General features: G+C 43.1%; 58 protein-coding genes, 1 tRNA gene and 11 pseudogenes (1 of these 70 cut by a window edge). 43 read left to right on the top strand and 27 right to left on the bottom strand.

All coding sequences use genetic code 11. The features are described from left to right. From ATY38_RS00350 to ATY38_RS00335, 4 genes are all read left to right on the top strand, one after another. Nucleotides 1-197: the 3' portion of a dienelactone hydrolase family protein gene (locus ATY38_RS00350; protein ID WP_062557537.1), read on the top strand. 517 nt of this gene lie to the left of the window's left edge; the window shows 197 of its 714 coding nt (coding positions 518-714); its start codon lies beyond the left edge, outside the window; its stop codon occupies nt 195-197. Nucleotides 198-408: 211 nt separating this feature from the next. After that, the gene (locus tag ATY38_RS00345; protein WP_062557536.1) at nt 409-654 is read left to right on the top strand and encodes a hypothetical protein; all 246 of its coding nucleotides are present in this window, start codon (nt 409-411) and stop codon (nt 652-654) included. Between the two features lie 10 nt (nt 655-664). Next, nucleotides 665-1,924, top strand: coding sequence for a PDDEXK-like family protein (locus tag ATY38_RS00340; RefSeq protein ID WP_062557535.1), 1,260 nt, complete (start codon nt 665-667; stop codon nt 1,922-1,924). Between the two features lie 33 nt (nt 1,925-1,957). Then, complete coding sequence (locus ATY38_RS00335; protein WP_062557534.1) at nt 1,958-2,722, top strand: PP2C family protein-serine/threonine phosphatase; 765 nt, start codon at nt 1,958-1,960, stop codon at nt 2,720-2,722. A 37-nt stretch (nt 2,723-2,759) separates the two neighbouring features. Here the strand turns inward: ATY38_RS00335 and ATY38_RS00330 are convergent, their stop codons facing one another. Together ATY38_RS00330 and ATY38_RS00325 are read right to left on the bottom strand one after the other, a co-directional pair. Further along, nucleotides 2,760-3,944 (bottom strand): iron-containing alcohol dehydrogenase, encoded by a 1,185-nt coding sequence (locus ATY38_RS00330; RefSeq protein WP_062557533.1) that lies wholly within the window; start codon nt 3,942-3,944, stop codon nt 2,760-2,762. Then, the gene (locus ATY38_RS00325; protein ID WP_062557532.1) at nt 3,937-4,248 is read right to left on the bottom strand and encodes an antibiotic biosynthesis monooxygenase; all 312 of its coding nucleotides are present in this window, start codon (nt 4,246-4,248) and stop codon (nt 3,937-3,939) included. Before ATY38_RS00325 ends, ATY38_RS00330 begins: the two co-directional genes overlap by 8 nt. 538 nt (nt 4,249-4,786) lie before the next feature. Here ATY38_RS00325 and ATY38_RS00320 point away from each other — a divergent pair. Next, nucleotides 4,787-5,734 carry a GGDEF domain-containing protein gene (locus tag ATY38_RS00320; protein ID WP_158441750.1) on the top strand — a complete coding sequence of 316 codons (948 nt, stop codon included), beginning with the start codon at nt 4,787-4,789 and terminating at the stop codon, nt 5,732-5,734. Between the two features lie 59 nt (nt 5,735-5,793). Here ATY38_RS00320 and ATY38_RS00315 read toward each other — a convergent pair whose 3' ends face one another. Next, entirely contained in the window at nt 5,794-6,330 is a 537-nt protein-coding gene (locus ATY38_RS00315; RefSeq protein ID WP_062557530.1) for a Slp family lipoprotein, read from the bottom strand. A gap of 417 nt (nt 6,331-6,747) precedes the next feature. Next, nucleotides 6,748-6,969, bottom strand: a complete 222-nt coding sequence (locus tag ATY38_RS17160; protein ID WP_074701452.1) for a DUF7220 family protein — start codon at nt 6,967-6,969, stop codon at nt 6,748-6,750. A gap of 665 nt (nt 6,970-7,634) precedes the next feature. Here ATY38_RS17160 and ATY38_RS00305 point away from each other — a divergent pair. Further along, entirely contained in the window at nt 7,635-8,018 is a 384-nt protein-coding gene (locus tag ATY38_RS00305) for an exosortase system-associated protein, TIGR04073 family (RefSeq protein ID WP_062557529.1), read from the top strand. A 72-nt stretch (nt 8,019-8,090) separates the two neighbouring features. On the opposite strand, the gene ubiE is transcribed toward ATY38_RS00305, so the two are convergent. Together ubiE and ATY38_RS00295 are read right to left on the bottom strand one after the other, a co-directional pair. After that, nucleotides 8,091-8,825: a bifunctional demethylmenaquinone methyltransferase/2-methoxy-6-polyprenyl-1,4-benzoquinol methylase UbiE gene (gene ubiE, locus ATY38_RS00300; RefSeq protein WP_062557528.1), complete on the bottom strand. Its 735-nt coding sequence runs from the start codon at nt 8,823-8,825 to the stop codon at nt 8,091-8,093. A 54-nt stretch (nt 8,826-8,879) separates the two neighbouring features. Then, nucleotides 8,880-9,290: a gamma-butyrobetaine hydroxylase family protein gene (locus ATY38_RS00295; RefSeq protein WP_062557527.1), complete on the bottom strand. Its 411-nt coding sequence runs from the start codon at nt 9,288-9,290 to the stop codon at nt 8,880-8,882. An 88-nt stretch (nt 9,291-9,378) separates the two neighbouring features. Between ATY38_RS00295 and phoB the strand changes: the two genes are divergently transcribed. Next, nucleotides 9,379-10,101, top strand: a complete 723-nt coding sequence (phoB, locus tag ATY38_RS00290; protein ID WP_062557526.1) for a phosphate regulon transcriptional regulator PhoB — start codon at nt 9,379-9,381, stop codon at nt 10,099-10,101. 149 nt (nt 10,102-10,250) lie between these two features. Then, complete coding sequence (gene phoR, locus ATY38_RS00285) at nt 10,251-11,558, top strand: phosphate regulon sensor histidine kinase PhoR (RefSeq protein WP_062557525.1); 1,308 nt, start codon at nt 10,251-10,253, stop codon at nt 11,556-11,558. Between the two features lie 287 nt (nt 11,559-11,845). Here phoR and ATY38_RS00280 read toward each other — a convergent pair whose 3' ends face one another. Next, nucleotides 11,846-12,235 (bottom strand): hypothetical protein, encoded by a 390-nt coding sequence (locus tag ATY38_RS00280; protein WP_062557524.1) that lies wholly within the window; start codon nt 12,233-12,235, stop codon nt 11,846-11,848. A gap of 99 nt (nt 12,236-12,334) precedes the next feature. Then, nucleotides 12,335-13,177 carry a prolipoprotein diacylglyceryl transferase gene (gene lgt / locus ATY38_RS00275; RefSeq protein ID WP_062557523.1) on the bottom strand — a complete coding sequence of 281 codons (843 nt, stop codon included), beginning with the start codon at nt 13,175-13,177 and terminating at the stop codon, nt 12,335-12,337. A 99-nt stretch (nt 13,178-13,276) separates the two neighbouring features. Between lgt and ilvD the strand changes: the two genes are divergently transcribed. The 3 genes from ilvD to ATY38_RS00260 all read left to right on the top strand — a co-directional run bounded on the left by ilvD (nt 13,277) and on the right by ATY38_RS00260 (nt 15,998). Continuing rightward, on the top strand, nt 13,277-14,950 hold the full coding sequence (gene ilvD / locus ATY38_RS00270) for a dihydroxy-acid dehydratase (RefSeq protein WP_062557522.1): 1,674 nt from the start codon (nt 13,277-13,279) through the stop codon (nt 14,948-14,950). A 233-nt stretch (nt 14,951-15,183) separates the two neighbouring features. Then, the gene (locus ATY38_RS00265) at nt 15,184-15,495 is read left to right on the top strand and encodes a c-type cytochrome (RefSeq protein WP_062557521.1); all 312 of its coding nucleotides are present in this window, start codon (nt 15,184-15,186) and stop codon (nt 15,493-15,495) included. Between the two features lie 86 nt (nt 15,496-15,581). Further along, entirely contained in the window at nt 15,582-15,998 is a 417-nt protein-coding gene (locus ATY38_RS00260; protein WP_062557520.1) for an OsmC family protein, read from the top strand. Between the two features lie 35 nt (nt 15,999-16,033). Here ATY38_RS00260 and lipA read toward each other — a convergent pair whose 3' ends face one another. The 8 genes from lipA to rsmI all read right to left on the bottom strand — a co-directional run bounded on the left by lipA (nt 16,034) and on the right by rsmI (nt 22,986). Further along, a complete protein-coding gene (gene lipA, locus ATY38_RS00255; protein ID WP_062557519.1) occupies nt 16,034-16,978 on the bottom strand; it encodes a lipoyl synthase in 945 nt (314 codons plus the stop codon). Nucleotides 16,979-16,991: 13 nt separating this feature from the next. Next, on the bottom strand, nt 16,992-17,639 hold the full coding sequence (gene lipB / locus ATY38_RS00250) for a lipoyl(octanoyl) transferase LipB (RefSeq protein WP_062557518.1): 648 nt from the start codon (nt 17,637-17,639) through the stop codon (nt 16,992-16,994). 6 nt (nt 17,640-17,645) lie between these two features. Beyond that, nucleotides 17,646-17,912: an HP0495 family protein gene (locus tag ATY38_RS00245; protein ID WP_062557517.1), complete on the bottom strand. Its 267-nt coding sequence runs from the start codon at nt 17,910-17,912 to the stop codon at nt 17,646-17,648. A gap of 39 nt (nt 17,913-17,951) precedes the next feature. Next, complete coding sequence (locus ATY38_RS00240; RefSeq protein ID WP_062557516.1) at nt 17,952-18,806, bottom strand: D-amino acid aminotransferase; 855 nt, start codon at nt 18,804-18,806, stop codon at nt 17,952-17,954. A 31-nt stretch (nt 18,807-18,837) separates the two neighbouring features. Next, complete coding sequence (locus ATY38_RS00235; RefSeq protein ID WP_062557515.1) at nt 18,838-19,959, bottom strand: D-alanyl-D-alanine carboxypeptidase family protein; 1,122 nt, start codon at nt 19,957-19,959, stop codon at nt 18,838-18,840. Between the two features lie 259 nt (nt 19,960-20,218). Continuing rightward, nucleotides 20,219-20,464 carry a hypothetical protein gene (locus ATY38_RS00230; RefSeq protein ID WP_158441749.1) on the bottom strand — a complete coding sequence of 82 codons (246 nt, stop codon included), beginning with the start codon at nt 20,462-20,464 and terminating at the stop codon, nt 20,219-20,221. Between the two features lie 564 nt (nt 20,465-21,028). Then, entirely contained in the window at nt 21,029-22,066 is a 1,038-nt protein-coding gene (gene pyrC / locus ATY38_RS00225) for a dihydroorotase (RefSeq protein WP_062557513.1), read from the bottom strand. Between the two features lie 62 nt (nt 22,067-22,128). Next, nucleotides 22,129-22,986 carry a 16S rRNA (cytidine(1402)-2'-O)-methyltransferase gene (gene rsmI, locus ATY38_RS00220; protein WP_062557512.1) on the bottom strand — a complete coding sequence of 286 codons (858 nt, stop codon included), beginning with the start codon at nt 22,984-22,986 and terminating at the stop codon, nt 22,129-22,131. 10 nt (nt 22,987-22,996) lie between these two features. On the opposite strand from rsmI, the gene ATY38_RS00215 reads away from it, so the two are divergent. The 3 genes from ATY38_RS00215 (at nt 22,997) to ATY38_RS00205 (ending at nt 25,219) form a co-directional block, all read left to right on the top strand. Beyond that, nucleotides 22,997-24,112: a penicillin-binding protein activator gene (locus tag ATY38_RS00215; RefSeq protein WP_062557511.1), complete on the top strand. Its 1,116-nt coding sequence runs from the start codon at nt 22,997-22,999 to the stop codon at nt 24,110-24,112. Beyond that, the gene (locus ATY38_RS00210) at nt 24,102-24,440 is read left to right on the top strand and encodes a YraN family protein (RefSeq protein WP_062557510.1); all 339 of its coding nucleotides are present in this window, start codon (nt 24,102-24,104) and stop codon (nt 24,438-24,440) included. The genes ATY38_RS00215 and ATY38_RS00210 overlap by 11 nt, the downstream gene beginning before the upstream one ends. A gap of 425 nt (nt 24,441-24,865) precedes the next feature. Next, complete coding sequence (locus ATY38_RS00205; protein ID WP_062557509.1) at nt 24,866-25,219, top strand: hypothetical protein; 354 nt, start codon at nt 24,866-24,868, stop codon at nt 25,217-25,219. Nucleotides 25,220-25,321: 102 nt separating this feature from the next. On the opposite strand, the pseudogene ATY38_RS15315 reads toward ATY38_RS00205, so the two are convergent. Further along, a pseudogene (locus tag ATY38_RS15315) lies at nt 25,322-26,479 on the bottom strand (IS3 family transposase). A 71-nt stretch (nt 26,480-26,550) separates the two neighbouring features. Continuing rightward, complete coding sequence (locus tag ATY38_RS00185; RefSeq protein WP_062557505.1) at nt 26,551-26,925, bottom strand: DUF6746 family protein; 375 nt, start codon at nt 26,923-26,925, stop codon at nt 26,551-26,553. A gap of 289 nt (nt 26,926-27,214) precedes the next feature. Between ATY38_RS00185 and ATY38_RS16315 the strand changes: the two are divergent. The 5 genes and pseudogenes from ATY38_RS16315 to ATY38_RS00165 form a co-directional block, all read left to right on the top strand. Next, a pseudogene (locus tag ATY38_RS16315) lies at nt 27,215-27,350 on the top strand (transposase); the annotation flags it as partial. A gap of 80 nt (nt 27,351-27,430) precedes the next feature. Beyond that, nucleotides 27,431-28,123, top strand: a pseudogene (locus ATY38_RS16310) (transposase); the annotation flags it as partial. Continuing rightward, nucleotides 28,089-28,358 carry a hypothetical protein gene (locus tag ATY38_RS00170; protein WP_143023435.1) on the top strand — a complete coding sequence of 90 codons (270 nt, stop codon included), beginning with the start codon at nt 28,089-28,091 and terminating at the stop codon, nt 28,356-28,358. The pseudogene ATY38_RS16310 and the gene ATY38_RS00170, both read left to right, overlap by 35 nt. A gap of 445 nt (nt 28,359-28,803) precedes the next feature. Beyond that, nucleotides 28,804-29,027 (top strand): annotated as a pseudogene (locus ATY38_RS16305) (transposase); the annotation flags it as partial. A gap of 114 nt (nt 29,028-29,141) precedes the next feature. Continuing rightward, nucleotides 29,142-30,341, top strand: a complete 1,200-nt coding sequence (locus tag ATY38_RS00165) for an endonuclease/exonuclease/phosphatase family protein (protein WP_235590345.1) — start codon at nt 29,142-29,144, stop codon at nt 30,339-30,341. 43 nt (nt 30,342-30,384) lie between these two features. Here the strand turns inward: ATY38_RS00165 and ATY38_RS00160 are convergent, their stop codons facing one another. Then, on the bottom strand, nt 30,385-30,684 hold the full coding sequence (locus ATY38_RS00160; protein WP_062557503.1) for a hypothetical protein: 300 nt from the start codon (nt 30,682-30,684) through the stop codon (nt 30,385-30,387). Between the two features lie 747 nt (nt 30,685-31,431). Between ATY38_RS00160 and ATY38_RS16170 the strand changes: the two genes are divergently transcribed. Together ATY38_RS16170 and ATY38_RS16985 are read left to right on the top strand one after the other, a co-directional pair. After that, complete coding sequence (locus tag ATY38_RS16170) at nt 31,432-31,656, top strand: hypothetical protein (protein ID WP_062557502.1); 225 nt, start codon at nt 31,432-31,434, stop codon at nt 31,654-31,656. Continuing rightward, entirely contained in the window at nt 31,584-31,787 is a 204-nt protein-coding gene (locus ATY38_RS16985; RefSeq protein ID WP_082632961.1) for a DUF4231 domain-containing protein, read from the top strand. Before ATY38_RS16170 ends, ATY38_RS16985 begins: the two co-directional genes overlap by 73 nt. On the opposite strand, the gene ATY38_RS16165 is transcribed toward ATY38_RS16985, so the two are convergent. Further along, nucleotides 31,726-31,935, bottom strand: a complete 210-nt coding sequence (locus tag ATY38_RS16165; protein WP_062557501.1) for a hypothetical protein — start codon at nt 31,933-31,935, stop codon at nt 31,726-31,728. The two genes, ATY38_RS16985 and ATY38_RS16165, sit on opposite strands and share 62 nt — an antisense overlap. A gap of 156 nt (nt 31,936-32,091) precedes the next feature. On the opposite strand from ATY38_RS16165, the gene smbP reads away from it, so the two are divergent. Next, a complete protein-coding gene (gene smbP, locus ATY38_RS00145; protein WP_062557500.1) occupies nt 32,092-32,436 on the top strand; it encodes a small metal-binding protein SmbP in 345 nt (114 codons plus the stop codon). A 48-nt stretch (nt 32,437-32,484) separates the two neighbouring features. On the opposite strand, the gene hemH is transcribed toward smbP, so the two are convergent. Together hemH and hrcA are read right to left on the bottom strand one after the other, a co-directional pair. Continuing rightward, the gene (gene hemH, locus ATY38_RS00140) at nt 32,485-33,570 is read right to left on the bottom strand and encodes a ferrochelatase (protein ID WP_062557499.1); all 1,086 of its coding nucleotides are present in this window, start codon (nt 33,568-33,570) and stop codon (nt 32,485-32,487) included. Between the two features lie 138 nt (nt 33,571-33,708). Beyond that, nucleotides 33,709-34,728, bottom strand: coding sequence for a heat-inducible transcriptional repressor HrcA (gene hrcA / locus ATY38_RS00135; RefSeq protein ID WP_062557498.1), 1,020 nt, complete (start codon nt 34,726-34,728; stop codon nt 33,709-33,711). 294 nt (nt 34,729-35,022) lie between these two features. Between hrcA and ATY38_RS00130 the strand changes: the two genes are divergently transcribed. Both ATY38_RS00130 and recN read left to right on the top strand, forming a co-directional pair. Next, nucleotides 35,023-35,895, top strand: a complete 873-nt coding sequence (locus ATY38_RS00130; protein WP_062557497.1) for an NAD kinase — start codon at nt 35,023-35,025, stop codon at nt 35,893-35,895. 25 nt (nt 35,896-35,920) lie between these two features. Further along, complete coding sequence (recN, locus tag ATY38_RS00125) at nt 35,921-37,600, top strand: DNA repair protein RecN (protein WP_062557496.1); 1,680 nt, start codon at nt 35,921-35,923, stop codon at nt 37,598-37,600. An 88-nt stretch (nt 37,601-37,688) separates the two neighbouring features. On the opposite strand, the gene ATY38_RS00120 is transcribed toward recN, so the two are convergent. The 4 genes from ATY38_RS00120 to ATY38_RS16295 all read right to left on the bottom strand — a co-directional run bounded on the left by ATY38_RS00120 (nt 37,689) and on the right by ATY38_RS16295 (nt 41,003). Beyond that, nucleotides 37,689-37,934, bottom strand: a complete 246-nt coding sequence (locus ATY38_RS00120) for a hypothetical protein (protein ID WP_062557495.1) — start codon at nt 37,932-37,934, stop codon at nt 37,689-37,691. A 209-nt stretch (nt 37,935-38,143) separates the two neighbouring features. Then, nucleotides 38,144-39,616: a fused MFS/spermidine synthase gene (locus tag ATY38_RS00115; RefSeq protein WP_235590343.1), complete on the bottom strand. Its 1,473-nt coding sequence runs from the start codon at nt 39,614-39,616 to the stop codon at nt 38,144-38,146. Between the two features lie 87 nt (nt 39,617-39,703). Continuing rightward, nucleotides 39,704-40,273, bottom strand: coding sequence for an amidohydrolase family protein (locus ATY38_RS16300; protein WP_235590341.1), 570 nt, complete (start codon nt 40,271-40,273; stop codon nt 39,704-39,706). Further along, nucleotides 40,227-41,003, bottom strand: a complete 777-nt coding sequence (locus ATY38_RS16295) for a hypothetical protein (protein WP_235590339.1) — start codon at nt 41,001-41,003, stop codon at nt 40,227-40,229. The genes ATY38_RS16300 and ATY38_RS16295 overlap by 47 nt, the downstream gene beginning before the upstream one ends. Nucleotides 41,004-41,761: 758 nt before the next feature. On the opposite strand from ATY38_RS16295, the gene ATY38_RS00105 reads away from it, so the two are divergent. The 3 genes from ATY38_RS00105 (at nt 41,762) to ATY38_RS00095 (ending at nt 43,757) form a co-directional block, all read left to right on the top strand. Beyond that, entirely contained in the window at nt 41,762-42,517 is a 756-nt protein-coding gene (locus ATY38_RS00105) for a hypothetical protein (protein ID WP_074701428.1), read from the top strand. 90 nt (nt 42,518-42,607) lie between these two features. After that, a complete protein-coding gene (locus tag ATY38_RS00100; protein ID WP_158441747.1) occupies nt 42,608-43,198 on the top strand; it encodes a HEAT repeat domain-containing protein in 591 nt (196 codons plus the stop codon). A gap of 97 nt (nt 43,199-43,295) precedes the next feature. After that, nucleotides 43,296-43,757 (top strand): hypothetical protein, encoded by a 462-nt coding sequence (locus tag ATY38_RS00095; RefSeq protein WP_062557491.1) that lies wholly within the window; start codon nt 43,296-43,298, stop codon nt 43,755-43,757. Nucleotides 43,758-44,189: 432 nt separating this feature from the next. Here the strand turns inward: ATY38_RS00095 and ATY38_RS15985 are convergent, their stop codons facing one another. Beyond that, nucleotides 44,190-44,354, bottom strand: coding sequence for a hypothetical protein (locus ATY38_RS15985; RefSeq protein WP_158441746.1), 165 nt, complete (start codon nt 44,352-44,354; stop codon nt 44,190-44,192). A 260-nt stretch (nt 44,355-44,614) separates the two neighbouring features. Between ATY38_RS15985 and ATY38_RS15300 the strand changes: the two genes are divergently transcribed. From ATY38_RS15300 to ATY38_RS00010, 16 genes and pseudogenes are all read left to right on the top strand, one after another. Continuing rightward, nucleotides 44,615-45,366 (top strand): IS5 family transposase gene (locus ATY38_RS15300; protein WP_082632977.1). Its coding sequence is split into 2 segments (ribosomal slippage): nt 44,615-44,911 and nt 44,914-45,366, totalling 750 coding nucleotides; the frame shifts between segments, so codons are not numbered across the junction. A 583-nt stretch (nt 45,367-45,949) separates the two neighbouring features. Further along, nucleotides 45,950-46,213 carry a 30S ribosomal protein S20 gene (gene rpsT, locus ATY38_RS00075; protein WP_062557489.1) on the top strand — a complete coding sequence of 88 codons (264 nt, stop codon included), beginning with the start codon at nt 45,950-45,952 and terminating at the stop codon, nt 46,211-46,213. 274 nt (nt 46,214-46,487) lie between these two features. Next, a complete protein-coding gene (locus ATY38_RS00070; protein ID WP_062557488.1) occupies nt 46,488-48,200 on the top strand; it encodes a multiheme c-type cytochrome in 1,713 nt (570 codons plus the stop codon). Continuing rightward, nucleotides 48,197-49,228 carry a hydroxylamine oxidation protein HaoB gene (gene haoB / locus ATY38_RS00065; protein WP_235590251.1) on the top strand — a complete coding sequence of 344 codons (1,032 nt, stop codon included), beginning with the start codon at nt 48,197-48,199 and terminating at the stop codon, nt 49,226-49,228. The genes ATY38_RS00070 and haoB overlap by 4 nt, the downstream gene beginning before the upstream one ends. 130 nt (nt 49,229-49,358) lie before the next feature. Continuing rightward, entirely contained in the window at nt 49,359-50,081 is a 723-nt protein-coding gene (cycA, locus tag ATY38_RS00060; protein ID WP_062557487.1) for a cytochrome c-550 CycA, read from the top strand. Continuing rightward, entirely contained in the window at nt 50,032-50,763 is a 732-nt protein-coding gene (locus ATY38_RS00055; protein ID WP_082632960.1) for a NapC/NirT family cytochrome c, read from the top strand. Before cycA ends, ATY38_RS00055 begins: the two co-directional genes overlap by 50 nt. A 287-nt stretch (nt 50,764-51,050) precedes the next feature. Then, a pseudogene (pstC, locus tag ATY38_RS00050) lies at nt 51,051-51,984 on the top strand (phosphate ABC transporter permease subunit PstC). Nucleotides 51,985-52,063: 79 nt separating this feature from the next. Further along, a pseudogene (gene pstA / locus ATY38_RS00045) lies at nt 52,064-52,992 on the top strand (phosphate ABC transporter permease PstA). 1 nt (nt 52,993) lies between these two features. Next, nucleotides 52,994-53,790 (top strand): annotated as a pseudogene (gene pstB, locus ATY38_RS16875) (phosphate ABC transporter ATP-binding protein PstB). 242 nt (nt 53,791-54,032) lie between these two features. Then, nucleotides 54,033-54,475 (top strand): annotated as a pseudogene (locus ATY38_RS16980) (triose-phosphate isomerase). Then, nucleotides 54,406-54,788: pseudogene (locus tag ATY38_RS16890) on the top strand (triose-phosphate isomerase family protein). Before ATY38_RS16980 ends, ATY38_RS16890 begins: the two co-directional pseudogenes overlap by 70 nt. Before the next feature lie 18 nt (nt 54,789-54,806). Then, the gene (gene secG / locus ATY38_RS00030; RefSeq protein ID WP_062557486.1) at nt 54,807-55,193 is read left to right on the top strand and encodes a preprotein translocase subunit SecG; all 387 of its coding nucleotides are present in this window, start codon (nt 54,807-54,809) and stop codon (nt 55,191-55,193) included. 58 nt (nt 55,194-55,251) lie between these two features. Beyond that, a tRNA-Leu gene (locus tag ATY38_RS00025) sits at nt 55,252-55,336 on the top strand. Nucleotides 55,337-55,382: 46 nt separating this feature from the next. Beyond that, nucleotides 55,383-55,738, top strand: a pseudogene (locus tag ATY38_RS00020) (NADH-quinone oxidoreductase subunit A). 4 nt (nt 55,739-55,742) lie between these two features. Then, a pseudogene (locus ATY38_RS00015) lies at nt 55,743-56,218 on the top strand (NuoB/complex I 20 kDa subunit family protein). Nucleotides 56,219-56,230: 12 nt separating this feature from the next. Beyond that, nucleotides 56,231-56,431: a hypothetical protein gene (locus tag ATY38_RS00010; RefSeq protein ID WP_062557485.1), complete on the top strand. Its 201-nt coding sequence runs from the start codon at nt 56,231-56,233 to the stop codon at nt 56,429-56,431. Nucleotides 56,432-56,488: the final 57 nt, after the last annotated feature.

Genomic DNA, 56,488 nt, shown 5'->3' with positions numbered 1-56,488 from the left:
CCGAGCAAGTGCTCGCATTTGAAACCGAGATGACCCAAGCGAATGTGGATTGGCAAGTGCACGTTTACGGCGGCACAATGCACGCCTTTACCAACCCCAAAGCCAATAATCCCGGCTTTGGCACGGTATACAAGGAAATCGCGGCAAATCGGGCGTATCGGTCGATTGAGAATTTTTTGGGTGAAGTGTTTTCGTAGAGAAATATTGACTGATATAGGCAATGCATCCTTAAAAATTCATGTTGATTGGCACCATGCGATGCAAAATGACGCATCGCAAGTAATAATATCCGCCGGTTTTGTTTTCTCTTACTTTCGACCTGCTGCCGATAGCGCGTGAACGTCATTATCATCCGAGCCCGCAGAGTAGCTGGAGCATCAAGAAAGTATTGCCTGCCGTGGTGTCTGAATGACGTCAAAATACATTGCATTGGATGGCGGCATGGCCATGGAAGCTTTCACTGAAGGTATTCACCCGGATACCACATCAGAACGCAAGACCCGGACTCAACAGCAACTTCTGGCATATTGCAAACTGGATACTTATGCCAGGGTATGTCTGTGGCAAGTGTTTTCCGGTCGTACCGGTCTGAATCTCTGCCTGATGCTCAAACACCCCGGATATTTAATGAACAAGCTTTTAAATAAAATGTAAAGGAGCAATAGTGCAAGAAAAGATAAATTCGCTACTTAAGGAAGTGACATTTAAAGTTGCGACCTTAAATGAAGCAAGAGAGCGGTTCGCCGATAGGCTTGCACCGGGCTTCAGTATATTTGATTACTTGCGTACGGATGAAATAGGTTTGTCGCGTTGTATTGCTGATCTATTAAATCCGAAGGGAAAGCATGGACAGAAAGAAGTATTTTTAGAAGAATTCTTAAAACTCCTAAAGCTAGAAAAAATAAAATGGTCAGGAAACACTAAGATTAAGTCAGTTCGTTTAGAAGAGCAGGCCAATGATCAAAGGCGGATTGATATTCTTTTAAAGTTTGAGAGCGGGGAAATTATTGGCATTGAGAATAAGCCGTGGGCTGGAGATCAAGAAAATCAATTGAGTGATTATGCGTCATTCATTGAGAAAGAAGCAGCTGGCAATGACTGGCGACTGATTTATCTCAGTAATAACGAGCCATCGGATCATAGTGGTGCAAAAAAGGAAGTGATCAAAAAAGCTGTGAGTGAAGAAAAATTCGTCCGGTTGAATTATTCAACGATTGTTGAATGGCTTGAAGATTGTGCTTGTAAATCGAAGGCTCTAATTGTGCGTCTATTTATTGAAGAACTTGCAAAATTTATACGAATGAGTGTGAATGGAGAATTGGAGATGTCAGAAGAAAATGAAATCAGGAATCTGATTCTTAGCTTACCCCAAAATATTGAATCTGCTTTCCATGTTTCAATCGTTTTGAGGAAGGTTAAAGAAAAGTTACTAAAGGAGTTTCATGATGATCTGGAAAAAAAATTAAAAGACGAAGGCTTTGTACTTGTCTGGGATGATGCTATTTGGAAAAGCGGCTATGGTTTTAATGTGAAATTTAATGAGGAGCAAAAATTTTTGCTGCGCTTTGAATTTCAAGCTTCAGAATTAGGGAGTCTTGACTGGGGTATTATGCAAGAAGATGGTTCCATGAAAAGAGATGATGTCATTTGGAACAAAATCAACGAAGTTATGAGTGACCAATTTGGTTCTTCAGGTAAAAAGAGCGAAAGGTTTCCATGGTGGAATCGGATAAATAAAAAAGAATTTAGTGATGAGTACAGAAGCTGGAGTTCAAGTGCAGCACCTTGGATGTCAATAAAAAAGGAAGAACTTGCGGGAAAATTTTTTGAGCTTGCTAATCGCGTACATAAAGCTTTTGTTAAGCATCACAGTCTGGAGCTTTTGTCAGGAAAAATTTCAACCGATATGGATGGTGGTAGTTAATAATTACGCTACTTTTCGACGGTTATATGAACTATGAAAAATTTCCAGTTCGCGGCCTTCAGTCAACGTGAACGAGGTAAATCGCATAATGAAGATGCGTTGTTGCTGGATGGCCAGGTACACCAAGGCAATGTACGGGAGCATGGTGTTGTTGATGCTACAGAGGCCTGTTATTTTGCCATTGCCGACGGTGTCGCAATCGGAACGCGCCCACGTATCGCAAGCTGGTGCTTATTGGAAATTCTACATAAGCATCTTGCGGTATCAACAGCCACAGAATCGTTATCCCCACTGTTGCAGCGTGTGCAGCAAGATTACGGGGCATTGAGTGGTAATCCCAGATTTTATGGCATGGCGGCGACGCTGGTTGGGGTGCGTTTGCTTGAAAATGCGGTAACCGTTTTTAATGTCGGGGATTCACGCGCTTATCTTCTGGTGGATGGCCAGGCGCAACTGCTGAGCCGCGATCATACATTGTTAAACGATCTCATTGATGATGGTGAGATGGTTGCTGGTCAGGCTGCTGATTCGGCCAGTATCGTGCACGGCCTCACTTGCCAGTTCATTGCAGATCCCGAATGTGACGACTTTAGGGTCAATATTGCCACGCATCAATTGCAGTCTGGGGAACGCATTCTGCTGTGTAGCGACGGACTGAATGAAGCCTTGGATGATACGCGGATCGCCGCGCTTTTTACCGATGATTCCGAGCCGGAACTGGTGAATGCTTGGAAGGCCGCGCGCCGGGCAGGCGGCAGTGATGATTTTTCAGTAATCATACTGAAAGGGAGAGATTAGTCCTGTGGGATGTTTACTTGTGTTCTGGATTCTATTCTCATAAACGTTCCAGCAAAATCCGCCTGATTTCTTCATCGGTCAAAACAATAGGGTTGGTTTTCATGCTACTGCCGCGGCAGTTGGCGATGACTTTATCTAATGCGGTTTCCTGCAGTCCGTAATGCGACAGTCGCGGCAGGGTGAGTTCGTTGGTCCATTGTGCCAACAGATCAATTAATGTGTTGTACGCGGCTTGGGGATCGATGAAGCGTTTCTGGCAGAGAATTTCTGCGACATGCAGGTACTTTGCCAGTGCTTTGTTGGTGGGTTCCCGCGTCAGCAGGCTTTGAATATTGATTCGCGTGGCGGATGCAACCAGGGTGCCGCAGACGACACCGTGCGGAATCGGGTAAAACGCACCCAATGGTGAGGCCAGGCCATGCACCGAACCGAGGCCGACTTGCGCCAGCGTAATACCCGATAGCAATGCGGCATAGGCCATTTTTTCGCGATGTTGTGCAAGTTCCCCTTGCTGATGGTAAAGCGGGATCAGTGCATCGTGCATGGCTTGCAAGCCGCTGATCGACAGAGCATCGGTGAAGGCGTTGGATTTGATGGAAACATAGGATTCCAGCAGTTGTGTCAACGCATCCATGCCGTTGGCGGCGATCACACTGGGCGGGCAACTGGCGAGCAAATCCGGATCGACGATGGCGTATTCGGCGACCAGTTTGTCGTGGCGGAAGGATTTCTTGAACCCGTTTTCGCCTTGCACGCTGAGTACGGCATTTTTGGTGGCTTCGCTGCCGGTGCCAGCGGTGGTAGGGACGGCAATGAATGGAATGGTTGGGCCGTGGTACGGTAACTCCGGACCGACGCCTTCGAGATAATCCATGACAGAGCGTTGTATTTTGATCAGGCCGGCAACGGCTTTGGCAGCATCCAATGCACTGCCGCCACCGATTCCGATCACGGCATCGAAAGTTTCATTCGCAAAAGTTTTGACAAGATCATCGATCAGAGCGGGGGAGGGTTCTTCTGCAATCATGCAATGCTGCAAAGTAATCGCACGCTGTTTGAGTTGATCCAGAAAAGATTGCCCATGGCGGGTACTCAAGAACGAGCGTGCACCCGTGACAAGCAAAATATTCGGCCCATAGCCTGTAATGATATCCGGCAGTTTTTTGATAACACCCGTGCCAAATTCGATGCGTGGCAGCCGGGCGATAGAGAAATTAAGCATCGGAGTTGTTCACGATCGGATATAAACCTTGATAGACGACACCTTGGCGGGGTTCAGCCATCCAGTCCGCGACGGTATCGCGCCATGCCAGGTAATGCGCGGTTGCTTTATGGGCGGCTGCGTCCTGCTGGGTTTTATAGGCTTCGTAAAAGACAAATTTTGCTGGATCATCCGCGGATTGCAAAATATCGAAGCGCATATTACCCGGTTCAAGGATGGAATTTTCGTGATTGTATCGGCAAGCTTCCTTGAAGGCTTCCACTTTTTCCGGGTTGACTGAAACAGTGACGATGGTTACATGCATGATTTTATTCCTTTCATCAATTTTTGTCGTTTAACGGGTGGTCGAGAAATTATTTGCGTCGCCGTCGGGCGCTAAAAACGAGCTCAGAATCCTTAGTTATTTGGTATAGATTATTTTCTCCTTTGCTTATCAAATGACTGGCTGCTGAGTATCGTGTTGATTGTCAGAACTGCCCGGATAGTTAATCCTGGTATGCAAGTCTGCGGGTATTCTACTACTAATTTTGGGGGAATTTTTCAGGCATCGCGGCATCTCGGAGTTTTCAATGGCAAATCTTCGGCCTCGTGTTTAATGGGTTTGTTCGAGTGGGATTTTAGGTTCATTTTATTGATTTTGAAGTTTTCCCTACTGAGTAATATGGCTATAATCACCATATTGTCTTGCCATCAGAATCTTATATATGCTTAATAAAAAAGATGTTGCACCACCTTCCCTGCTTAATAAATTAGTATCTTTGACTACAATTCGGGACATTGAATTGTTCGAGTTCAGTTTATTGAAAACTTTGGCTGAACTTTTAAGTATTAATCAGATTTCAATGTATAAGCTTGATCAGACCAATGCTACGTGCTGGCTATCTACTTATTCGATTGATTTGATTCAGGATGATAGTAAAAGACAACTTTCAGAATCACAGGAGATTTATACCTCCGAAATAACGATTCCTGAGGAAATCAAATCCGCCCAGCTATGGATGGAGACAACCAGGAAGCCTTATATTCATTACCAGGGAGACCGGTATCTGGTGGTGTACCCCATACTGGCCGCGAACAAAATTGAGGAGATGTTGACTTTTGAGCTTCCTCATCCATTGACTGAAGGAGAAATGCTGATCATTTCCAGCTTGCTGAGTATTACGCATAATTTCCGTAGTCTGCTGGATGAAAGTCAGAAAGACAAACTAACCGGTTTATTGAATCGTCAGACTTTTGAAGTAAATATCAAGAAAATAAGCGCACTCACTGTGGGCCCTGATGTTGGCCAAGACCATGACGGTAATATATTGAACCGGAGAAGGCCAAAGGTGGAAACAGAAAAATTCTGCCTTGCTATCATTGATATAGATGATTTTAAGTCGATCAATGACCGGTTTGGCCATATCATGGGAGATGAGGTTTTACTGTTATTATCCTATGTGATGAAGCAAAATTTCCGCGCAAGGGATTTATTGTTTCGCTTTGGCGGAGAGGAGTTTGTGGTGATTTTTCGTGCACCCGATAAGGAAGAGGCCTATAAAGCACTGGAGCGTTTTCGCAATAGGATTCAGGAATATCACTTTCCGCAAATTGAGACTGTGACGATCAGCATGGGTGCAACTTTGATTAATGAATTGAATTACCTGGCTTCCGAAATTATCGGGCGCGCAGACCAAGCGCTTTATCATGCCAAACAGAACGGCAAGAATCAACTGCATTTTTACGAAAACCTTTTGGAGAATGGGTATGTTTTCGATAAAAAAGAAACCAGTACAACAGACTTCTTTTAACACTGTGACTATTGCTGATGCATAGGCGATTATTCAGTTGCGACTAAAATAATTGTGAATTACCAACGGTAATAGGGCCCATAAAACCCGCCACGGAAATAAGGATAGTAACCTGGATAGCCAAAATAAGGATAAGGTCCGTAGTATCCCCGGTAGTCATTATAATTAGGGTAGGTCGGCCAAAGATGAATTGCCGTTGCAGATAGCAATGGTACTTGAATAACTCTTTTGCCAACGGTTTGTTCAATATCCCCAGTAATTACCCCGGCAACAGTAATTTCTTTATCTTTGGCATAGACAGCCGGATCCAGAAATTCGGCGCTTTTAACTACAAAGCGGCCTGCACCTGCTTTGTGTACCTGCGGGCGGCCACTGAAATCGAGAGGGTAATATAAAACCTGTATCAGACTTGCATGCGCTTCATTTTCTACGTCAATAATCACACCTCCCCAGCGAACAGGCGCGTCTTTATAATTATTGATGTCATGGCTGATTTGTTGATAGGAAACGTTTATTGCCGGCGCATTTTCAATTGCAGAGGGTAATCCGGCGCAGGCGCTCAGTAGCAAACAAAGCAATAGTAAAAATGGTTTCATGATTCTTCTCCCACGATTTATCGGAAATTGCTCCGGTGCAATGTATTAATTCAATCGTTATACAACAAATTCAATGTGTGAGTTTGTTGGTAAGACTCTTGCTGTAAGCTTTAGTTTGAATTGTAGAATTGATCAATAGAAATATTCATACGGTTATTAATGCACTAGCTTTGGGTGGGCTTTGAGAAAGTGTCTATCTTGATTATTTACGTTTGAATTTGCCGTCAAGTGTACGCTCGAATTCATCTATTTTGTGCGGCATTGACGGTGGATAATGTCTGAAGCAATTCTAAAAATGGTAAATAGGAATCTTGGCGGGTAGATCAGATAGATACTTTTGGTTTTGCAGATTTTGATGAGAATACACTGGCGGAGATATTTTATGTCATCGATAAAATTTGTTCGTATATGACTACTCTATCTTGCGGATCGGTGATGGTAATGGTTAAAAAATCGTCTCAACAGATAACTGCGCGCTATCGAAACAGCCGTAAAAATTAATCCGATTTGAATGTTTTGGCTTACGCTGACCTCTATTTCATAAAGCGGAAATACGATCATTTGTGCGACTAAAGCTACGAAATAACCAATAGTAACATTAGCGAAAGATTCTGTAAGTGACTGTGCCCTGGTTTGCATATATTTCATGAAGATTGGGTTTTCGCCGCTCGCTATTTCTTTGTCAGCAATAGCATCGAACAAATAAATGAAACAAGGAGGCCAAGCAGTATGGGCGCCAATACTGATTCATTACCGGTTACTGCATAATATCCATATAGAATCAATGAAAGTATCAATGTGATTATCAATATTAGTTTTGTCATTTTTTAGATTTTTTTCGTAATTAAAGATCGATCTATCGATTGCGTATAAGTTAGTCAGTTTTTTCTTTAAAAACTATGTTACCTGAATGCGCCGGATTTATCGATTTTGGGCGTATCTCTCATTGACTCATTTTGCAGTTGCGTAGCAATTAGCGGTTATCAGCAATCGGGCAAAAAAGAGCGATGAAGATTGAAGATGAATAAGGATAAGATGCTCATTGGAATTAGCAGCACAAGGCTTCATGAAAGGTTCTTGAGCAGTATTATTTGCGAAATTTCTCATTGATAAACTGTGCAACCAGTAATCCCGCAACTAATGCAATTGCAGAATATAAAACAATTTCCAACATATTAGACATTTTTGAGTCTCTCCGTAGTTAATTAACCGAGTTTCAATCATACTATATTCGATATCATGCTCTGAATATTTCAATGGATTGATAATCGCTAGGTTTAAAATAACTGGAGGAGATATAAATAATGAAAATAATTAAACAATTAGTCTTGGGGATGTTGCTGTGTTTTATTTTTTCGTCGCAGGTTCAGGCCATGGAAGAAATTTCCAGCAGAGTTTATGTTAACAGGGCAGGCACGAAAATTGTAAGTGGTATTGCGAATATAGCCACCGGATGGATGGAGTTACCAAAAAATATTAATTTGTGGAGTCAGAGAGATAGCAATGCTGTCATAGGTGCTGCCGAAGGATTGTTATGGGGTGTTTTTCATACTGCAGGTCGTACTGGATCTGGTGTATTGGATTTTGCCACTTTTTGGCTTCCAACTTACCCAACCCCTGAACCATTGTTTGTTTGGGATGATTTCTCGCAAGATTCTGACTATATTGGGTGGCGTATGGCCCGGTGATAAACTGCTTTGATTTCGTGCTGCCTGTCACTCAGCTGTATATTCAAATACAAAGATGAATCGAGAAGGGGGTTAAAATTTATATCCTCGATGGAGCGCTACAATGCCTGCGGTAAGATTGAAATACTCCACGCGCTCAAAGCCAACCTGCTCCATAAGTTCTTTTAATTCATTTTGGGAAGGATGCATGCGAATGGATTCCGCCAAATATTGATAGCTTTCCGCGTCATTTGCAATCATTTTTCCCATTGCGGGTAGTAATTTGAACGAATAAGCATCGTAGGCAGGCTGAAGCAGCTTCCAAATTTTGGAAAATTCCAATACCAGAACCGTTCCGCCTGGTTTTATGACCCGTAGCATTTCTTTGAGTGCGATATCCTTATGGGTCATATTTCGCAAACCAAACGCGACACTGACGCAGTTAAAGTAATTGTCTGGAAAAGGTAATTTCTCGGCATCACATTGAGCGACCGGAGTCGGTGTACCTTCATCGATCAGGCGGTCACGTCCGATCGAAAGCATGGAATTGTTAATGTCAGTTAGCCACACCTGCCCGGATTTTCCTACTTTCTGTAAAAATAGTACGCTTAAATCTCCAGTGCCTCCGGCGATATCCAATACCTTGTCACCAGCTTTTACTCCGCTGGTTTCCATCACAAAACGTTTCCATAACCGGTGCATTCCAATTGACATGAGATCGTTCATTAAATTGTAGCGTTCCGCGACAGAATGAAAAACCTCAGCGACTTTGCCTGCCTTTTCATCTTCTGCAACAGTATTAAAACCAAAATGAGTTGTTTTAGTCATGACATTAATTTAAATAGAATTGGATGTGGCGTGTGAATAATTATTGATAATAAGTTACTTACAGGAGTGATTCGTCTTTTGAGGTTTAATTTCGAGTTCCCTGCTGGCACCGGCTGCTTCTAAGCGCCGCAAGTAACGTTGCCACATTGTATCCTGATTAAGACCAAAGTTATATAACAGATCCCATGAATAAAGCCCTGTATTATGACCATCGGTGAAATTAAGTTGTATGGCATAATTACCAACAGGATCAATTTTGCTGATACCGACCGTCTTCTTACCGGTTTGCAGTACCTCTTGCCCCGGACCATGGCCACTTACTTCGGCAGAAGGTGAATGAACGCGCAAAAATTCACATGAGAATTGAAAGGATTTGCCATCAGAAAAAGTAATATCCAGAATTCCGGATTTCTGATGCAACTTGATTTCTGTCGGATGCGGTGTGTGTTTGGTTAAACCAGCCATGTTCTTTATTTAATATGATGAATTAAGGATATGCAATGGCTCCATTGTAGCAAACTGTGCAAAAAATTATTGATGCAGGAATACAAGCATGAGCGTAAAAATACTGATTGTGGAAGACGAAGCGGCTATTCGGGAGCTGATTGCCTATAATTTGCAGCAAGCGGGATATGAAAGCATCTGTGCTGAGGATGCGGAGAAAGCAATGACAATCATCCATGATGCACTGCCGGATTTGATTTTGTTGGATTGGATGTTGCCCAATATGACCGGAATAGATTTTGCACGAATTCTACGGCGCAATGAACGCACTCGCCTCATCCCGATTATTATGCTGACAGCGCGAACCCAGGAAGCGGATAAAGTGGTCGGCCTGGAGATAGGTGCGGATGACTATGTGACAAAGCCTTTCTCACCGCGTGAATTAATTGCACGAATTAACGCGGTCTTGCGTCGATTGATCCCGGAAGCTTCTGCGCAAGCAGTTGAGATACATGGATTGCGATTGGATCCCGTCAATCATCGTGTTACTGACGGAAATAAAAAAATTGAACTGGGACCTACAGAGTATCGCTTGCTGCATTTTATGATGTTACACACCGAACGCACATATTCGCGTAGCCAATTATTGGATCGAGTATGGGGTGATCATGTATTTGTCGAAGAGCGTACTGTGGACGTGCATATTCGCCGGTTACGAAAAGCTTTGCAATGGTCGGGTAAAGACAACTGGATACAAACTGTAAGGGGTGCAGGTTATCGGTTCTCGGCAGTTGCCTTAGCTCTCCCTGATGCTTCAAATAAGGAGATCTGATAATGCTTGTGTCAGAAAGTGTTACAGTGGTAATTCTGCTCGATCAGAACGTTGATCCATGTGTATTGTGATGCTTGCTCAAGCTCGGTTAATTTTAGTAATGATTGTAAATTTTCTCGGACAATCATCTTATTGTAGGTAGTTCTTAAGTGTCTGATATCTGGCAGCGTTCATCAAATATTCTTTTTCTTGTCTTCATTACAGCGTTACTATGGATGATCTTTGGTGCTGTGAAAGCACTGATTTTTTTCAGTGTGATTATGCTCTGGATTGTGTTTCATCATATTCGTCATTTGGTCTTGTTAGAGCGCTGGCTACAGCTTTCTGATCATTCTCCAGCAAGCATCCCAGCCGGTTCCGGAGCTTGGGATGAGGTATATGCCCATTTGGCGCGCTACGTGCGTCAACATAGTCAGAGTCAGGAAATGCTTAGTATTGCCTTAAAGCGAATGCAAAGCGTTACTTCCGCTATGCCAGATGGCATTGTTATCCTCGATATGAATGATCGTATTGAATGGTGTAACCAGGTTGCGGAGCAGCATTTAGGTATCAGTCTTGCATTGGATGTCGGTCAGCAGATTACCTATTTGGTGAGGCAGATACCGTTTGTTGAATATCTGACAGCACGTCAATATAGTAGTCCATTAATTCTAAAGCAGACCCGATTGCAAGGATTGATTATCTCCTTGCAATTGGTGCCTTATGGTTATAACCAGAAGCTTCTAATCAGTCGCGATATTACGCGTTTTGAAAAAATAGAGACGATGCGGCGCGATTTTATTGCTAATGTTTCGCATGAATTGCGCACACCGCTTACCGTCATCGGTGGTTTTCTTGAAACATTATCTGCTGATGATAATGTTAGTAGCAGTTTCAATAAGCGGGCCTTGGCATTGATGACTGAGCAAACAACTCGCATGCAGCGGTTGATTGAAGATTTGTTGATTCTGTCACGTCTGGAAAATGAGCAGAATAAGGTCAACGAGAAGATAGTAAATGTAGTGAGCTTGGCGCAAGATCTCTTGCAAGATGCGGAATCTCTAAGTGCAGGGCGGCATCAAATCAAATTAAATGTTGCTTCGCAAGATCAGCTCTTGGGGAGTGAGGAAGAACTCCGTAGTGCTTTTGGTAATTTGGTCAGTAATGCGATTCGTTATACTGCGGACGGCGGGGAAATAATCATTAGCTGGGAAAAACGCCATGATCAAGGGTTGTTCTTTGTTCAAGATAGCGGGATCGGGATTGAACCAGAGCACATTCCGCGGTTGACGGAGCGTTTTTACCGTATTGATAACAGTCGTTCAAGAGAAACTGGTGGCACAGGCCTTGGACTGGCAATTGTCAAACATGTTCTGAACCGACATGAGGCGCGCCTGGAAGTTATTAGCAAAGTAGGCAAGGGTAGCCGGTTTAATATTTGGTTTCCAGCTAAGCGTTTAGTTTCTGGAAATGCGTGATCACTCGATACCTATCCGGAAAATGTGATAACTTGTATTTTATTTCCATACATTTGGTAAAAAATACCGTCTTTAGGCAGTGATCCTGATTTTAAAGGTGCTGGTTCATGTGTATTTAACCTGGTGGGGGTAGATGACTTGAGTCGTCTGTACCCAAACTGCGCTAGGCGGTAGTTCGGTTAAAATAATTGATAGAAGCGCGTTGTCGGAATAAAAAAAGCCACCGGTTACCCGGCGGCTGTCAGTTCTCTATTGGATCTTTCGCAGATCCTATGCGTTGCTACTAATTATCTGATTGCTGATGTATTTTGATCAAGATTAACCCGGGCTTTGTTGATTGATGAATTTTCATGATCCATTGTTATTTTTTTGTGTAGATCCGCATTATTAAGGCTTTCTGCCAAAACTTCCTCGTATTCGCGGATATTAGCGGTTGTATGCGATTTAAAATCCTGACCTTGTCTACCATAGTAATAAGCGTGAGCTTCGTAATCTTCGAGTGCAGCTTTGTTTTTTTGTAACTTTGCTTCGGCTTCTTTGGCAACATTTTCATAATGCTGTGTCAACGCGGCATGATCGTTGTCATCAATACCTTTTACTTCTACGGCGAATACTGATGAAGCAGCTAAGCTGAATGCCAAAACAGAGATGAATGTTAAGAATTTTTGCGCTTTCATGATCAGTTTCTCCAGTGGTAGATTGATGACTGTCATAATAGCTTCACTTGATGTAGCGAGTATATTGGGGAAACCCTGTTTTTTATCTAATGGTTTCCATTAGGTGTTATGTCTTTTATTTTTGCTATGTTTTCTTGAATTAACACGTGGTTGAACAGGGTTGGTGTGGTGTCGTGACCAAATAATGGCTGCTATTCCTGCCAGAATCATTGGAATTGATAGCCATTGCCCCATTGTGATACCTAAAGTCAGTACACCCATGAAGCCATCTTCCGGTTCACGGAAAAATTCTGCGAAGGAACGTAAAACACCGTAGCCGATCATAAAGGCACCTGTGATCGCGCCAGTTGCGCGTGGTTTGGCTGAGTAAATCCAGATGAAAATGAATAGCGCCACACCTTCGAGTGCAAATTGATATAACTGGGAAGGATGACGGGGAAAGTTGTCAACATACGGGAAAATCATACCCCATGGAACATCGGTAGGGCGTCCCCATAATTCGCCATTGATGAAATTGCCAATGCGGCCAGCGGCCAATCCGGGTGGAATCAATGGGATGACAAAGTCAGTTACCGCAAGCCATGGCAGATGATATTTGCGGGCGAGCAATATCATCGCAACAAAGACGCCCAGAAATCCACCATGAAAAGACATGCCGCCTTCCCATATGGCGAAAATATGCAGCGGATACTCTAGATAATAGCCAAACTGATAGAACAGCACATGTCCCAACCGTCCACCCACTACTACCCCCAGCATGCCGTAAAAGAGAGCATCATCAAGCATTTCATAGGTAAAAGTGGTGTGCGGGTTATGTTTGATACGATATCGCCCGAGCAGAATGAACGCCACAAAACCAAGCAGATACATCAATCCATACCAATGCACGGAAAGCGGTCCTAGCGAGATGGCCACCGGATCAATTTGCGGGTGAACGAGCATAGTTTTGGCCTTATTTACGGTAAAATATCGTCCATTATACCAATTGCGCTGGTATACAACGTGTCATAGATTGTATTTTTATCTTATTCAGGAGCAAGCATGCCAGATAATAAACGTAGCCAGGCTATTACTCAGGGTACTCAACACGCGCCTAGCCGTGCCATGTTGCGTGCAGTCGGTTTTAACGATGAGGATTTTAATAAACCGATTGTCGGAGTTGCTAATGGCTATTCAACGATTACACCGTGTAATAAGGGATTGAACGAGCTATCGTTAAAAGCTGAATCAGCATTAAGGCAAGCGGGTGCCATGCCACAGATGTTCGGCACCATTACGGTGTCAGACGGGATATCAATGGGTACGGAGGGCATGAAGTATTCTTTGGTTTCGCGAGAAGTTATTGCGGATTCGATTGAAACCTGTGTGCAGGCGGAAAGTATGGATGGTGTGATTGCTATCGGTGGTTGCGATAAAAACATGCCGGGTGCAATGATTGCGATTGCACGCATGAATGTGGCGGCAATTTTTGTTTATGGTGGCACGATCAAGCCGGGGCATTATAAAAATCAGGATCTGACTATTGTCAGCGTATTTGAAGCGGTGGGACAGCACAGCGCACATAAGATTGATGATCAGGAATTGCTGCAGATTGAGCGTAATGCTTGCCCGGGCGCAGGTTCCTGCGGTGGCATGTTTACTGCCAATACGATGTCATCCGCGTTTGAAGCGATGGGTATGAGCCTGCCATATTCTTCCACGATGTCGGCTGAAGACGATGATAAATTGATCAGCACCGGACAATCTGCCGAGGTATTGGTTAATGCTATCAAAAAGCAAATCCTGCCACGCGACATCATCACACGTAAGTCGATTGAAAATGCTGTGGCTGTAATTATGGCAGTGGGCGGATCGACCAATGCCATCCTGCATTTTCTGGCGATTGCGCATGCGGCTGAAGTCGAGTGGAGCATTGATGATTTCGAGCGGATGCGTAGTAAAGTGCCGGTACTGTGTGATCTTAAGCCATCTGGACGTTATGTGACCGCTGATTTGCATCGGGTGGGTGGAATCCCGCAAGTGATGAAAATGTTGCTGAATCACGAGCTGTTACACGGAGATTGCCTCACGATCAGTGGACAAACTATTGCGGAAGTGCTGAAAGCAATTCCGGATATACCACGTGCCGATCAGAATGTGATTCGCCAATGGGACAACCCAATGTATGCGCAAGGACATCTGGCTATTTTAAAAGGTAATTTATCCACTGAAGGGTGCGTGGCGAAAATTTCCGGAATTAAAAATCCGAACATTACCGGGCCTGCGCGTGTATTTGAATCGGAAGAAACGTGCATGGCGGCAATCCTGGCGCGCAAAATTCAACCCGGTGACGTAGTGGTCATTCGTTACGAAGGCCCTAAAGGCGGCCCGGGAATGCGTGAAATGTTGTCACCGACTTCCGCTTTGATCGGCGAAGGTTTGGGTGATTCGGTTGGACTGATTACCGATGGGCGTTTTTCCGGTGGGACATATGGCATGGTGGTGGGCCATGTGGCACCGGAAGCTTTTGTCGGTGGAACCATTGCACTGGTGCAGGAAGGGGATTCAATTACCATTGATGCCGAACGGCGATTGTTGCAATTGAACGTGCCTGATGATGTGCTTGCGCAGCGCCGTGCATCCTGGCAATCGCCGCCGCCGCGTTATGTGCGTGGAGTTCTGGCAAAATATGCAAAACTGGTATCAAGTGCCAGTGCAGGTGCAATAACGGATTGATTCCGTGCTTTATCGATATTATTTAGCTCATGCGTGTTCACTGGAACTAAATAATTTACTCCGAAGTCTCAGCAAGGCAGTATCATCAGAGCCTGCAGTTGGGGTGGTAAGTGTGTGAGGATGTAGAGCAACAGATTGAACGTTGAAAATCACAAAACTTATAGGAATTGCTGCAAGTCTGTAAAGTTCGGGTTAGAATATCAGCCCATTTATAATTTTAATAAGGAAGAGATATGAAAAAAGTATTAATTGGAGCAGTAGCTGCATCTGCCTTTTTCTTAGCCGGTGTTGCACAAGCGGATGCCGATCTGGCGAAAAACAGTGGTTGTTTGAATTGCCATAATGTTGATACTAAGTTAGTGGGCCCAAGCCTGAAAGATATTGCCGCTAAATATGCAGATCAAGCTGATGCGTCTGCGTATCTGGCAGATAAGATTGTAAAAGGAAGCAATGGAGTTTGGGGTCCGATCCCAATGCCACCGAATGCTAACGTTAGTCCGGAAAATGCTAAAGTGTTAGCTGATTTTATCCTGACACTGAAGTAATTAAGTATTCAGAATTCAGAAAAGCCGACGTCTAAAAGCGTCGGCTTTTTGTTTGCATAAAATTTTTATTATTGCGGTAGGTAAAAATGAAGACTCGTATTAAGTGGAAAGGCAACGTTAGTTTCGTGGCTGAATCCGGCAGCGGCCATTCAATATTGATGGATGGCGCACCTGAAGCAGGAGGACAGAATCAGGGACCACGTCCAATGGAAATGCTGTTAATGGGGCTAGGTGGCTGCACTACATTTGATGTGGTGCTGATTCTGAAAAAAAGCCGTCAGGATATTGCCGATTGCGAAGTGGAAATTGAAGCTGAGCGCGCACCTGTCGACCCAAAAGTATTTACTCATATTCATTTGCATTTCATTATTACAGGTCGCAATTTGAATCTACAGCAGGTAGAACGAGCGATAAATTTGTCCTCTGAGAAATATTGCTCGGCTTCGATTATGCTCAAACAAACGGTTAAGATCACGCATGATTTTGAGATTATTAATTCCTAGTTATCAATAAATTGTATGGGCATACCGCTATGCTACTAAAGTAAACCCGATTCGTGGGCTTGCTGATCGGCGTGATAGCTGGAGCGCACCATTGGTCCACAAGCGGCGTGACTAAATCCCATCGCAAGTGCGGCATGCTCGAAAGCTTTAAATGCTTCGGGTGTAACGTAACGCATGACTGGTAAATGACCGATACTGGGCTGTAAATATTGACCAATAGTCAGCATTTCCACATTGTGTCTCCGCAAATCATGCAATACTTCCATAATTTCCTCGTCTGTTTCTCCCAAGCCTAGCATCAAACCTGATTTTGTCGGGATATGAGGAAAATTATTCTTGAAATCTTTTAATAATTTCAATGAATTGTTATAGTCTGCGCCGGGCCGACACTGCTTGTATAATCTGGGTACGGTTTCGAGGTTATGGTTTAAAACATCCGGCGGACAAGCTGTGAGTTTTTCCAGAGCAATTTCAAGACGACCTCTAAAATCCGGGACCAAGGTTTCGATTTTCGTGGTTGGTGAGTGAACACGTATTTCGCGGATACAATTGACGAAGTGTTGAGCACCGCCATCGCGCAAATCGTCACGATCTACACTGGTGATCACCACATATTTCAATCGCATCGCCGCAATTGATTGTGCCAGATGTAACGGTTCTTCGGGATCCGGTGGCTTGGGTCTGCCATGAGCGACATCGCAAAAAGGACAGCGGCGTGTACATAAATCGCCCAGAATCATAAAAGTTGCTGTTCCTTTTCCAAAGCATTCACCGATATTGGGGCATGATGCTTCTTCGCAGACCGTATGAAGCTTATGTTCGCGCAATAACCGTTTAACTTCGTAATAGTTTTCGCTACTGGATGAACGAACGCGAATCCACGAAGGTTTACGCAACAGATCGTTGCGTGATTGCGGGGCTATTTTGACAGGATTGCGCGCAGTTTTGTCAGTGCCTTTTTGCCGGGTATCGGTGGTCATGATGATAAGCTGATTATCCTTTAAGAAGTTTTACTTGTAATTGATCTGCTAGCTTGTTACTTATTATTTCTAATCCATCGGGAATGCCCAGATCTTTGGTTTGTGTAACTTGTAGGCCTTGATAACCGCATGGATTAATGTAGGAGAATGGAGTCAGATCCATATCCACATTCAAAGCGATGCCGTGATAACAGAAACTTTTCTTGATTTTGAGTCCCAATGATGCAATTTTAGCGTTGTTGACGTAAACACCCGGTGCCTCGATCCGTCCTGATGCATCGATATGATAGCTCTTCAATAAATCAATTACAGCACTTTCCATGTTTCTGACCAATTCGCGTACGCCGAGTTTTAGTCGGCGTATATCCAGCAGCAAATAAGCAACAATCTGCCCCGGCCCATGATAGGTGATTTGACCGCCACGATCTGTTTTAATGACATCAATGCCATGACTGTTTAATAAATGCTCGTCCTTTCCTGCAATGCCTTGAGTAAACACGGGCGGATGCTGTAATAACCAGATTTCATCGTGGGTTTGAACAGTTCTGGCTTGGGTGAAATCCCTCATGGCCTGCCAGACAGGCAGATAATCCGATAACCCGATAGTTTTTATAATAAAGCGCTGCTGTGCATGAGTAGATAATAAATGCTGGTGTCGCATGGATAATCACAATACCACCGAGATCATGGGATGTTCTGATAACGCCTGATATAAACCATCCAGCTGGGATCGGGAAGTCGCGCGAATGGTACAGGTGAGGCTTAAATAAGTGCCATTCCTGCTGGTTTTAATCGCCGTAGTGTTAACATCGAAATCCGGGGCGTGGTATTTGACAATAGCCAGTGTTGTTTGAGTAAAATCCTGTTGTGCTTTCCCCATAATCTTGATTGGAAAATCACAAGGATATTCAATTAATGAGGCTTGTTCTGTCATAACTGCCAATCGAAGATAACTTGATTTTGAATCAATTTGTTAAACGACTTGTCCGCGCATATGAGTTGCTTTATATTCTTGATAGAGCGCATGCAACTGCCTAAACAATTCTCCTGGTTTTCCATCTCCCACGGGGTGATTATCTAATAGGGTAATCGGCATGATTTCTTTGGTCGATGATGTCAGCAGAATTTCATCAGCCATGCGCGTTTCCGTTTCAGAAATTTCCCGGATTTCATGAGGAATCTGATTGGCTGCAGCTAGTTCGAGCACCACATCATACGTGATTCCGGGTAGCATCAGATTACTTTTGGGAGGGGCAAGCAGAACTTTATCCTTTACGATGAAGATATTACTGGCGGCTCCCTCAGTCAGGAATTGGTTCCGGATCAAGATAGTTTCAAGTGCATGCCTATCTACTGCCAATTGGCGCAACAGTACGTTGGGTAACAGAGAAATGGCTTTGACGTCGCAGCGGATCCAGCGATTATCGTTAGCTGTAATAGCCGATGCACCAGTTTTGAGTAATTCTTCCGGTGGCTGCGGCAGCGGATTGCTCATAATGAAAACAGTGGGGGAAACGTTCGCGGGAAATGCATGATCGCGTTTGGCCACTCCACGGGTGATGTGCAGATAAAGATATTGATCTTCTCCGTCATTATTGGCAATGATCTGTTCTAAAATGTTTCTCCATTCATCATTACTGCATGGATTCTTCAGACGTATACCATCCAGGCTGTGTTGCAGTCGTATGAGGTGTTCGGCAAGTCTGAAAGGCTTGCGTGAATATACTGGTATGACCTCATACACACCATCTCCGAAAATAAAACCACGGTCCAACACAGGAATGAATGCCTCTTCGATAGGCATAAACTTGCCATTCAGATATATCATGCGAGATTCTTTTTGTGAGTTAAGTTGTAGATTAATTAAACAACAATTTTACACTATCCCATGCACGACCCAGGAAGCTGGCTGAATCAACCTTTTCTAGAGCTACTAAAGGGTAAATTTCGACAGTCTTATCATTGAGTGTAAATTTTACCGTGCCAACTTCCTGTCCAAGCTGAACTGGCGCAATCAGAGGTTGTTTATACTCCATGGTGGCTTTTAACTTGTCAGCCTGACCTTTGGGCAGGGTAAAAAAAACATCGCGGTCAAATCCGGCTTTCAATTCATTCTGAGTGCCTTTCCATAAATGAATGGTGGCAAGTGAATCATTTTTTTTGTATAGATGCAGCGTATCGTAAAATTGAAATCCATAATTAAGCAGGCGTTGACTTTCTATACTACGTGCGTTGGCCGATTTGGCACCAATGACCACTGAGATCAATCGTCGTTTATCCCGTATTGCCGATGTAATTAGGCAATAACCGGCAGTTTTAGTCCACCCTGTTTTCATGCCATCAACATGCGGATCGGTCCATAGCAGCCGATTCCGATTGGGTTGGGTAATATTGTTATAGGTATATTCTTTTAACGAATAAAGTGGGTAAAAATCCGGAAAATCACGAATAATAGCTGTTGCCAGTAATATTAAATCATGGGCTGTTGTGTAGTGATTAGGGTCAGGCAATCCGGTTGTATTGGTGAAATGTGTGTTCTGCATTCCTAGGCGCTTCGCTTCCTTATTCATGATAATCACGAAGTTTGCTTCCGAGCCTGCGACGGTTTCAGCCAGAGCAATGCAAGCATCATTACCGGACTGGACGATCATTCCGCGGATTAGCTCATCCACAGTAACCTGTTTATTGGGCTCGATAAACATGCGTGAACCAATCATGCGCCAAGCACTTTCGGATACTACGGCGGTTTGATCCAGCGCAAGCTGTCCCTGTTTTAATGCCGAAAATACCACATAAGCAGTCATCAATTTAGTGAGAGATGCGGGCTCTATGCGTTCATGTACGTTCTGTCCAGCCAATACTTGTCCCGTTTGATAATCTGATAGCATAAAAGCTTTAGCAGCTACAGGAATTTCTTGTTGCTGTGCAGATGCTGATGAAACAGCCAGACACGTTAGCAATAATACGAATAAAAGCTTCATATGAATCCGCAAAAAATGAATATTATATCTTGCTGCCAAAAAATCTAAAACCTTCCAGTTTAAAACACAACCAGAAGCAAGATTAAATGACAGTTTTTAGAAATTATCATGGGATACGACATTAGCAACCCGGTATCTTGAACAATCAGCGATAAAGTGAAACTGCTGGAAATTTGTCATGAACAAAGATAGCAGATTTCTCAATTATTGAAAGCGGATTTTAGGTCAAGCATATTCATACCGAAGGCATTGCCAAAATTTAATCTTTTTTATCAACGACGGTATCCGCCTCGATAGTGTCTTCCGATGAAATTATGCCTTCCATGCAGGTGTTTATGTCCACCGATAAAGTATTGGTATCCTCCGCGCATATGCCTAGGTCCGCCGATAAAGTGTTTATGTGCTCCGATGTAACCTGGATTAATGTAAATGGGCGATTGATGTCCATAACCGTAGACTGTGCTTCGATAGTATCCCAAGCCTCCATAGTAAGGGGTGGACACACATCCACTCAGAGAAAGTGTCCCAATTATTATGAGTCCAATAAGAATGCTTTTTGCGTTCATGATTTGTCTCCTGATTAAACCCAAGGCATAGATAATTCATAAGAATTTTTATATAAACTTCATCTATGTTCTTTAGTGCAATACAACAATCTATTTTGTATTTTGGTTTCAATTGTGTAAGTTGTGGGCTTAACAGGAGCTGAATGCAAATTTATTGAATGTTTCTTGATGCATTGTAATAACCGGATAAGCTTTAGCAGAAATAGAATATTATAAATATTTTCAATCGATTGTTGCTCTAATGCCGGTGTAGTAGCCTGTCATGATGATTGTCAGTACATAATTTTTTAGTTTTGACCTTAATCAGAGAGCCAATTATTACATCGAATTTTCAGGATCTGCCTTGCACTTGTTGATTGCTAACGATACATCGGGGAAGTGATTGACTAAAGAAAATAATAACTTATAGGGTTCAGTCGATTACTGTAGAAAGTAGAGAATATTGGAATTGATTTTGCAGATTATTCAGGTGTACCGTGATTGTACAAAATATCCTCTGATAACTATGACATTTTCCAAGTTAAATTCTCTCCGGCATAAAGAGGGATCAATTTTTCATTTGTAAATTCGAATTGCTCGGGAACAGTCCAGTATTCTTTTTTTAACGTGATATGGCTGGTATTGCGGGGTAATTGATAGAAATCTGCACCATAGAAACTGGCAAAAGCTTCCAATTTGTCAAGCGCACCTGCCTGTTCGAATGCTGTGGCATATAATTCAATAGCGGCATGGGCTGTGTAAATGCCAGCGCAGCCACAGGAATTTTCTTTATTGCTCTGTGAGTGCGGTGCACTGTCAGTACCCAGAAAAAATTTCGGGTTACCACTGGTCGCCGCATTCAGTAATGCTTGACGATGAATTTCGCGTTTCAAGACAGGCAAGCAAAAGTGATGAGGACGGATACCGCCTTGGAAAATCGCATTACGATTCAACAATAAGTGATGTGCTGTAATCGTGGCAGAAATAAATTTGGATGCTTCTTTTACAAACATTACTGCATCATTGGTAGTGATATGCTCAAATATGATGCGCAAGTTTGGAAAACGTCGTGTCAGCGGAGCTAGCATCCGATCGATAAAAATCTTTTCTCTATCAAATACATCTACATTGGCATCTGTTACTTCGCCATGCACCAGCAACGGCAGATTATTTTGTTCCATTGCTTCCAAAGTAGCATAGCACTTGGTAATATTGGTCACTCCGGCATCCGAATTTGTCGTTGCACCGGCCGGATACAGTTTTACTCCCTGTATCGCTTTACTCTCTGTTGCCCGGATGATTTCTGAAGGTACTGTATTATCAGTTAAATACAGCGTCATGAGCGGATCAAAGGCGCCATGCAAAGGCTCAGGTAAAGCGGCCAATATTCTTGCACGGTAAGATAAGGCCATATCGGTTGTTACAATCGGCGGTTTAAGATTAGGCATAATGATTGCGCGCGCAAATTGTTTTGCTGTATGCGGTAGTACGAAGCTTAATTGCTCGCCGTCTCGTAAATGTAAGTGCCAATCATCTGGACGGATAATAGTTATGCTGGTCAAGGGTTATCAGCCACCAAATATAAGGAATAAGGACGAATTATAGCGTAGGCACCGCCATTGTACTATTCGGGATATCGTGCATTTTTTAACTTCAGTGCCAGTTGATAGAGCGAATTTTTGTTTTCACCAGTGATCTCTGTTGCGAGCTTAACTGCTTGTTTTAACGTAAGTTCAGTGAGGAGGCATTTTAATGTGCGCTCTGCTTGTTCACTGATTTCGGATTTATCCGTAGTTCCCGCACCGGACAGCAATAAAACGAATTCACCTTTTTGCTGATCGGTGTCTTTTTGCAGCCAGGAATAAATTTCATGTAAAGTTCCCCTATGGATAGTTTCAAATAATTTAGTCAATTCCCGCGCAACAATCAGTTCCCGCTGAGGCCCAAAAACCTCCAGCATGTCGATTATGCATTCCAGAATCCGATGAGGTGCCTCATAAAATATTAATGTGCACAGCTGCGGTTTTAATTCGATTAATGCACGTTTACGTAATCCAGTTTTAGCTGGTAAGAAACCATAAAATAAGAAATGTGGATTTGTAATGCCGCTGGCTGATAGGGCGCAAACTGCTGCATTTGCACCGGGAATGGGAATAATTGAATATCCCTGCGCACGTACGTGTTGAACTAGGATTGCGCCTGGATCGGAAATACCGGGGGTGCCCGCATCTGTTACTAAAGCAACATTTTTCCCGCTATTTAATAGTGCCAAAATCTTGTTGGAAACGATAGCCTCATTGTGCTGATGGAGGCTAATAAGCTTGGTGGAAATGGCGTGCACAGCAAATAAATGTCTGGAAGCCTGTGTATGTTCTGCGGCAACCACATCTACTTTTGCCAGAATATCCAAGGCACGTAAGCTGATATCGTTTAAATTTCCTATTGGCGTGGCAACCACATATAATGTACTTTTGCTCAGCATAATCCTCATAATGCAACGTTTTCTTACCATTACCCTAGCGGTAATCCTGTTGTTAAGTTTTAACTTTTCATCAATGGCGACTGATCTTGATGAACAAGGTCGATTGGAAAGCTTACCGGAATCCGCATTAGTACCTCATATTGCGCTATTACTGCCTTTAGAGTCTGCTTCATTTGGTGAAGCTGCTAATGTTGTGAAAGAAGGTTTTGTGGCTGCTACTCAACGTGGAGAACCGCTTCCAGAGATTATTCGGTTATATTCCACTACTGACGATCCGCTCGATATTCTGATTACTTATTATCAAGCACTCAGCGCCGGCGCAATATTTATCGTCGGCCCTCTTACGCGCGATGGTGTTTCGGCTGTAGCCTCCAGTCACTTCTCGAATGTACCTACTTTAGCACTGAACACGGCAGACAGTAATGCAACCTTACCACCGAAGTTATATTTTTTTGGCTTGCAAATGGAATCCGAAGCGAATCAACTTGCCGAATTAGCACTGTCAAGCGGTAGAAATCATGCCATTATCATCGGTGATGACAGTCCCTTATCCAAAAGGCTCCAGAACGCTTTTGCACTGCGATGGCAAAATGAAATTGATAAAACCGTCGAATCATTTCTGTATGCTGATAATCCAATTATGCTGCAACAATTTCGTAATTTGACTGCCGGCAGCGGTCACTTGGTTTTTCTTGCTCTGGACGCAGTTAAGTCACGTGTGCTGCGTTCTTACCTTGATCCGGAAGTACCTGTGTATGCTACATCACAGGTTTTTTCAGGGGCAGATAATTTTTTATTCAATAATGATCTTAATGGTATTCAGTTTCTTGATATGCCTTGGCTATTGCAGCCGGATCATCCTGCTGTCATGGCTTATCGTCATATCAGCCCGGCTAGAAGTGTGGATATGGAACGCCTTTATGCACTGGGTATTGATGCTTTCCGATTGCTGGCAAATTTGATGTTGCCACAACCCATTAGCGCAATTTCTATTGATGGTGTTACCGGGCAAATTCGTTATCAATTACCTAATCAATTTGTGCGTGAACTTGTTGCAGCGCAGTTTGAAAATGGTAAAGTTCAACTCATAAAGAATGCAAAAAATATTGCAGAAGATGAATGGTAGTGAGGCTGAAAAAATCGCCTTATCATATTTACAGCGGCAGCACTTGGTTTTGGTCGAACAAAACTATCGTTGTCGTTTTGGAGAGATTGATCTGATAATGCGCGATGGAGAAACACTGGTTTTCATTGAAGTGCGTATGCGTACAAATGAAAAATATGGTGGAGCGGCAGCGAGCATTACCTCTAAGAAGCAGATAAGAATATTAAGAACCGCACGATATTATCTAACTGAATTAAAAATGGAATCACCTTGCCGATTTGATGCATTTTTATTGTCCGGTATTAATGGGCAGGAGATCGAGTGGATCAGGGATGCGTTTGGCGAATAATTTGAGCAGTGGCAATTTATTGATAAGAAAAACAATATAAAGATATGAGTTAATTCTTTGTTTATCCTATTATGAGGATAGTTAGCCCGGTTATTCTAATCTGCAGGTCATGGAAAAATGGTTTGTGTTGGTGCCATGACGAAATAAATTTTGAGCTATCTAATTTATTAATCTCTACCGGGTTTAATTCTCAGCCCCTTGAGGCGTATGCTGGTTGAAAACCAGCAGCTACCGTAAATATCCTTTCAACGAACACGACATTTTAACAAACGTTCCACTCGCAATTAACATATTCGACATATTCCTTTTATATACTATCAACTTTCGATAGTCACTTCCGTTAAGTATTTAAAAACTTCAATTCATATCCTAAGTTGATTTAATTAACTTCATTATTTTTATACCAATACTGGGTACGTTATTCAATGAATAAATATCAATTAAAAAATATTAACTCGAGAGTAAAAAAGAAATATTCTAGAATCAGAAGCTTATTTAATATCTTATGTCAGAACATAAGAGAAAAAATTAATAAAGGTATGGATAATGACATATTGCCATTAGTCATTGCACCATTAATTTTTATTAGTTTTGCTGGCTTAGAATGGTGGAGTTGGTATCTTGATGTGTCAATTCCTTCACCTATTTTATTAATAATTGTTGCAACTGGACTAGGTGCACTATGCTATATCTACGAATTATTAGAGCGCAAAGAGTCAGCAGATAAAAAAGAAAGAATTGGAGTTACTACAGACCATAAGCATCCGGAATTACATTAGAAACTGGAGTTGTCCCAATTTGACGAACATTTTTTCATGGAGTCGAGAGAGTCTCGACCTGTGAAAGCGGATTGCAGTTTATCGCGATTTGATTTTTCTCATTCAGTTTTCTCTCAAAATTGTTTGTGATAAGTATCCCAGGCCGGAATGGCTGCGAGTTGGGTTGTACAATGACTCGATCCAGGTGAATATGGCCAGCCTTGCTTCAGTTTTATTTTTCCAGGAGCGCCTATCGATCAATTCACATTCCAGGCTGGCAAAAAAGCTTTCAGCCATCGTGTTGTCGTAAGCATCACCCACACTTCCCATGGAGCGATGCACACCCATTTCCCTGCATCGCTTGCCGAACTCAACACTGGTATACGTATTCTTACTATCTGAATGAGCAATGAGCCCCTTATCCGGATGTTTACTTGCGGTTGCGCGAAATAATGCCTGCATAACCAGGCTCTTTGTCATTTTCTCATTCATGGCATAGCCCACCAGTTCGCCATTAAATAGATCTTTTATTCCAGCAAAGTACAACCAGCCCTCATCTGTAGGAATATAAGTGATGTCACTGACCCACACTTTACCAGGTGCATTAACAGAAAATTCCCGGTCAGAATATTGGGCGCAACCGGTAAATTATGTTTAGAATCGGTCGTCACCTTGAATTTTAGCTTTTGCTTACAACGCAAACCCAATTTCCTGCGCAATGTTCGAACGCGGTATGGTGTGGCTTGTACTCCATGATCCGCCAAATCATGATGCAAGCGCTTTGCACTGTAGGTCTCTCGTGTACGTTGGTGTGCGGCCAGTATTTCTATTTCCAATCTTGCATTCTCACGTTCACGATCACATGGTGGGCGTGCTTTTCTTGCATGAAAGCCGCTCTCGGAAACATCAAGTATCCGACACATGAGCGCAATCGGATATCTTTGTCGCATCGATTCAATCAGACCCTCTTTCACCGCCAAATGTAACAATTAAGCTTCGCAAAATACGTCGCACATTTTTTATAAAATCACGCTCCATCTTGACTTCCGCTAACTCCCGTTTGACTCTGGATAGCCCTGTTCAAGTTCGATCAGCAGCTTCTGATGCTTGCCTACTTGTAGTGAGTTCTCCTCGTTTGCCAGCATAAACCCAGTTTTTTAGTGCCCCCTGGGGTAACGACAGCCGTTTTGCTGCTTCAACCAGAGTCAATCCGATTTCTTTAAAAAACTTAACTGATTGCTCCCGAAATTCCTGACTATATTGGGTACGCGATAATTCCATCTTCATCTTCCATTTCATGTCTTCATTTTATGAAACTTTGGACTCCTTGAAAATCAGAATACATCATTATTTCATTTTATTACTTGACGTGCGGTTTCCAGGTAGCGAAGACCCTGATTCTTTACTACTTCAGCGTCCGCAGTTTCTGAAGCCACATGTATTTTTTCTAGTGTTTCTGCCAGCTCTACGAATTCTTCGTTAATTTTTTTCAGTGCTGTTTCTAAAGTGTAGGTCAGTTGATGTACAGTATGTAATTCCTCAGGAGTCAAACTTTCTTTGGTCAGAATTTCTTCTAATTTGGCATTGTGTTCAGAAAAGTTAATTACTGCCTCTCTCAGCGTGTTCGCTGACTTGCCCTTAAAATGATCTGGTCGTTCATTCGCTGACGTAAATGTCGTAAGGCCTAAAATAAGTATGCTTGCTGCTAAAAATGCCGATTTTTTCATATTTAACTCTCTTAAATAATCTTTTTAGTGATTCAATTAAATCAATTTATTCATGGTTGAAGAAGAAAATTGCGATAGATACAGCAAGTGCCATGAAAATCCTGTACTTGCGCGCTATCAAAAGACAGCAGTGTCAACCAAATGCATACTAGTATATAATAATGATTATCATTTGCAACATATTAAATAATATCAGGTAATCACCCGGCTACGCCGGGACTGACAGAGGTTTGAGCGAATGAAGCGGTCGCCCCGATTTTTAAGCTTTGCCAAAAGCTAGGAGAATCAGATGAGAGATTACCAGAGACTGACGCATACGACGTGGGATTGTAAGTATCACGTGAGTATTTATTCCGAAAAAACGAAAGAAGATGATATTTGGAGCAATCCGTAAGTATTTAGGAGAAGTGTTGCATGATTTAGCGGAGTAAAAGGGTAATCTTCCCCAATATTAAAGGTGCAATACAGTAGGATTTTCTATTTTAAACGAAGAGGAATTTTACTGATGAAGAAGCAGCGATTTACGGAAAGTCGGATCATACCGATATTGAAGCAAGCTGAGGGTGGTGTTCCTGTGGCTGATTTATGTCGAGACATGGGATGAGCAGTGCGGTTTTTTATAAATGGCGCAGCAAGTGTGGCGGAATGGATGCAGCCGATGCTATCGGAAATGAAGGCAATAACTGAAGAAAACAAACAGCTGAAACGAATGTATGCGGAAAGCCAGCTGCAGAATGAATTGCTGAAGGAGGCGCTTGGAAAAAAGTGGTAAATCACCTGACCGCGCAAGGTGATAGCGCAGTGGGTGGTACAGAACAAGTCTGTTCGTATCGTTTTGGCTTGTGCAACGTTTGGCATCTCTGAAACCTGCTATCGCTATCGACGGGTACTCAACGCTGAGAACGAGGAAATCGCCGATTGGTTGCTACGGCTGACGACCTGTCACAAACGTTGGGGCTTTGGCATATGCTTCCCTTATTTGCGCAATGTGAAAGGTTTTGAATGGAATCACAAACGTGTGTATCGTATTTATCGAGAGCTGGAACTGAATTTACGGATCAAGCCGCGCAAGCGGTTAAAACGGGAGAAGCCGGAACTGCTGGCTGTGCCAGAACAATCCAATGATACATGGTCGATGGACTTTATAGCTGATCAGCCCACCAATGGCAGGTCGTACCAGACCTTCAATGTTCTGGACAGGAAAACCACAGCAAAATACCTACGTTAAACGCTATGATATGTGGTGTGATACTAAGCATAATATCGAAATTGCTAGCAAAATTGGGAAATTGCAGTATTGGGCAAACTCTGTTTGGGTTACGCCCGATAAAAGAACAAAAAAGAATGCGGTTAATTTAACAGTAGCATTAAACACTTTTGCTTCGGAAAAAGCTGACGCGTGGCTTGTTGCATTGGCTGCTCATTCGCAATAATCCCTGGGAAATAAGTCAATTATTTGTACAAATGAAATAGACGATTTAAAATCAATTAAAAGAATCATGCTTCCAGATGCCGCCCAATCCCAAAATGTTCAATCAATCAATCAATTAATTTATTTGCTGTGCTGAGACAGTATTCCTGGAAAAACTTCCAGTTTGAAATATGAAAAATCAACTAAAAACAAAATAATTTCCCAAATGAGATGGATGACGTACTCCTTCGAATGCTATCAACCCCGTCTCAAAAATCAAAATCAAAGAAAAAACCCAAAAAATCAGACAAGTAATTGTTTGTAATCAATCTTTATATACTTGGATTTCTTAAGTATATAATTGCCTTGAAAATGGGGAGAATTACCCCCGAATCAATATGAAATGGAAACGGAAAAATTGAAAAAAATCGCTTAACTGGATCGTTCTATTTTACTTGACTACTACGGTATCGCATGCGATAGGTTACATCAAGGGGAAGAACGCGCTATCGATAGGGTGCCAAATTATGGGAAAGCAAGAAACTTTACGGGCGAAAATTTCTGAGCACGAGGTTATTTTGTATCAATAGTCGGATTGGATGAAGAGATGGTAAGGGAATACATCCGTAGCCAAGAAAAAGAAGACGAACATTATGATCAGCTCAAATTTGGGATCCGATGCTGTCTTTAGGCAGAGCCAGCTTTCGCTCCTCTGATGAGTTAATAAATATAAGCCTCCGGCTTTGCCGGAGATAATTTAACTTAACTTGACGAGAAATAGATATAACACGATAGAATCACTACTTTGAATAAAGTTGAATATGGCTGGATAGTTATTTATTTTGAAAAATCGAATGACTATCAGACCAAAACGCGACTACCACAAGGAAGTGAATATATTTTTCAACTGATGTTAGCTACGTTCCTGATTACAACTGCAATATTAGCCATTCTGACAATTTTGCCACTCAGCCGCCATGAGGCATGGTGGATACGGGGGCTCGACTTTCCACGATTGCAGCTTTTTCTAGCGCTGCTGTCCACACTCGTCCTGGAATTGTTGCTGCTCGATTTGTCATCGTGGCAAGCATGGGGACTCGTTGTGGTTGCATTGGCGTGCCTTGTCTATCAAGCATGGTGGATTGTCCCTTATACGCGGATATTTCCCTTAGAAGTAAATGCCGCAAACAATTCCGATAGTCAAGGTCGAATTAAAATTATTACCGCCAATGTTTTGATGACAAATCGGAATGCACAAGGATTGATTACACTGATTCGCGAATGTCAACCGGATATTCTGGTAACTCTGGAATCCGATATCTGGTGGCAAACGCAGTTGGATATCCTGGAAACCGATTATCCCTATACAATCAAGTGCCCGCTGGATAATCTTTATGGCATGCATGTTTATTCCAGATTTCCAATGATGAACACTCAAATCGAATATCTGGTGGAGCCGGACAAGCCGTCAATGCATGCGCTTGTACTTCTGCCATCGGGACACAGAATTCGCATACATTTCCTGCATCCGGCACCTCCCAGCCCAACGGAAAATAGTGAATCTTCCGAGCGTGACGCAGAGCTTGTGATCATTGCTAAAAGTGTCGCCGATACCAACGTGCCGGTTATCGTGACCGGGGATTTGAATGACGTGGCCTGGTCTGCAACCACGCGATTATTCAGAAAAATAAGTGGATTGCTTGATCCAAGAGTAGGGCGCGGTATGTTTAATACTTTTCATGCCAACTACTGGTTTTTACGTTGGCCGCTAGATCATCTGTTTCACAGCAAGCACTTCTCACTTCAGAATTTGAAAAGACTCAGAAGCTTTGGTTCGGACCATTATGCACTCTTCACCGAGCTAGTACTAACCGCTGACCGTAATAATGAAGATAACGGTCTGGACGCAGATGCCGATGATTTAGCTTGGGCTAAGCGCAAAACAGAAAACCAGAATGTTAATAAGAGTGATGTCCCCCAACCTGAAAAACATTCAGTGATCTAACGCATTGTTTGATGTGTCAAAATTTTTTCTGATACGAGGTTATTCACAGGCTACGGAGGTGCGAGAACATACATTCAAACAAATTGCCCACAAGAAAATCGCCTAACATGTTTGTTTGAGTGGGATACACGGCCAGTAAGCTTTGCTTGTTGTTTTCGTGCTTCTCAACGCCAACGTTATGCTTGAGAAAAAAGGATATAAAGTGGTATCCATCCGCGATAAAAAAGCGTGTGACGAAATAGCAGTCGGTTCTGTCGATTGCGCGCAAAGCGTGATTTCCGCCGAATATCCCTTTATGCCATTCAGCAATGCCGGAAGGGCGTATTCGGAGTATCAAAAACAAAGATATTTTTGCAGGATGGTTTCATCGATCGATACTCGGAATACAGATTGGTATTTCCAGCGGCACTTCGATTGCTTTTGTACATTATGCCTGATGAATTTCCCTTCCACGCAAATTGGAAAACTTCCGAGTGTAATAAGCGTATTGCCAGCTACTTCCTACAGTCGATCACGTCGTTCCACGTTTAGAGGGGTGGCATAGATGAAGAATCAAGCTGGGAGTATGCACATCTCAGTTAAGAAATAGCGCTAAGTCAAACTGGTTTCTTGAAAAAACTTAGTTGGGTGCTTCATTCACCAGGGTGCATAGACGACTGGGATGGCTGGATTTACTGGTATGTAAAATACATCGGACAACAGGCAGAGTTCTTAATAGATAAGTATCTTAAATCCTGGTATCGTGCTATTAAAAGTTCGATTGAATAGGATGCGATGCTCAACCGGACTCAATCTGCTAGGCGGAGCGAGATCAAAATATAATCTAGAATCAAATTCAAGATTCCGCTCCTGTTGCCTCAGCAAGAAGTACAATGTTCGTAAATAATAATGCATAACAACAAGCTCAACCCCTGACTTTCAAGGGCTATTTTTTGATGTACCGCACAAGCGCAGTGCCAGCGGATTCGTGAGCATTTAACCATTCCAGGAGCATTTATGCAAGATACCGACAAGAATTCCACCAGCTCCGAATTATCTGGAGCTGGAAACCCGCTGATTATGTTGAGCAACGCGCGAAGCAGTACTAAGTGTGGTACCACAAAAAAGCCGTCTCAGCGAAAGCCATCTTCTTCGTATGCGCACAGCAATTGTTCTGGGCGGCATCATTGTTTCTGTAATTGTGAATAGCGCTCTTCCTGCAAAAGAAATGTTGGCTTCAATTATCAGTCTTATCGTAGTTGCATGTGCTGCTCTGGAAGCGTGTATCACTACCGGGAGCAGTGGAAGAATTACCGCTCTACGGAGCAATTCCTAGGCCGCGAACAAGTGTTCTTCCTTACTGGAGAAGGTGGCTACAAAGAGTTCAAGTCAGCCCAAGCAGTATTCATTTATTTCGTCGAGCGCTGCGAAAAGGTGCGATCGAAACAGAAAATGCATCAACCTTGAATGTAATGACTTTTGCATAACAAGAAGCAACGACAACCAAGACAGCTAAGGAGGATGCCAATGGCAAATTCATCATTTTACCAGACTTGCGTGAAACGCAACTCATGCCGATGAGTTCTGGACCAAATTGCATAATAGTAATAATCATGGACAAGTATCCCGGAACATTTGAATTAGGTATATACTCAAAGCGTGCTGGCGGCTTTAATAATGGTTGAATAGCAGTTTAAAGTTCAGTTCAGTCACTGAGATTTTTCAGAAATTTAGTGCTATTAACATATTGTTATAAAAAGGAGAGATCATTATGAAATTGATATCAACAGCAATCGTAGCCGGAACATTCGCATTTTTTATCGGCACCCAGGCTTGGGCATCGGATGCGGGTCATACCTCTGAGGCGATGGAGCATGCAGGAAAAGCTCAGGCTCACGGTGAAATGGGGCATGCCAAGGAATCACTTTCGCATGCAAAAGAAAGTTTGGCGCATGCAAAAGAAGCTGGCAAGGAGCATGCTGAAGCCCATAAACACATGGATGAAGCGATCAAGCATTTGGAAGAGGCAATTAAGCATGCTGAAATGGGCCATGGCCAGGAGTCTGCTAAACATGCCGAAGAAGCGATGAAACATATGCGCCAATCCGGTCATTGATGAGTTAAGGTTATTTCCCCTCGAGTTCACGAGGGGAAAATTTATGGATTAGCTTTTTGCACCCATTTCCAAAGCCAGCTTTCTCGATAATTGCGTGGCCTCTTCGGAAACTTCATTATCCAGCCACCCATGCAGATGGCTGCATGTAATATCCGCCAATGCTTGAATCCAGTCGTTGCGCTCATTCAGACAAGGAATATAATGAAATTCCTTACCGCCAGCTTGAACAAATATACTTTTCGCTTCAATTGCGATTTCTTCCAGTGTTTCCAGACAATCGGATACAAAACCGGGGCATATCACATCGACCCGTTGTGTTCGTGACTTGCCCAATTCCTCCAGAGTAACAGCGGTGTAGGGTGTTAGCCATTTGGCTTTGCCGAATCGCGATTGAAAGCAAACGGTGTATTGGTTTGCGTCCAAAGTCAATGCTTCAGCAAGTAGCCGTCCGGTTTTTTGACATGCGCAATGATAAGGATCACCTTTATCTAAGCTTGAGCGCGGTGTGCCGTGAAAGCTGATAATTAATTTGTCTGGGCGTCCGTGTGCACTCCAGTAATCGCGCACATTGTGGGCGAGTGCCGCGATGTAAGCCGGATGATCGTGGTATTGTTTGACAGTACGTATAGCAGGTTGATTACGCATCCGGCTTAATATCATGAAGACATTATCCATTGCCGCTGCGGTGCTGCTGGCAGCATATTGGGGAAAGAGCGGAATGACCAGAATGCGCTCGCAACCTTGTGCCTGCATGTTTTGTAGAACGGTGGTCACAGAGGGTTTGCCAATGTTCATCGCGTATTCGACCATGGGTGGATTTTTTAGCCGGGCCTGTAACATTTCCCGTAACAGTTTTGTTTGCCGTTCAGTATGTACTTTAAGCGGTGAGCCTTCCGGCATCCAGATTTTTGTGTATTTTTCTGCTGATGCCTTAGGTCTGAAAGGCAGAATAAAACCATGCAGAATTGGCCACCAAATTAGCCGGGGCACTTCAATGACACGAGGATTGCTGAGAAACTCCTTGAGATACGGGCGTAGTGCCTGAGCCGTTGGTGCGTCAGGTGTTCCTAAATTTATTAATAGTACGCCGGTTCGATTGCGCGAACCATGCTGATAGTGAGATTTTGAGGTCATGGATTCTAAAAATTACCTTCATCTGAGAAAATTAATTAACAGTATTTGGGTAGTACTGAATTACCGGTTGAATGAAAGAATGCAATGGTATTGCGGGTACTTCATTGATGGCGAGTAATAAATCCGGTGGATACAAGCTCAATGCTGTGACAGACTGTTGGAAAGCAGTTTTGCAGTAATGTCGACAATTGGGATAATGCGCTCATACGCCATGCGTCTAGGGCCGATCACACCGACCGTGCCTACAATTTTTCCTTCCATCTCATAAGGTGCGGTCACCACGCTAAATTCTTCCAGCGATGTGCTATCGGATTCGCCACCAATAAAGATTTTTACACCGTGTGCCTGCCGGCTTAATTCGAGCAATTGCAACAGCTTGGTTTTGCGTTCAAATAGCTCAAATAAATTTTTCAAGCTATTCAAGTTATCAGAGAAATCATCAACTTGTAAGAGATTATGCTCTCCGGTTAGCACCACGGCTTCGCTGCTTTCATTGACTGCATCGCCACCCATTTCAATCGCGGCACTCATGAGGCTGATCATCTTACTACGCAATTGCTTTAATTCGCTGCCCAAGCGACTGCGAATCTGATCCAATGTACAGCCTGCGTAGTTCTGGTTAATGAAATTACCGGCTTCGATCAGATCGGATTGGCTATAAGGAGTATTCGTAAAGAGAATGCGGTTTTGCACATCGCCCTCAGGTGTTACGATAATCAGCAGAATGCGCTTCTCGGATAATGCCATAAATTCCACATAACGGAATATTGCGCCTTTCCGCTTTGGCGTAATCACGACACCGGCAAAACGGGTCAATTCTGATAACAACTGTGAAGCCGCGCTGATCAGGCGTGAAGGATTGTCAGGATGAAGCTGATTTTCCAGATGATTCAATTCAATTTTATCCAATGTTTTTACTACCAGCAGCGTGTCCACAAAAAGACGATATCCCTTCGGAGTTGGAATCCTTCCCGCTGAAGTATGCGGACTGACCACGAGCCCCATTTCCTCCAGATCCGCCATCACATTACGAATAGTCGCCGGACTGAGATCAAGTCCGGAAAATTTTGATAGTGAACGCGAGCCTACTGGTTGGCCTTCGTGGATATACCGTTCTACCAGTGTTTTCAATAATATCTGTGCACGTTCATTTAGCATGGCGTAATTCTACACGAATCAGCAGAATCCATAGTTTGGTTGTAAGAGTAATTTGTCGAATCTCATCTATGCTAAACTTCCTCGATGGTGGATTTCCCTGATGAATTTGGCGTTGCAATCGTAGTATAGGTACTTTTGAGAGGATTTGTATTGTCGATTAGCTATGTTCAATTTGGTTATTTTCAACTTTGCTTAAATTGTTTTGGAGATTAACCTGTTTAATTTTAGAAATAACTTTAGTATTTAAATTTAATTTTTTCGCAATACAATTAAAGTAGGCTATTTTCCTGAGTCATGAATTCCTCATTTTCCACCATCGCGCTGATCGGCAAACATAAAAATCCTGAAATTGCGATACCACTGTTGAATTTGGCGGAATATTTAACGGCGAAGAATTACACCGTTCTGCTGGATCATCTCACGGCATCACAGATTGGTAGTGATAAATATCCGGTACTGACTCTGGAGGATATCGGCGCACAGGCCGATCTGGCGGTAGTAATGGGGGGTGATGGCACCATGTTAAATATCGCACGAATGCTGGTTTCCTATGATGTGCCCTTAATCGGTATTAATCAAGGAAGGCTTGGTTTTCTTACTGATTTATCGGTAGACACAATGTTTGCATCCCTTGATGAAATACTTGCGGAGAATTACATTACCGAGAGACGCATGCTGCTATATGCCGAAATTATTCGTGATGGTGTCAGCGTTTTTGGCAGTTTAGCATTCAACGATGTGGTTCTCTATCGCGGCATGAGCAGCGGCATGATTGAATTTGAAGTAAGAGTCAATAGCGAGTATGTCAATACACTGCGTGCCGATGGATTGATTGTGACGACACCGACCGGATCGACTGCTTATGCGCTGTCCTCCGGCGGTCCGATTTTGCATCCCGGACTGGATTTGATAGCGCTGGTGCCAGTTTGCCCGCATACCCTCAGCAATCGCCCCATCGTGATCGGACCGGAAGCTATTGTTGAAATTCAGATACAAAGTTGTGCGAATGTCCGCATAAATTGTGATAGTCATTCCTGCTTTGATCTGGATCTGACGGACAGCATTATCGTACGACGCTTTCCCAAAACAGTGCGATTGTTACACTCGGTCAATCATAGTTATTACCGCATGCTCAGAGAGAAATTGGGTTGGAGTGAGTTTCCCTGATGGACTTCGCACGGAATGCACTTTCATGCTAAGGCACCTGAGTATAAAAGATTTTGTCATTGTTGAGCGTATTGAGCTTGATTTTATGTCCGGCTTTACAGTTCTGACTGGAGAAACGGGCGCAGGAAAATCGATTCTAATTGACGCGCTGGCATTAACCTTGGGTGAGCGCGGCGATGCCAGCCAGATAAGATTGGGTTGTGAACGTGCTGAAATTAATGTAACTTTTGATATCAATCACTTGCCAGAGCTATTGCACTGGTTGAATGACAATGACTTGCAGGGTGATGCCAATAGCTGTCTGATGCGTCGTATTATAGAAACCAGCGGTCGTTCGCGTAGTTATATTAATGGCCATGCGGCTACACTCCAGCAATTACGTACTGCGGGGGAGTATCTGGTAGCCATTCACAGTCAGCATGCGCATCAATCCCTATTGCAGAAAGACGTACAACGCGAGCTGCTCGATGCTTTTGCAGGTAGGGATGATTTGACACGAGCGGTTAAGCTGACTTATCAGCACTGGCAAGATTGTCATCAGCGAAAGGTAGCTATGCAGCATCGGGCAGCGGAATCAAAGGACAAGCGTGAGCAGCTCGAGTGGCAATTGCAGGAATTGGAAACGTTAAATGTTACGCCAGAGGAATGGCAAGCCTTGCAAGCCGATCATCTCCGGTTGTCCCATGTGGCTGCTTTGCTTGCTGCAGCGGATACGAGCATGGATACCTTATCTGAGAGTGAATATGCTGCACTGATGCAAATCAATGCTGCAAAAAATCAATTGCAGGATTTATTGGAGTTTGATCAGCAGCTCAGATCCATTACCGATTTGCTTGATTCCGCACAAATCCAGCTGCAGGAGGGGATTTACGAATTGAAGCATTATCGCCAGAATCTGGACCTGGATCCCCAATTGCTGCAGGGGATCGAACAACGAATGTCCGAGATTCATGCGACGGCGAGAAAGTTTCGCGTAACACCGGAAGAATTACCGCATTTGCTCGATACGACTATCGGATTGTTGGAATCCTTGGACTCAGAATCGGATATCAATCATTTGCAAGTACTCGAAACTGCTGCGTTTACTAGCTATCGTAGTCAAGCCGAGATGCTAAGTCAGGTACGAAAAAAAGCCGGTAAAGAGTTGTCATTGCAGGTGACCGCGGCAATGCAGACGATTGCGATGGCTGGAGGTGAATTTTCAGTGTCATTAATGCCATTGGAAACAGGCAATGCCAATGGTCTGGAGCAGATTGAATTTCGGGTGGCTGCGCATCTGGGTCTGCCGTTGAGGCCCTTGACGAAGGTGGCTTCAGGAGGCGAGTTGTCACGCATCAGTTTGGCAATTCAGGTAATTACCAGTAAAGTGAACGTTGTACCTACACTCATTTTTGACGAGGTTGATGTCGGAATCGGGGGACAAGTCGCGGAGATTGTCGGTCTTTTATTAAAGAAGCTTGGAAAAGACCGGCAAGTTTTGTGCATTACTCATTTGCCGCAGGTAGCTGCGACTGGTGATCAACACTTGCACGTGATGAAATGTCTCAATCAACAAGAGAAAAATATGCAGGTTGTCAGCAAAATGGCGTTTCTAAGTCCGCAGGAGCGTATTGAAGAAATTGCTCGTATGCTCGGTGGCGTCAATATCACGGAAACCACGCGGCAGCATGCGGCAGAAATGCTGCAAGGCGGTGCTGGTGATTAGTTTACTAACCCTGCCAACCAACACATGTCAACGGCATGAGCAGGTTATATCCTGTTCAAAGAAGATTCAAATTTTTGAAAAGAAAGACTCAGTGACGATTCAATGCCGTTTCCAGCATCATTAAGGCAACGCTTTGCTGTATAGCAATTTGCTTGGGATCTTTTTCCTTAAGTGCTCCGTTTTGTATCTGTTCCCGGGTTATGTCGTAGTAAATTTTCTTTCCATTGCGTGAAAGTAGTGTCTTGTGGCGAATTCCACTGTCATTCAGTAACTTTAGTGCATGATTGCGACTGACACCTCCGAGTTCGTCTGATATTTCCTTTAAGCTAAGCATATATATTATTTTCCATTGTTGAAAAGTTAATTGGGTTATCCAGGAATAATGAAATCCTAAATAATTCAATGTGGTCATTTAAGATATAGTAAAAAATGGATAATCATTGCTTCAAAAATTTCATTACTTAATTTAAGCAGTAAATTAATAGTTTCTTAATGCGGAACTTCCTGTTTTATTGTCATCATGACGATGAACATGGTGCCTGCTTATCGGATAAAGTGACGGGTGCCGATTGACTCAACGATCATCCGTCGATAATGTTCGGATTTGCGGATTTGTAACAGTTCGAGGTTACTGTGGTTATCTGTCAAAATGGTTCCATGCGTTGTATCAATATCCAACAATCGCTGTTTTAGCCAGGTACGATCGGAAAAAGGTATTAAATCATCGTTCAAATTAATGGCATGATTTGTGGCGAGAAAAATAAAATCATTGAAATCGCTTCCAGGGTCGGAAATGAATATTTGTTGATGCGAGAAGACTTGTGCTAATGTTCTTGAAACAGAAGCCAGTGCCGGATTTTTACCCTGATCCAGAAACGAGACAAAATTCAATGCAAGTATCCCATGCTCTGAAAGCAAGTTGTGCAATTGGGTTAATGCTTCAACTGTCAATAGGTGCGTGGGTTCGGTGCCACCTGTGAAAACATCCAGAATGATTAAGTCATAAGGACCTTTGAGCTGGCGAATTTCATAACGTGCATCGCCGATGATTCTGTCCCCTGTGGGAATAAAGTCGAAGTATTTACTGGCCGCTTCGGCCACAGCCAGATCAATTTCCAACGTATCCGTTACAATTGCTGCCTTATTCAAAGTCGCAACCATATGCCCGGCACCTTGACCAATTAATAAGGCTTTCTCAATATTGGATGAAAGATGAGGGATCTGTGCCACAATCTTCTGATAGGTCAGGAGATTTTCTCCATGGCTGATACTGGCGGCACCAATGGTGGAAGCATCCGCAGTAAGCAAGCGGATATTCTCTTTGGGTTTGTCAATGACACGCACCCAACCATATAAGCTTTCCCGTTCAAATCGGGTTTGGAAAGTATTGCTGAATTCAGCTTCTCCGGAACTGGCAATAGCGGGATATAAGCCTAATCCTATAGCCATCAACAGGGCAGTCGGTACCATAGTCGTAATGGATTTGTTTAAATATTTTCGCTCTATCCACGCTACAGCCATTGCAAGTATCAGTAGTGATACTCCCAAACCCATAAAAATTTCGCGGGAACCGACCAAGGGAAATAAGTAAAAGCCGAGAAATAACGTACCAATCACACTGCCGACTGTACTTACCGCATAAATCGATCCCGTACTGGCACCTACGTTAGCCAAGGCGGAAGTGGATAATTTAACCGCAAATGGTCCGACCATGCCCAGCATAATTAAGCTAGGGGAGAATAAGATCAGTGTGCTGACAAAGCTACCCAAGCGTAAACCCAGTGGATCCGTGGCCAGTAGAACCGGGCCGGTCAGCCAGGGAATAATGAGTGTTAATAATCCGGAAGCTGCGATGATGAGGGATAGTCCGGATCGAGCTCGATCAGCCCAGATTCCTCCCAGATAATAACCGATTGCCAGTGCGATCAGCGTAACGGCAATGAGTGAAGTCCAGACGTAAAGACTGGCGCCGTAGAAAGGCGCAATCAGTCGTGTGCCCAGAAGCTCTATAACCATGACGGCCGCCCCGGTGAGGAATACAGTGCAATAAAGCCAAGCTTTGCCAAAAATAATTGAAGAGGGGGAAGGATTCATAGTTATTTTTTAGTTTCTTATCTTGTTTTTCTTAAAGTCGTTGACAATGATACGGCCACCGGAAATGACCAAATCGGGATATTCCAGTAATTTAAACCGTTCAAACGGATTGCCGCGAACGGCGATGATATCCGCCGGAGCTTGCTTCATTAATGTACCCAGCAAAGGGTTATTCAAATGTTTTCCCGCTTCGGAAGTGGCCGACCTGAATACTCGTAGCACATCATTAAAGTCAATGCCGTCAGGACTGGTTAAATTCAACATCAACACCAATTCTTCGGCATTGATACCCCATGGCACATTGTCGTGACCAATTTCAGATCCATAGATAAATTTTGACTTCGTTGATGTGTTATGGGACATAATATGTGCAAGCTTATGCGTATTGGCATGAATGCCGGTACAGGCGGAGAGGGTATCTACCGTGGTTACAAAGGTTACATCTTGCTCTACCGCGCGGTGTAACAGGTCGTCGCGAATTTCTGCACAAGGTATATGCGCCCACTCATCCACGCCACCATCCAGCGCTAGTTCAACACCGGTATTTTCGCCGACATGCGCAGCTACTTTCCGGTTCAATGCGTGTTGCCTTAGTTACTATCGCCTTGATAATATCCAAAGAAAGCAATGGCCATGGGGTTTGTGGAATTTCGCCATGCCCGTGATTCGACATCCAAGGTGCGCCTGCTTCACCACCGGGCTCCAATGAAATTTTGATTACCGTCGAGCCGCCTGCGACTAGATCCGTTACAATTTTTTCCGCTTCTTCAATGGTGGCAACAGCTACGCCAATGGTGCCGTATTTGTCATGAGCAGGAGTTCCGTGATGACCGAAAATATTTAATGGATAGCCATCGACCGCCTGAATGATTGGGCCAGCACTCAAAATCCGTAAGCTGCCATTTCCTCCCATTGGTTTTAGCAACGGCCCGCCGGTATCCCGTACAGTGGTTATGCCATGCTGCAACACCTTATCACCGGGAATATTTTGAAATGTAATATGTGCATGGGTTTCAATAAAACCCGGCAGAATGGTCGCATCACCCAATTTTATTTTTCTACTGCATAATCCCTTTAAGTGGCTTGCATCGCCGACTTGAACAATTTGATTACCTTTGACCAGGACGGCTGCATTCTCATGTAATTCGAAGCCATCGAAAACGCGCTGGGCACTAAGCACATAGCAATGATTACCTGCAGATGCTGTCGTCGAATCACCCTGTGCAAAACCATTCAGGCTGAACGTGAATGCCAGAGCCAGAATGGTCAGTTGAGTTGTGATTTTGAATTGATCAGTTTTTATTTCCATATAATTCCTAAGTAATCATTCTTATAAATTTAAATTCTTCACGGGAGCTATAGTGATCTTGCAGTGCATTTGAGAAGAACGAGGTTGTAATTAATCTTTGTAGAGAGCCGGTAATTTCTATCGACTTGGATTGATTATCTGGAATTGTAAGTAAAAAGATTGATACTGGTAATGCGACAAATTGTCGCACTCACATAAATACTGAGTGGGAATGATATTGATTAATTTCTTCTAACTAATTGTTCAATAATGATTCGTGTGTGTTTGTGAGGACTCCTGTGTCAATGCAATAATTGCCTGCGGCAATTTGTCACATTGTTTTTCCATCGTGTGATCCCTATCATCCGTCCCTGAAGAAATTGCCATCTATCGCCTGGTGATTTTTTTAAATGATGTCTCGTTGAAAAACCTCTTGTGGTGCGAACGCTTGTATCTATGAAAGTTTTTCTTCTTGCCGTAAGGAATGAGAAGACAAGCGATCAATAGATAATTAAGCGCAATTAATACCCCGCAGCTTGCTGCGGGGTTTTTTTTGAAAGGCGGTAAAGGTGCGACAATTTGTCACATTGCTTTTACCCGGTAGAGAAAATATTATCGCACCCTGAAATAAGTTCTTTTCTTCAAATAGTAAGGATTTTCAGGGATGTAAGAAAAGAATAATTTTTCAGTTGCCCTTTGAGATCCACCTCAAAAGGCAACCTTAGTAAGAGAAATATAAATCATTCTATTAATAAGTTAAAAAAAGGGGTCTTTGTAACATGTTAACAAAGCAATTTAAGTGTTTTACCCATACTGCCTTAGCGACAACTTTGCTGTTGGGTCTCTCACAAAACGTATTATCGCATACTCGCCTGGAAATTCCTGTAGGAACCGAGGGAGTCCGAATCACTAATAACGTAGTTATTGGACACGGATGTGGAGATGGAACCTTCACAACTAAAAGTTCAGTGGTTTTTCCTGACGGCGTTGATTCAATTGTTAAAGTTAATGGCACGGTTGCAACCGATACTATTGATGCGCATGTTGTAAATTGGGGTAATCTGTTTCAGAAAGTATTGGATCCCAGTGTTTTCAAAGCAGAAGATGAAAAGACCGATGATAGCGGGAATGTAGTAGGGTTTTATGTCAAAGATGGCAAAATGCCGGATCATTACGCAAGCTATCTCAAATTCAGAGCAGGCGCGGTTTTGTTTGAACCGACATCATGTGCTTCGAGCGTGAAAATTGTTTTGGCCATTGCGGATATTTGCAAGCCAACAACGATAGCAGGCTTTGCTGAGGGCAAACTTAACCTCTGGACACCGGCGGTAGGATCGGACTATGACGGCCCTGGTCTGCATGGTTTTGATTCCCCAGCTACTTATACAGTGACTCGTGACTTGGCTAACAATCCTCTGCCTGAGAATTGCTCAGCGACAGGCGACACGGTTGACTTAATTCCATCCGCGGCGCAGATCAATCGTGATTTGCCGATTAAAAACAAGAAGGGTGTGCAGATTTGGCCGAAACCATAAGAAAATTAGCCATGTATTAGCTTTTTGTTGAAAGAGGAGATGGGCGGTGTGGGAGCTCTTGTTCATCTCCTAATTTTTGAGGGGGCCATAATGTTGAAATTACCAAACCATAAGAACGGGATTGCCATGCCGTTCGTTATTTTTTTTATGGCAGCTATTGGATTTTCCAAATATGCGCTTGCGGATGAAGCGGCAGTGAATTCAGTTTCCAGCCTGAATGCAATTCAAATTTATTGCATGGCGGAACAAGGAGATGTATCAGAGTCGGACGCTGATTTTACCGAAGCGATTGTTAACCTTGCAGCATCGAATGACCCGGCGCAACGAGTAAATGCATTGTCGCAATTGGCGGTGAAGGGCTCGATTGAATCTGGAATTTTACAAAAAATCCTGCAAGCTGCGATTCAGGACACTAATCCGCAAGTCAGAGGACAGGCGGTTTATGCCTTTGCGCAACAAGGTTGCGGCGATCTATTCGTGGTACTTGAGCAAGCGCTGCAAGATACTGAGCTATCAGTGCGGTTGATGGCGTTGGATAGCTTGGGTGACGATGCAAGAAGCGTGGTATTGCTGCAGCAAGTGGTTGAAGACGAAGATGAAGCGCAAGCCATCAAAGATCTCGCAACCATGAAACTGGAAGCTTTGTCCGCAAGCAATCAGACTCAAGATAATGGTATTTAAATAAAGCACCTTAGGTACAGCGGTATTGTGAAAAGCTATATCTGATGATCGTTCAAATAAAGTGAATGGAAAAAATAATTTTTAAAGGAGTTTATTAATGCAATTCTCAAATGTTAAGGGAATGCTAGTTCCGGTTTTTGGATTATTGGCAATCTACGCCAGTACAGTTTCGGCGCATAACCAGACGGGTAGTTTTACCACCGGCTTGGCCGCAGCTGTGGATTTTTATCAAGCGACCTGTTTTGACGATGGTAACGGTACGCCATCCTATCTTGAAGCACAGGTTAAGGATATGACAGCAAGCACCTCTAAAGTCAGTATCCTGGCGTATAAAGGAACCAGCTGTACCACGAACAAGTGTGCGCAATTTAGTGTCGATACTACGGATAGTAATACCACATACAGCCCTTTGGTTAAGATTACGCAAGGATCCGGTGTGTACAGCATATTCGTTATGCATACCGCAGCAGGGACGGATAGTTATGATGTGGCATTTCATTGCAAAACATCAACCGGAGCGCATACGGGCACCAGTGTAGTATCAAGACAACAGCAGTAAGGCTTCTTCGGCTCAATCCAATTGTTGCAGATACTTGAGGCGAGAGCATTATCAAGCTTTGTGCCGCGAGAGCTCAGTTTCGTGGTTACAATCAAAACGAACGATAATGCTCAAGCCCTATCCGCATCTCAAATTTATACCTAACATCCTAAGAAACATAGCGAGAACCCATCAATCCTGAATCGAATTGACTTTTATCAGAATAAGACCATCCTGTTGTGTTTCAATAAAGCCGGATATTTTGTTAAGGTGATTGGAAAACTAATTATCGAGGTGAAGGATGAAAAGATCAGAAAAACAAAAGACTCTATTCAGAGCAATTTGAAAATGGAAGTGGTGTCATTGGTTGTGCCGGAGGCAATTTAACTTGAAACGTAAATGGCTTGCAAGTAATATTTATCAAACCTGATAATTTTACATTAATTCAAACAGCTATGTATTGTTTGCTCCATCTTGAGCTTCTAGCTTGGGACCATGCTGCAACATTATGAATCGCTGATTAATGCTATTGCACAGGGAAAATTCCTGAATTTGGTATGTTTCAGTACGGCCTATATCGTTGGTCGGTTGATACTGAAGCGTTCCGAATTGTGTCATCTTCCAGACTCGTGTTTGATAAAGCCACCAGATTTCTTGGCGATTCACCAAGATTAAGGGAGTGCATTTGTTTTATACTGTAAACAAAGTTAGGAATTCTTACATATAATCGCTTAATTTACCGCTTGTTAACACCTTGCTACACTAACAAATTAAGCCTGCTAGCCTAGGGTCTGTTGACGTTTTGAGATAAGTATTTAATAGATAGAAACAAACTCGTAATATTGGGGTTCCCATACCACCAACAAAACGAGTTTGCGATGCCCCGATTGATGCTCAGTGATGAGTTCTGGTCGAAGCTGGAGAAGATTCTGCTTCAAGAAGCGATATATAACAAGCGCAATCTGCGCATGACAGTAGAAGGTATGCTGTATCGAATGCGGGTTGGCTGCCCGTGGCGAGACTTGCCTGAGGCATTTGGAAGCTGGAATTCCATCTACAAAAGATTCAATGCGTGGTCATTAAGCAGCAAATGGTTAAGGATTTTCAAGGCGTTGTCTATTGATCCGGATTGTGAATGGGAATTTATTGATGGCAGCTATGTTAAAGCGCACCAGCGCATAGTGCAGGCGCAGCGGACAAGGAACCACAGGCGATCGGGAAAAGCCGCGCAGGCAATACCACAAAGATTCACCTGGCGGTTGATAGTTATGGTTTACCAGCCGATTTTGAAATCACCGGTGGAGAAGTCAATGACTGTTCTATAGCACCTGATTTGATTGCCAAACTGCCTGACGCGAAAGCGATTGTTGCGGACAAAGGCTATGACAGCGAATGTATACGAGGACAGATAACGAAGAAAGGGGCTCGAGCTGTGATACCGAGAAAGCGCAACTCGTTGAAGGGCAACGCAGATATGGACTGGGGTTTGTATGGATACCGACATTTGGTGGAAAATGCTTTTGCCCGGCTAAAGCAGTATCGGGCAGTAGCGACACGATACGACAAACTGAAGAGAAATTTTGAGAGTATGGTAGCCATGGCATGTGGATATCTGTGGCTACCTATGTGAAATGTCAACAGACCCTAGAGTCCTTTATATTTTTCCAGATCGGTTATTCAGTTATTTTTAATTTTGATAAAATCCTTGTTTTGTTAGAACTAACTTATAAGTATTACGTAATATTATTAAAAAATAAATAAGGATAATTATGCTTTCAGTATTAAAAATTGGTGTGATTTTTATTTGCATTTTCGGATTGAGTTTTTTTTCATCAATAACACTTGCTAGCTGTACCGGATGCTTATGCCCGGGCGATCCATGTAATCTTTGTCCATTACCTGCGATGCAGGATGATTCGCCGAAGCTAAATGAACCTGAGTTATGCGGTAAAATAAGAGAAAAAGTGCCACCGACCTCGGCACAACCTGGGTCTAACGAATATTTTCCCAATTTGGATATGTCAATTATGGTATGTGTCAACGAAGGCGGGGATGTTATAAGGAATAAACAGCGTAATTCGGAATTCCCTTCGAGATTTTATTGTAAGCCCCCGACATCTGATACCATGAGTAAATAAAAGAATTGTAAGTTGCAATATAAAAAAAAAGAAAGTAGTATCTAAGCCTTTTTTCTTTGAAGGAGCTAAGGAATTATGGCTAATAGTGCACAAGCGAGAAAGCGTGCAAGGCAAGCTGTCAAACGTAGAGAATACAATGTCAGTTTACGGTCTAAATTGCGTACTGCAATTAAATATGTAAGAAAAGCGATAGGGTCTGGGGATAAAGATCTGGCTCAAAATGTATTTAACAGTTCGATAGGTACTATTGATTCCATTACTGGAAAAGGTATTATTCACAAAAATAAGGCTGCGCGTTATAAAAGTCGATTATCTTCCGCGATTAAAATGATGAATTAGCGGGTAGCATAAAATTAATTTTTTTTTTATAAAAAAGCAAAAATAAACTTAACTTATAGTAAGTAAGGCAAACTAAAAAAGTATATTAATATGTTGATTATAAATATTAATAATGAATATCTGACAGTACAAGGCTGACTAAGTAGTCTAAGGGAGGGGCTATCTGTTGAAGTTGGATGGATGGTTGGGGGCTATGAAGCGAAGGAAGGTGGTCTTTTGAGAGGCCGGGAAGATAAGAAGGGAAAAAAATTATGGAAAACCAAAGGAGAGAAAGATGAAAGCCAAGCGATGGGCTGGGGTAATAGCGGGGCTGTTAGGAGCTATGCTGATAGGGACGGCGCATGCGAACATACCGAGCGTTCCGGACGAATTGTATGAAGCATTGAAGTTGGATCGTGAGAAGGCGACGCCGAAGGAAGTATACGAAGCGGTGGTGAAGCGCTACAAGGATCCTGAGCAAGGAGCGGGGCCTGGAACGATGGCGCAGTATTGGGAACCGATACCGTATGGAATATATTTGGATCCTGCGACATTTTACAAATCGCCGACTTCGAATAAAGAGATAGCGAGCCGGAAGGAATGTGTAGAATGTCACACGGATGAATCGCCGGTATGGGTTCAGGCATGGAAGCGTAGTAGCCATGCGAATTTAGACAAGATTCGTAATCTTAAGCCGGATGACCCTACCTTTTATAAGAAAGGCAAGCTTGAGGACGTAGAGAAGAATTTGCGCTCTTTGGGTAAATTGGCGGAAGGCGAGAACCTGAAGGAAGTGGGGTGTATTGACTGTCACGTGGATGTTAATGCGAAGAAGAAAGCGGATCACACCAAAGACATCATTATGCCGACAGCGGATGTATGCGGTAAATGTCACTTGCAGGAATTTGTGGAACGGGAATCGGAACGTGACACGATGATTTGGCCGCACGGCCAATGGCCCGATGGACGCCCTTCGCACGCGCTGGACTATAAAGCCAACGTAGAAACCACTGTTTGGGCAGCGATGCCGCAACGCGAAGTAGCTGAAGGCTGCTCGATGTGTCATACGAATCAGAACAAATGCGACTCATGCCATACGCGCCATGAATTTTCAGCTGCGGAGTCGCGTAAGCCGGAAGCGTGTGCCACTTGCCATAGTGGTGTGGATCACAACAACTGGGAAGCTTACTCCATGTCCAAGCACGGCAAGATGGTGTCGATGCTGGGAGACAAATGGAACTGGGAAGTACAGTTGAAAGACGCCTATGAACTGGGCGGTCAAAATGCACCGACCTGTGCGGGTTGTCACATGGAATACGAAGGTGAATATAGCCATAACATGGTAAGGAAGATTCGGTGGGCGAACTATCCATTTGTTCCAGGTATAGCGGAAAACATTAATAGCGAATGGTCGGAAGCTCGTTTAGACTCGTGGGTGGTTACCTGTACCCAATGTCACTCGGAGCGTTTTGCACGTTCATATTTGGAATTGATGGACAAAGGCACGCTGGAAGGGTTGGCTAAGTATCAGGAAGCTAATGAAATTGTGCATACACTGTACAAGGAAGGTTTGTTGACAGGCCAAAAAACTAATCGTCCTGCTCCACCGCCACCGGAGAAAGAAGGCTATGCATATTTTGCACAGTTGTTCTGGTCGAAAGGCAACAGCCCTGCGGCGATTGAGCTCAAGGTGCTGGAAATGCACGAAAATGACCTGGCGAAGATGCATGTAGGCTTGGCGCACGTAAATCCGGGTGGATGGACTTATACGGAAGGCTGGGGTCCGATTAACCGTGCGTATGTTGAAATTCAAGACGAAAATACTCGTATCCGCGAGATGATTGCACTGCAGGAACGGGTGAAGAATCTTGAATCGAAACGCACCAGTTTACTTGACTTGGACGGCACAGCTGAGAAGATCTCACTGGGTGGTTTAGGTGGCGGCATGCTGCTCGCCGGAACACTGGCCTTGGCGGGTTGGCGCAAACGTAAGCAAAGTGAAGCTTGATAGGCGCTGACACGACAGACCGCGCCGCTCCGGTGGTGCGGTCAGGAGACAGGCTGCTCCCGTCATTAGGAATTTTTCTGGTGACGGGAGGATTGCTTTTATTGGGCTGGTTTGTGTATCTTTGGTTTAAACCGATACCGGCTCCCTATCAATATCAATTGGTAGAAGAAAGCGACAGCAGCAAGTTTAGTAAAATAGATTTGACAGGTTGGCCGGATTTAAAGCTTGGTCAGTACAAAGTACAAGCTGACGGAGTAGGCAAGCCGATCGCTGAATTCATTGTTGCAAGGCAAAATGATGGAGCGCCGGTACTGATCTACTGGAAGAATAGCACCAATGAAGTGCTCTACAATTTTGACAGAAAGCCATCGGAGCTTACTGTTCTGGCCGAGGCGATCAGCAAGTACGCTCCGAAAGATGCGCTGATACTATCCTGGTGGGACACCTCCCGGCAAATCAAACTGCTTACAGGGCACGACACGTTTTTTACTCATCACCTGAACGAACCCCTCATGATACCGGCTCCTTGGCTGGAGCACAGCAAAGAGATCCAGGCGTATGAAAAACAATTCTGGCAAAGCAAAGCGGATTCGGTGGAATTGGAACGATTTAAACACTTCAGTCGGGCACTGGCGGCACCAGCGGAAGACGGTATTAAGCAACTGCGGCAACTGATTGGTTCTGATCGTGAGACCTACCTGATTGTACACGTGACCGATGTCTATAAACTAGGGCTCATGTACCCGGAAAGTATAGGCGTTGCCTACCAGAATTTTCCGATGACAGGGAATATGCATGGCATGATCAATCAAATGAAAGTGCAAGTTAAGGAAAATAATTTTGACACCTATACACTGCAATCTGTTTCAGACAATGAGATCAGAGTATTTTTCCTGAGTGATGAAGAAAGTAGTCAGACGTTGTTGGCAAGGATGCTGCCATTTGTAGATAAGACTGCGCCGACGGAACAAGATCTGGCGCAACTGATCTACCAACAAGGAGGCTATTGGGTATATAAGCTACCTTAGAAATAAAAAAATAGCCTTGAGCGACAATAAAACTCCCAAAAAAGCGGACACATAATCATTTACACAAAACGATGATAGCGTACAATACGAACCCATAAAATTTGAATTAAAAAAGTATAAAGGAGGAGAGATGAAACACGCGATAACCCATATATTGGCCATACTGGCGATGACTGCATTTTTCTCGGGCACAGTGTTGGCGGCGGATTTTGAAGGTCGTACGAAATGTAGTTCATGTCACAAATCGCAAGCTAAATCATGGAATGACACGGCGCATGCCAAAGCGATGGAATCGTTAAAACCGGGCACACGCAAGGAAGCTAAGATAAAAGCGAAGCTGGATCCGGATAAGGACTACACGCAAGACAAGGACTGTGTAGGCTGTCATGTTGATGGATGGGGCAAGAAAGGTGGCTATACGGTAGAAACACCGAAGAAGCCGCTAGCGGCAGTTGGTTGTGAATCCTGTCATGGACCTGGGAAGAGCTATCGGGGAGATCACCGTAAGGGAGGTCAGGCCTTTGAAAGCAAAGGCACTACCATGCAACGCAAAGTATTGGCAGACAAAGGGCAAGACTTTCATTTTGAAGAAGCTTGCAGTGCTTGTCATTTAAACTACGAAGGTTCGCCATGGAAAGGTGCGAAAGCTCCCTATACGCCATTTACTCCGGAAGTTGACGCGAAATACACATTTGATTTTGACAAGATGGTGAAGGATGTCAAAGCGATGCATGAGCATTACAAGCTTGATGGTACATTCGTAGGGGAACCCAAGTTCAAGTTTCATGATGAATTTCAAGCGAATGCCAAAGAGAAAGTGGCAGATAAAAAAGATAAAAAAGGAAAAGACTGATGAGCGGCTTACAGAAAGGTGCGATAGGGACACTACTGACAGGCGGGTTATTGGGATATTGCTGGTAGCGGTGGTATTTGGAGGAGAAGCGGCGCTATCTACCGAAGAATTCTGCACCAGCTGTCACTCGATGACATATACGCAGACGGAACTCAAGGAATCGACTCATTATGGGGCACTAGGGGTGAATCCTGGCTGTAAGGACTGTCATATACCGCAAGGATTCAAGAATTTTCATTTAGCGTTATATACGCATGCGGTAGATGGTGCGAGAGAGCTTTATTTGGAATTGGTTAATGATTATTCGACGTTGGAGAAGTTTAATGAGCGTCGGCTGATTATGGCGCATGATGCGCGGATGAATTTGAAGAAATGGGACAGTGTAACATGCCGTGACTGTCATAGAGATCCGAATCCGCCTGGAGCGGATGCCCAGGAAGCGCATAAGAAGATGAAAACGGAAGGAGCGACGTGTATAGACTGTCATCAGAATCTGGTGCATGAGGAAGCGCCGATGACGGATCTGAATGCGAGTTTGGCTGCGGGCAAGATGGTGTTGAAGCCGGACGAAGATGAAGAAGATGAAGACGACGAAGAAGATGAGGAAGAAGACGAGGATAGTGCTAGTGAGGTAACCGCAAGCGAAGAGGATGATGATGAAGAGGATGACGATGACGAATAATTCCCTTCACGCTTAAGAGGTCATAGGTGCCAAAGCTTTGGAGATGGCATATCTCCAGAGGAGAGGTAGGATATAAAAATTGTCTCAAAAAGAAATAATCGTTATTTGATAATTATTATTAATACTCAGAAAGTAATAGTCTTGTGTGAAGTAATTCGGTATTAATAAGAATCGTTTTGAAGTAGATCAGCATTAATCATAGATTAGTGCTGATTAATAGTTGAATTTTGTTCATCAGTTAACAACTCTCTTACTATAATGCTTCAATTTATAGAAGGGCTTTTACTGTGGCAGAAGAGTCACAAAATAAATTGGTTTATGCTGGAAAACTTGGATATAGCTTTCGTCGGCATTTGCATGAAAGATTTATAGAAACTTTTTTTATTCTTGTCAGCAATTCTTTCGGTTGCAATTATGCTTGCAATCATTGTGATGCTTGTGAAGGAGTCGGTAGTTTTTTTTCGGCAAGTATCTATCTGGGATTTTTTAACGGATACGCAGTGGACACCGTTATTTGATGATGCTCATTATGGAATACTACCGCTAATCTCTGGAACGATAGTAAGTTCTTTGATTGCGTTGCTGGTTGCACTTCCTATGGGTACCATAATTGCCATATATCTTTCTGAGTTTGCACCATTTTCTGTGCGTGAAATTGCAAAACCTTCCCTCGAATTATTGGGTGGTGTGCCGACAGTTGTCTACGGATATTTTGCACTATTATTTGTAACCCCATTGTTGCAAATTATTTTCCCGGAATTGCCAGGTTTTAATTTACTATCCGCTGGATTGGTAATGGGAATAATGATCATTCCATATGTAAGTTCAATGACTGAAGATGCTATGCGCGCGGTTCCAATGAATCTGCGTGAAGGTTCTTACGCTATGGGCGCTACACGTTTTCAGACATCTATTCGCGTAGTTATGCCGGCAGCGTTTTCTGGTATAGCCGCTGCATATATTTTAGGCATATCGCGTGCTGTTGGTGAAACAATGGTAGTGGCAATTGCCGCTGGAATGCAGCCGAATTTGACATGGAATCCAATGGAACCTGCGGCAACAATTACAGCTTATATTGTTCAAGTAAGTTTAGGAGATTTGCCGCATGGAAGTATCGGTTACCAGACTATATTCGCTGCTGGCTTGACTTTACTGTTAATAACACTCGTATTTAATATCATTGGACATTTGTTGCGGAAACGATATCGCGAGATTTATTGATGAATTGGAGACAATTTTGATTATTAGCGTTTTGTTGCGATAGATAATTTCTTAAGATGTTTGCTAGTGGAAGCATACAATGAGAAGCGGGAAAAGCCTCGAAGAAATTAGAAGAATCATCAGCCTGCATAAAAGATGGGACTTGATTTTTATGATCACTGGCATTATTGCGTTAATGATCGCGATAATGACTTTTGTGGCCTTATTTGCACATATGTTGATCGATGGTTTGCCACGCTTATCTTGGGAGTTTTTTTACATCATTTCCATCACGTCGCCCAGAGTCTGCCGGCATCTTATCTGCTTGGGTTGGTACTACTTTGGTTATGCTCGTAACGGCAGTAGCAGCGGTGCCATTGGAATAGGGTCAGGCATATATTTGGAAGAATACGCCCCCCGGAATTTGTTGACCGAGATCATTGAGATAAATGTCACCAACTTGGCGGGTGTTCCTTCAATTATATATGGTTTGCTTGCATTGGGATTGTTTGTGTATCAATTAGGCTTTGGGCAGAGTATCTTGGCAGCTGGATTAGCTTTAGCGTTATTGATTCTGCCGGTTGTTATTGTGGCTACACGCGAGGCGATACGATCAATTCCCATTACCATACGAGAAGGAGCCTATGCATTGGGCGCAACCAAGTGGCAAACAGTTTCGGATCATTTATTGCCATACTCAGCTGCAGGAATTCTAACAGGAATTATTATTGGTTTGGCCCGAGCAATTGGTTGAAACTGCTCCAATTATTACGATTGGAGCATTGACGTTTATTGCTTTTTTACCCCCATCTCCAGTAAAAAATGAATTTCCATTTATATCTTTTGAGTGGCTCACGGCTCCTTTTACAGTGATGCCAATACAAATGTTTAACTGGGTGTCACGACCAGAGGAAGCTTTTCAGTTGAATGCGGCTGCAGCAGGCTTGGTTTTAGTCATTATGACTCTTGCCATGAATGGGTTGGCAATTTATTTACGCTACAGAATGCGGAAAAAACATTAAATGGTAAAATGATGCATATATCGAAAGAAATTGCAGAGTCTGCTCAATATAAATCTGAAGTAAGGAACCTCAGCTTTTACTATGGAGAATTTAATGCGCTTAAGAATATTGATATGGTGTTGCACGATAAAAAAATTACAGCACTGATTGGTCCATCTGGATGTGGTTAAGTCGACATTCTTGAGATGCTTTAATCGTATGCATGATTTGTATCCAGGTAATCGTTATGACGGCGAAATAATTTTGTACCCTGATGATGTAAATATTTTAGCCTCGAATGTTGATCCGATTGAAGTACGGATGAGGATAAGTATGGTGTTCCAAAAGCCAAATCCATTTCCTAAATCAATTTATGAGAATGTAGCTTATGGATTGCGTGTAAGAGGGATTAAACAGCGAGCAATTCTAGATGAAAAAAATAGAGATAGCTTTACGCAATTCGGCGTTATGGGATGAAGTCAAAGATCGTTTACACGATCTAGCTTTTAACCTCTCAGGAGGGCAGCAGCAGAGACTTTGTATTGCTCGTGCTTTAGCAACAGATCCGGAGATTGCTATTTGACGAACCAACCTCTGCACTTGATCCAATAGCGACGGCTAGTAGTATTGAAGAATTAATTACCGACTTAAAGACTAAAGTTACTATACTCATTGTTACTCACAATATGCAGCAAGCAGCGAGAGTGTCGGATTACACTGCTTATATGTATTTAGGCGAGTTAATTGAGTTTAATGTAACAGATACAATATTTATTAAACCTAAAAATAAGCAACCGAAGATTATATTACTGGTCGTTTTGGTTAATGAATAGCAATTGTTTAAATAAGCAATCGAGTTTTTTAGTTTCTTGCAGGTTTAATCTCTTCTTCGGAGATGATTTTTCTATCTAGGTTGTACCTGCAACAGTAGTTTATTTTGTCACGCATCGGATAAAAATCTACATAATGCATGGAATAATTATATGAGTGGCGCCGATGCTGTGTAATTGACTTGATAAAGAATCAAGGTAGCATCGCCCATTTCGGAAAGTCGGAGCCAGAAGCAAAATGCGTAAAAAGATGGTTGTTGGTAACTGGAAGATGCACGGTAATTTGTTAGAGAATAAACAGCTACTTGATGCGGTAATCTCTAGTTTAGACGGATTGCACGAAGATCTTATCGCCGTTTGTGTGCCTTACCTCTATCTGCCGTCTGTACAAAACCAATTTGCAGAGTTCGAGTATAGCTTGGGGCGCTCAGAACGTGAGTCATATGAAAAGGGTGCGTACACAGGAGAGTTTCAGCATCAATGTTGAGTGATTTTCGGTGTCAATATGTTATTGTAGGGCATTCGGAAAGAAGAATGCTATTTGGTGAAAACAATAATGTGGTTGCAGAAAAATTTGTGGCAGCTCAAAACGCCGGAATAATTCCAATTTTATGCGTTGGAGAGACATTTGGAGCAACGTTGAAGCTTACAATACTGAGCAAGTCATTGAGCAACAATTAAAGTCGGTCATTAATTTGGCAGGAATCGAGTCACTAAACAAGGCCGTTATTGCTTATGAGCCGGTCTGGGCCATTGGAACAGGTATAACTGCATCGCCAGAACAAGCGCAAGATGTACATACATTTATTAGGGAAGGCTTAGCTAAGCAGAATTCGAATGTGGCAAATCAAGTGATTATTCTCTACGGCGGAGCGTTAAAGGCAGTAATGCATCTGAGCTATTTGCTATGCCAGATATTGATGGTGGTTTAATAGGTGGCGCTTCGCTTATTGCAAATGATTTTATAACAATTTGTCGCGCATTACGTCATTAAATTTTTTGGAGTATAACGTTGGAAATCTTGGTTTGGGCTGCGCATGTTTCGCTAGCGATCGTATTAATAGTTTTGGTATTATTGCAGCATGGTAAAGGCGCAGATATGGGGGCTGCATTTGGTAGTGGTTCAGCAGGTAGTTTGTTTGGAGCGAGTGGTTCAGCTACTTTCTTAAGTCGTGCTACAAGCTTTGTTGCAGCAATGTTTTTTGTCACGAGCTTGAGCTTAACCTATTTCTCGATGAATCAAACTTCGGGGGGAAGTGTAATGGGTAGTATCATGGATGGTTTGGACGAGACTGGGAGTGCTGCAGGGACAGAAGTGAATGAATCATCGACTTCTGGACTTGATGACAATATGTTTGAAGATGATGGCAGCTCAATAGTTAACAAAATACCTGAGTAACACTTCGACAATAGAATTAGTATAGAAGCTTAGTGATAAGATAAAGCATGGTTTTGCCGCCGACGTGGTGGAATTGGTAGACACGCCGTCTTGAGGGGGCGGTGGCGAAAGCTGTGCGAGTTCGAGTCTCGCCGTCGGCACCATGTGCAGTAGTTGATTCTCCTTTAAACTATAACGTATAAATTTAAGATGCTTGAGAACTATTTTCCGATACTATTATTCTTTATGTTGGTTTTCTGGTAGGAGTTGTACCCATGCTTTGTGGATGGCTACTTGCGCCGAACAATCCAGATAGTGAAAAGCTTTCACCTTATGAGTGCGGATTTGAGGCTTTTGAAGATGCGCGGATGAAGTTTGATGTGCGCTACTATTTGGTAGCAATATTGTTTATCTTATTTGATCTAGAAATTGCGTTTCTTTTTCCATGGGCGATTGTACTAGATGAAATTGGATTGTTTGGATTTCTAGCAATGATGATTTTTCTAAGCATCTTGGTGGTGGGATTTATTTACGAATGGATGAAAGGTGCGTTAGAGTGGGATTAATGTTATGGGTATAGAAGGAACGCTTGAAAAGGGTTTTATTACTACTAGTCTGGATTCGATTATTAATTGGGGCGAACCGGCTCTATGTGGCCAATGACCTTTGGGTTGGCATGTTGTGCGGTCGAAATGATGGAAACAGGAGCTTCTCGTTATGATCTTGATCGTTTTGGAATAGTATTTCGTCCAAGCCCACGTCAATCGGATGTTATGATTGTTGCCGGAACGTTATGTAACAAAATGGCACCTGCTTTACGTAAGGTCTATGATCAAATGGCTGAGCCCCGATGGGTAATATCTATGGGATCATGCGCGAACGGGGGCGGGTATTACCATTATTCTTACTCGGTAGTTCGTGGGTGTGATCGTATAGTGCCGGTTGATATTTATGTGCCTGGTTGCCCACCGACCGCGGAAGCTTTGTTGTATGGCATCATTCAGCTACAGAATAAGATTAACCGTACTAACACAATCGCGCGCTAAATTTTAATTAGTATGTCTACTATTCAACAAGAAACTCTTGCTGCAATATTGCGGAGATTGCTGCAGAATAAATTAATTAATCTGCAAATGCAGCGAGGTGAATTAACCATCGTAGTAAATGCCGAGGATATTCTGGGAGTCAGTAAAGTATTGCGTGATGACACGGCACTTATGTTTGATACTTTGATCGATTGTGCGGGATTGATTTTTTAACTTATGGTGATGATCTGTCAGTTAAATATGACTTGAAAGATAGACGTTTTGCAGTAA

The sequence above is a fragment of the Nitrosomonas ureae genome, from assembly GCF_001455205.1.
Taxonomy (GTDB): domain Bacteria; phylum Pseudomonadota; class Gammaproteobacteria; order Burkholderiales; family Nitrosomonadaceae; genus Nitrosomonas; species Nitrosomonas ureae.
Note: the sequence above shows the minus strand (reverse complement) of the source record. Positions and strands in the feature narration are given on the sequence as shown.

What these genes read in the sequence shown, in the direction of transcription:
- ATY38_RS00345 (WP_062557536.1), top strand. Translation starts at nt 409, where the DNA reads ATGACGTCAAAATACATTGCATTGGATGGCGGCATGGCCATGGAAGCT.
- ATY38_RS00335 (WP_062557534.1), top strand. Translation starts at nt 1,958, where the DNA reads ATGAAAAATTTCCAGTTCGCGGCCTTCAGTCAACGTGAACGAGGTAAA.
- ATY38_RS00330 (WP_062557533.1), bottom strand. Translation starts at nt 3,944, where the DNA reads ATGCTTAATTTCTCTATCGCCCGGCTGCCACGCATCGAATTTGGCACG.
- ATY38_RS00325 (WP_062557532.1), bottom strand. Translation starts at nt 4,248, where the DNA reads ATGCATGTAACCATCGTCACTGTTTCAGTCAACCCGGAAAAAGTGGAA.
- ATY38_RS00320 (WP_158441750.1), top strand. Translation starts at nt 4,787, where the DNA reads ATGTATAAGCTTGATCAGACCAATGCTACGTGCTGGCTATCTACTTAT.
- ATY38_RS00315 (WP_062557530.1), bottom strand. Translation starts at nt 6,330, where the DNA reads ATGAAACCATTTTTACTATTGCTTTGTTTGCTACTGAGCGCCTGCGCC.
- ATY38_RS17160 (WP_074701452.1), bottom strand. Translation starts at nt 6,969, where the DNA reads ATGCAAACCAGGGCACAGTCACTTACAGAATCTTTCGCTAATGTTACT.
- ATY38_RS00305 (WP_062557529.1), top strand. Translation starts at nt 7,635, where the DNA reads ATGAAAATAATTAAACAATTAGTCTTGGGGATGTTGCTGTGTTTTATT.
- ubiE (WP_062557528.1), bottom strand. Translation starts at nt 8,825, where the DNA reads ATGACTAAAACAACTCATTTTGGTTTTAATACTGTTGCAGAAGATGAA.
- ATY38_RS00295 (WP_062557527.1), bottom strand. Translation starts at nt 9,290, where the DNA reads ATGGCTGGTTTAACCAAACACACACCGCATCCGACAGAAATCAAGTTG.
- phoB (WP_062557526.1), top strand. Translation starts at nt 9,379, where the DNA reads ATGAGCGTAAAAATACTGATTGTGGAAGACGAAGCGGCTATTCGGGAG.
- ATY38_RS00280 (WP_062557524.1), bottom strand. Translation starts at nt 12,235, where the DNA reads ATGAAAGCGCAAAAATTCTTAACATTCATCTCTGTTTTGGCATTCAGC.
- lgt (WP_062557523.1), bottom strand. Translation starts at nt 13,177, where the DNA reads ATGCTCGTTCACCCGCAAATTGATCCGGTGGCCATCTCGCTAGGACCG.
- ilvD (WP_062557522.1), top strand. Translation starts at nt 13,277, where the DNA reads ATGCCAGATAATAAACGTAGCCAGGCTATTACTCAGGGTACTCAACAC.
- ATY38_RS00265 (WP_062557521.1), top strand. Translation starts at nt 15,184, where the DNA reads ATGAAAAAAGTATTAATTGGAGCAGTAGCTGCATCTGCCTTTTTCTTA.
- ATY38_RS00260 (WP_062557520.1), top strand. Translation starts at nt 15,582, where the DNA reads ATGAAGACTCGTATTAAGTGGAAAGGCAACGTTAGTTTCGTGGCTGAA.
- lipA (WP_062557519.1), bottom strand. Translation starts at nt 16,978, where the DNA reads ATGACCACCGATACCCGGCAAAAAGGCACTGACAAAACTGCGCGCAAT.
- lipB (WP_062557518.1), bottom strand. Translation starts at nt 17,639, where the DNA reads ATGCGACACCAGCATTTATTATCTACTCATGCACAGCAGCGCTTTATT.
- ATY38_RS00245 (WP_062557517.1), bottom strand. Translation starts at nt 17,912, where the DNA reads ATGACAGAACAAGCCTCATTAATTGAATATCCTTGTGATTTTCCAATC.
- ATY38_RS00240 (WP_062557516.1), bottom strand. Translation starts at nt 18,806, where the DNA reads ATGATATATCTGAATGGCAAGTTTATGCCTATCGAAGAGGCATTCATT.
- ATY38_RS00235 (WP_062557515.1), bottom strand. Translation starts at nt 19,959, where the DNA reads ATGAAGCTTTTATTCGTATTATTGCTAACGTGTCTGGCTGTTTCATCA.
- rsmI (WP_062557512.1), bottom strand. Translation starts at nt 22,986, where the DNA reads ATGCTGAGCAAAAGTACATTATATGTGGTTGCCACGCCAATAGGAAAT.
- ATY38_RS00215 (WP_062557511.1), top strand. Translation starts at nt 22,997, where the DNA reads ATGCAACGTTTTCTTACCATTACCCTAGCGGTAATCCTGTTGTTAAGT.
- ATY38_RS00210 (WP_062557510.1), top strand. Translation starts at nt 24,102, where the DNA reads ATGAATGGTAGTGAGGCTGAAAAAATCGCCTTATCATATTTACAGCGG.
- ATY38_RS00205 (WP_062557509.1), top strand. Translation starts at nt 24,866, where the DNA reads ATGAATAAATATCAATTAAAAAATATTAACTCGAGAGTAAAAAAGAAA.
- ATY38_RS00185 (WP_062557505.1), bottom strand. Translation starts at nt 26,925, where the DNA reads ATGAAAAAATCGGCATTTTTAGCAGCAAGCATACTTATTTTAGGCCTT.
- ATY38_RS00170 (WP_143023435.1), top strand. Translation starts at nt 28,089, where the DNA reads ATGGCAGGTCGTACCAGACCTTCAATGTTCTGGACAGGAAAACCACAG.
- ATY38_RS16985 (WP_082632961.1), top strand. Translation starts at nt 31,584, where the DNA reads ATGTGCTGCTCTGGAAGCGTGTATCACTACCGGGAGCAGTGGAAGAAT.
- ATY38_RS16165 (WP_062557501.1), bottom strand. Translation starts at nt 31,935, where the DNA reads ATGATTATTACTATTATGCAATTTGGTCCAGAACTCATCGGCATGAGT.
- smbP (WP_062557500.1), top strand. Translation starts at nt 32,092, where the DNA reads ATGAAATTGATATCAACAGCAATCGTAGCCGGAACATTCGCATTTTTT.
- hemH (WP_062557499.1), bottom strand. Translation starts at nt 33,570, where the DNA reads ATGACCTCAAAATCTCACTATCAGCATGGTTCGCGCAATCGAACCGGC.
- hrcA (WP_062557498.1), bottom strand. Translation starts at nt 34,728, where the DNA reads ATGCTAAATGAACGTGCACAGATATTATTGAAAACACTGGTAGAACGG.
- ATY38_RS00130 (WP_062557497.1), top strand. Translation starts at nt 35,023, where the DNA reads ATGAATTCCTCATTTTCCACCATCGCGCTGATCGGCAAACATAAAAAT.
- recN (WP_062557496.1), top strand. Translation starts at nt 35,921, where the DNA reads ATGCTAAGGCACCTGAGTATAAAAGATTTTGTCATTGTTGAGCGTATT.
- ATY38_RS00120 (WP_062557495.1), bottom strand. Translation starts at nt 37,934, where the DNA reads ATGCTTAGCTTAAAGGAAATATCAGACGAACTCGGAGGTGTCAGTCGC.
- ATY38_RS00115 (WP_235590343.1), bottom strand. Translation starts at nt 39,616, where the DNA reads ATGGTTATAGAGCTTCTGGGCACACGACTGATTGCGCCTTTCTACGGC.
- ATY38_RS16295 (WP_235590339.1), bottom strand. Translation starts at nt 41,003, where the DNA reads ATGGAAATAAAAACTGATCAATTCAAAATCACAACTCAACTGACCATT.
- ATY38_RS00105 (WP_074701428.1), top strand. Translation starts at nt 41,762, where the DNA reads ATGTTAACAAAGCAATTTAAGTGTTTTACCCATACTGCCTTAGCGACA.
- ATY38_RS00100 (WP_158441747.1), top strand. Translation starts at nt 42,608, where the DNA reads ATGTTGAAATTACCAAACCATAAGAACGGGATTGCCATGCCGTTCGTT.
- ATY38_RS00095 (WP_062557491.1), top strand. Translation starts at nt 43,296, where the DNA reads ATGCAATTCTCAAATGTTAAGGGAATGCTAGTTCCGGTTTTTGGATTA.
- ATY38_RS15985 (WP_158441746.1), bottom strand. Translation starts at nt 44,354, where the DNA reads ATGACACAATTCGGAACGCTTCAGTATCAACCGACCAACGATATAGGC.
- rpsT (WP_062557489.1), top strand. Translation starts at nt 45,950, where the DNA reads ATGGCTAATAGTGCACAAGCGAGAAAGCGTGCAAGGCAAGCTGTCAAA.
- ATY38_RS00070 (WP_062557488.1), top strand. Translation starts at nt 46,488, where the DNA reads ATGAAAGCCAAGCGATGGGCTGGGGTAATAGCGGGGCTGTTAGGAGCT.
- cycA (WP_062557487.1), top strand. Translation starts at nt 49,359, where the DNA reads ATGAAACACGCGATAACCCATATATTGGCCATACTGGCGATGACTGCA.
- ATY38_RS00055 (WP_082632960.1), top strand. Translation starts at nt 50,032, where the DNA reads ATGCCAAAGAGAAAGTGGCAGATAAAAAAGATAAAAAAGGAAAAGACT.
- ATY38_RS00010 (WP_062557485.1), top strand. Translation starts at nt 56,231, where the DNA reads ATGTCTACTATTCAACAAGAAACTCTTGCTGCAATATTGCGGAGATTG.